Annotated in this window: 56 protein-coding genes (2 of these 56 running past the window's edge); 33 read left to right on the top strand and 23 right to left on the bottom strand. The window is 54.7% G+C overall.

All coding sequences use genetic code 11. The features are described from left to right. Positions 1–1,095 carry the 5' portion of a cupin domain-containing protein gene (locus NQT62_RS12195; RefSeq protein WP_256764997.1) on the bottom strand. It extends 57 nt beyond the left edge of the window, so 1,095 of the gene's 1,152 nt are visible here — the first part of the coding sequence; the start codon lies at positions 1,093–1,095; the stop codon falls past the left edge of the window. Positions 1,096–1,216: 121 nt separating this feature from the next. Here NQT62_RS12195 and NQT62_RS12190 point away from each other — a divergent pair, with 121 nt between their 5' ends. After that, positions 1,217–1,765 carry an FKBP-type peptidyl-prolyl cis-trans isomerase gene (locus tag NQT62_RS12190; protein WP_256764996.1) on the top strand — a complete coding sequence of 183 codons (549 nt, stop codon included), beginning with the start codon at positions 1,217–1,219 and terminating at the stop codon, positions 1,763–1,765. Between the two features lie 20 nt (positions 1,766–1,785). Here NQT62_RS12190 and NQT62_RS12185 read toward each other — a convergent pair whose 3' ends face one another. From NQT62_RS12185 to NQT62_RS12175, 3 genes are all read right to left on the bottom strand, one after another. Next, complete coding sequence (locus tag NQT62_RS12185) at positions 1,786–2,862, bottom strand: metallophosphoesterase (RefSeq protein ID WP_256764995.1); 1,077 nt, start codon at positions 2,860–2,862, stop codon at positions 1,786–1,788. Between the two features lie 44 nt (positions 2,863–2,906). Beyond that, positions 2,907–5,516 carry a DNA mismatch repair protein MutS gene (gene mutS / locus NQT62_RS12180; protein WP_256765188.1) on the bottom strand — a complete coding sequence of 870 codons (2,610 nt, stop codon included), beginning with the start codon at positions 5,514–5,516 and terminating at the stop codon, positions 2,907–2,909. A 99-nt stretch (positions 5,517–5,615) separates the two neighbouring features. After that, positions 5,616–6,383, bottom strand: coding sequence for an inositol monophosphatase family protein (locus NQT62_RS12175; RefSeq protein WP_256764994.1), 768 nt, complete (start codon positions 6,381–6,383; stop codon positions 5,616–5,618). Between the two features lie 45 nt (positions 6,384–6,428). Between NQT62_RS12175 and NQT62_RS12170 the strand changes: the two genes are divergently transcribed. Further along, positions 6,429–7,250 (top strand): RNA methyltransferase, encoded by an 822-nt coding sequence (locus NQT62_RS12170; RefSeq protein ID WP_256764993.1) that lies wholly within the window; start codon positions 6,429–6,431, stop codon positions 7,248–7,250. A 48-nt stretch (positions 7,251–7,298) separates the two neighbouring features. Continuing rightward, a complete protein-coding gene (gene cysE, locus NQT62_RS12165; protein ID WP_256764992.1) occupies positions 7,299–8,099 on the top strand; it encodes a serine O-acetyltransferase in 801 nt (266 codons plus the stop codon). A gap of 12 nt (positions 8,100–8,111) precedes the next feature. Here cysE and NQT62_RS12160 read toward each other — a convergent pair whose 3' ends face one another. The 4 genes from NQT62_RS12160 to NQT62_RS12145 form a co-directional block, all read right to left on the bottom strand. After that, a complete protein-coding gene (locus NQT62_RS12160; protein ID WP_256764991.1) occupies positions 8,112–8,930 on the bottom strand; it encodes a UDP-2,3-diacylglucosamine diphosphatase in 819 nt (272 codons plus the stop codon). Positions 8,931–9,023: 93 nt separating this feature from the next. Beyond that, entirely contained in the window at positions 9,024–9,515 is a 492-nt protein-coding gene (locus NQT62_RS12155; RefSeq protein WP_256764990.1) for a peptidylprolyl isomerase, read from the bottom strand. Positions 9,516–9,642: 127 nt separating this feature from the next. After that, positions 9,643–10,941 (bottom strand): L,D-transpeptidase family protein, encoded by a 1,299-nt coding sequence (locus tag NQT62_RS12150; RefSeq protein WP_256764989.1) that lies wholly within the window; start codon positions 10,939–10,941, stop codon positions 9,643–9,645. Next, complete coding sequence (locus tag NQT62_RS12145; protein WP_256764988.1) at positions 10,942–12,084, bottom strand: L,D-transpeptidase Cds6 family protein; 1,143 nt, start codon at positions 12,082–12,084, stop codon at positions 10,942–10,944. It abuts the gene before it with no gap. A 185-nt stretch (positions 12,085–12,269) separates the two neighbouring features. Here NQT62_RS12145 and cysS point away from each other — a divergent pair, with 185 nt between their 5' ends. The 6 genes from cysS (at position 12,270) to NQT62_RS12115 (ending at position 19,023) form a co-directional block, all read left to right on the top strand. Continuing rightward, positions 12,270–13,673 (top strand): cysteine--tRNA ligase, encoded by a 1,404-nt coding sequence (gene cysS, locus NQT62_RS12140; protein WP_256764987.1) that lies wholly within the window; start codon positions 12,270–12,272, stop codon positions 13,671–13,673. Beyond that, positions 13,670–14,305 carry a DNA-3-methyladenine glycosylase family protein gene (locus tag NQT62_RS12135; protein WP_256764986.1) on the top strand — a complete coding sequence of 212 codons (636 nt, stop codon included), beginning with the start codon at positions 13,670–13,672 and terminating at the stop codon, positions 14,303–14,305. The genes cysS and NQT62_RS12135 overlap by 4 nt, the downstream gene beginning before the upstream one ends. Before the next feature lie 9 nt (positions 14,306–14,314). After that, positions 14,315–15,283 carry an acetyl-CoA carboxylase carboxyltransferase subunit alpha gene (locus NQT62_RS12130; RefSeq protein ID WP_256764985.1) on the top strand — a complete coding sequence of 323 codons (969 nt, stop codon included), beginning with the start codon at positions 14,315–14,317 and terminating at the stop codon, positions 15,281–15,283. Between the two features lie 80 nt (positions 15,284–15,363). After that, positions 15,364–16,281, top strand: coding sequence for a tRNA lysidine(34) synthetase TilS (gene tilS, locus NQT62_RS12125; protein ID WP_256764984.1), 918 nt, complete (start codon positions 15,364–15,366; stop codon positions 16,279–16,281). A 102-nt stretch (positions 16,282–16,383) separates the two neighbouring features. After that, positions 16,384–17,313: a 3'-5' exonuclease gene (locus NQT62_RS12120; protein ID WP_256764983.1), complete on the top strand. Its 930-nt coding sequence runs from the start codon at positions 16,384–16,386 to the stop codon at positions 17,311–17,313. 3 nt (positions 17,314–17,316) lie between these two features. After that, positions 17,317–19,023 carry an ATP-binding domain-containing protein gene (locus tag NQT62_RS12115; RefSeq protein ID WP_256764982.1) on the top strand — a complete coding sequence of 569 codons (1,707 nt, stop codon included), beginning with the start codon at positions 17,317–17,319 and terminating at the stop codon, positions 19,021–19,023. 12 nt (positions 19,024–19,035) lie between these two features. On the opposite strand, the gene NQT62_RS12110 is transcribed toward NQT62_RS12115, so the two are convergent. Next, positions 19,036–19,620: a DUF3501 family protein gene (locus NQT62_RS12110; protein ID WP_256764981.1), complete on the bottom strand. Its 585-nt coding sequence runs from the start codon at positions 19,618–19,620 to the stop codon at positions 19,036–19,038. A 66-nt stretch (positions 19,621–19,686) separates the two neighbouring features. Further along, on the bottom strand, positions 19,687–20,178 hold the full coding sequence (locus NQT62_RS12105; RefSeq protein WP_256764980.1) for a hypothetical protein: 492 nt from the start codon (positions 20,176–20,178) through the stop codon (positions 19,687–19,689). 129 nt (positions 20,179–20,307) lie between these two features. On the opposite strand from NQT62_RS12105, the gene NQT62_RS12100 reads away from it, so the two are divergent. After that, positions 20,308–22,074 carry a long-chain-acyl-CoA synthetase gene (locus NQT62_RS12100; protein WP_256764979.1) on the top strand — a complete coding sequence of 589 codons (1,767 nt, stop codon included), beginning with the start codon at positions 20,308–20,310 and terminating at the stop codon, positions 22,072–22,074. A 27-nt stretch (positions 22,075–22,101) separates the two neighbouring features. Here the strand turns inward: NQT62_RS12100 and NQT62_RS12095 are convergent, their stop codons facing one another. After that, on the bottom strand, positions 22,102–22,950 hold the full coding sequence (locus tag NQT62_RS12095; RefSeq protein WP_256764978.1) for an esterase/lipase family protein: 849 nt from the start codon (positions 22,948–22,950) through the stop codon (positions 22,102–22,104). A gap of 125 nt (positions 22,951–23,075) precedes the next feature. Between NQT62_RS12095 and NQT62_RS12090 the strand changes: the two genes are divergently transcribed. Further along, positions 23,076–23,201, top strand: a complete 126-nt coding sequence (locus tag NQT62_RS12090) for a hypothetical protein (protein ID WP_256764977.1) — start codon at positions 23,076–23,078, stop codon at positions 23,199–23,201. Positions 23,202–23,275: 74 nt separating this feature from the next. Here the strand turns inward: NQT62_RS12090 and NQT62_RS12085 are convergent, their stop codons facing one another. After that, a complete protein-coding gene (locus NQT62_RS12085; RefSeq protein WP_256764976.1) occupies positions 23,276–23,845 on the bottom strand; it encodes a hypothetical protein in 570 nt (189 codons plus the stop codon). Positions 23,846–24,097: 252 nt separating this feature from the next. Here NQT62_RS12085 and NQT62_RS12080 point away from each other — a divergent pair, with 252 nt between their 5' ends. Continuing rightward, positions 24,098–25,699 (top strand): peptide chain release factor 3, encoded by a 1,602-nt coding sequence (locus NQT62_RS12080; protein ID WP_256764975.1) that lies wholly within the window; start codon positions 24,098–24,100, stop codon positions 25,697–25,699. Positions 25,700–25,773: 74 nt separating this feature from the next. Further along, positions 25,774–26,124 (top strand): ArsR/SmtB family transcription factor, encoded by a 351-nt coding sequence (locus tag NQT62_RS12075; protein ID WP_256764974.1) that lies wholly within the window; start codon positions 25,774–25,776, stop codon positions 26,122–26,124. Positions 26,125–26,160: 36 nt separating this feature from the next. Here NQT62_RS12075 and NQT62_RS12070 read toward each other — a convergent pair whose 3' ends face one another. The 4 genes from NQT62_RS12070 to NQT62_RS12055 all read right to left on the bottom strand — a co-directional run bounded on the left by NQT62_RS12070 (position 26,161) and on the right by NQT62_RS12055 (position 29,062). Next, positions 26,161–26,418, bottom strand: coding sequence for an acyl-CoA-binding protein (locus NQT62_RS12070; RefSeq protein ID WP_256764973.1), 258 nt, complete (start codon positions 26,416–26,418; stop codon positions 26,161–26,163). Between the two features lie 20 nt (positions 26,419–26,438). After that, on the bottom strand, positions 26,439–27,107 hold the full coding sequence (locus NQT62_RS12065; protein ID WP_256764972.1) for a TetR/AcrR family transcriptional regulator: 669 nt from the start codon (positions 27,105–27,107) through the stop codon (positions 26,439–26,441). 142 nt (positions 27,108–27,249) lie between these two features. Continuing rightward, a complete protein-coding gene (locus tag NQT62_RS12060; RefSeq protein WP_256764971.1) occupies positions 27,250–28,503 on the bottom strand; it encodes a patatin-like phospholipase family protein in 1,254 nt (417 codons plus the stop codon). Between the two features lie 103 nt (positions 28,504–28,606). Then, on the bottom strand, positions 28,607–29,062 hold the full coding sequence (locus NQT62_RS12055) for a phasin family protein (protein ID WP_256764970.1): 456 nt from the start codon (positions 29,060–29,062) through the stop codon (positions 28,607–28,609). A gap of 155 nt (positions 29,063–29,217) precedes the next feature. Here NQT62_RS12055 and NQT62_RS12050 point away from each other — a divergent pair, with 155 nt between their 5' ends. Continuing rightward, complete coding sequence (locus NQT62_RS12050) at positions 29,218–31,203, top strand: SDR family oxidoreductase (RefSeq protein WP_256764969.1); 1,986 nt, start codon at positions 29,218–29,220, stop codon at positions 31,201–31,203. On the opposite strand, the gene NQT62_RS12045 is transcribed toward NQT62_RS12050, so the two are convergent. After that, positions 31,194–32,192 (bottom strand): esterase/lipase family protein, encoded by a 999-nt coding sequence (locus tag NQT62_RS12045; RefSeq protein ID WP_256764968.1) that lies wholly within the window; start codon positions 32,190–32,192, stop codon positions 31,194–31,196. The two genes, NQT62_RS12050 and NQT62_RS12045, sit on opposite strands and share 10 nt — an antisense overlap. 67 nt (positions 32,193–32,259) lie before the next feature. Then, on the bottom strand, positions 32,260–33,711 hold the full coding sequence (locus tag NQT62_RS12040; RefSeq protein WP_256764967.1) for a coniferyl aldehyde dehydrogenase: 1,452 nt from the start codon (positions 33,709–33,711) through the stop codon (positions 32,260–32,262). Between the two features lie 132 nt (positions 33,712–33,843). Between NQT62_RS12040 and NQT62_RS12035 the strand changes: the two genes are divergently transcribed. The 7 genes from NQT62_RS12035 (at position 33,844) to NQT62_RS12005 (ending at position 39,583) form a co-directional block, all read left to right on the top strand. Further along, positions 33,844–34,569 carry an FFLEELY motif protein gene (locus NQT62_RS12035; protein WP_256764966.1) on the top strand — a complete coding sequence of 242 codons (726 nt, stop codon included), beginning with the start codon at positions 33,844–33,846 and terminating at the stop codon, positions 34,567–34,569. Between the two features lie 88 nt (positions 34,570–34,657). After that, complete coding sequence (locus NQT62_RS12030; protein WP_256764965.1) at positions 34,658–36,340, top strand: AMP-binding protein; 1,683 nt, start codon at positions 34,658–34,660, stop codon at positions 36,338–36,340. A 156-nt stretch (positions 36,341–36,496) separates the two neighbouring features. Beyond that, complete coding sequence (rpsF, locus tag NQT62_RS12025) at positions 36,497–36,907, top strand: 30S ribosomal protein S6 (protein ID WP_256764964.1); 411 nt, start codon at positions 36,497–36,499, stop codon at positions 36,905–36,907. A gap of 23 nt (positions 36,908–36,930) precedes the next feature. Further along, positions 36,931–37,260 (top strand): primosomal replication protein N, encoded by a 330-nt coding sequence (priB, locus tag NQT62_RS12020; protein WP_256764963.1) that lies wholly within the window; start codon positions 36,931–36,933, stop codon positions 37,258–37,260. 27 nt (positions 37,261–37,287) lie between these two features. Beyond that, positions 37,288–37,557 (top strand): 30S ribosomal protein S18, encoded by a 270-nt coding sequence (gene rpsR, locus NQT62_RS12015; RefSeq protein ID WP_256764962.1) that lies wholly within the window; start codon positions 37,288–37,290, stop codon positions 37,555–37,557. Between the two features lie 18 nt (positions 37,558–37,575). Further along, a complete protein-coding gene (gene rplI / locus NQT62_RS12010; RefSeq protein WP_256764961.1) occupies positions 37,576–38,028 on the top strand; it encodes a 50S ribosomal protein L9 in 453 nt (150 codons plus the stop codon). Positions 38,029–38,173: 145 nt separating this feature from the next. After that, entirely contained in the window at positions 38,174–39,583 is a 1,410-nt protein-coding gene (locus tag NQT62_RS12005) for a replicative DNA helicase (protein WP_256764960.1), read from the top strand. 79 nt (positions 39,584–39,662) lie between these two features. Here NQT62_RS12005 and NQT62_RS12000 read toward each other — a convergent pair whose 3' ends face one another. The 4 genes from NQT62_RS12000 to NQT62_RS11985 form a co-directional block, all read right to left on the bottom strand. Continuing rightward, on the bottom strand, positions 39,663–41,345 hold the full coding sequence (locus NQT62_RS12000; RefSeq protein ID WP_256764959.1) for a PhoH family protein: 1,683 nt from the start codon (positions 41,343–41,345) through the stop codon (positions 39,663–39,665). Between the two features lie 66 nt (positions 41,346–41,411). Then, on the bottom strand, positions 41,412–41,879 hold the full coding sequence (locus NQT62_RS11995; protein WP_256764958.1) for a peroxiredoxin: 468 nt from the start codon (positions 41,877–41,879) through the stop codon (positions 41,412–41,414). A 122-nt stretch (positions 41,880–42,001) separates the two neighbouring features. Continuing rightward, on the bottom strand, positions 42,002–42,373 hold the full coding sequence (locus tag NQT62_RS11990; RefSeq protein WP_256764957.1) for an SMR family transporter: 372 nt from the start codon (positions 42,371–42,373) through the stop codon (positions 42,002–42,004). Positions 42,374–42,381: 8 nt separating this feature from the next. Continuing rightward, positions 42,382–42,759 carry an Mth938-like domain-containing protein gene (locus tag NQT62_RS11985; RefSeq protein ID WP_256764956.1) on the bottom strand — a complete coding sequence of 126 codons (378 nt, stop codon included), beginning with the start codon at positions 42,757–42,759 and terminating at the stop codon, positions 42,382–42,384. Positions 42,760–42,893: 134 nt separating this feature from the next. Here NQT62_RS11985 and NQT62_RS11980 point away from each other — a divergent pair, with 134 nt between their 5' ends. The 9 genes from NQT62_RS11980 (at position 42,894) to NQT62_RS11940 (ending at position 52,987) form a co-directional block, all read left to right on the top strand. After that, entirely contained in the window at positions 42,894–44,120 is a 1,227-nt protein-coding gene (locus NQT62_RS11980) for a pyridoxal phosphate-dependent aminotransferase (RefSeq protein ID WP_256764955.1), read from the top strand. Between the two features lie 5 nt (positions 44,121–44,125). After that, complete coding sequence (locus NQT62_RS11975; RefSeq protein ID WP_256764954.1) at positions 44,126–45,439, top strand: homoserine dehydrogenase; 1,314 nt, start codon at positions 44,126–44,128, stop codon at positions 45,437–45,439. A 1-nt stretch (position 45,440) separates the two neighbouring features. Continuing rightward, a complete protein-coding gene (thrC, locus tag NQT62_RS11970) occupies positions 45,441–46,856 on the top strand; it encodes a threonine synthase (RefSeq protein WP_256764953.1) in 1,416 nt (471 codons plus the stop codon). Positions 46,857–46,967: 111 nt separating this feature from the next. Next, entirely contained in the window at positions 46,968–48,383 is a 1,416-nt protein-coding gene (locus NQT62_RS11965) for a sigma-54-dependent transcriptional regulator (protein WP_256764952.1), read from the top strand. A gap of 68 nt (positions 48,384–48,451) precedes the next feature. After that, positions 48,452–50,518 carry a sensor histidine kinase gene (locus NQT62_RS11960; protein ID WP_256764951.1) on the top strand — a complete coding sequence of 689 codons (2,067 nt, stop codon included), beginning with the start codon at positions 48,452–48,454 and terminating at the stop codon, positions 50,516–50,518. A gap of 11 nt (positions 50,519–50,529) precedes the next feature. Further along, the gene (gene mobB / locus NQT62_RS11955; protein WP_256764950.1) at positions 50,530–51,039 is read left to right on the top strand and encodes a molybdopterin-guanine dinucleotide biosynthesis protein B; all 510 of its coding nucleotides are present in this window, start codon (positions 50,530–50,532) and stop codon (positions 51,037–51,039) included. Next, positions 51,032–52,252 carry a molybdopterin molybdotransferase MoeA gene (locus NQT62_RS11950; protein WP_256764949.1) on the top strand — a complete coding sequence of 407 codons (1,221 nt, stop codon included), beginning with the start codon at positions 51,032–51,034 and terminating at the stop codon, positions 52,250–52,252. The genes mobB and NQT62_RS11950 overlap by 8 nt, the downstream gene beginning before the upstream one ends. Further along, the gene (gene moaD, locus NQT62_RS11945; protein ID WP_256764948.1) at positions 52,249–52,506 is read left to right on the top strand and encodes a molybdopterin converting factor subunit 1; all 258 of its coding nucleotides are present in this window, start codon (positions 52,249–52,251) and stop codon (positions 52,504–52,506) included. The genes NQT62_RS11950 and moaD overlap by 4 nt, the downstream gene beginning before the upstream one ends. A gap of 1 nt (position 52,507) precedes the next feature. Continuing rightward, positions 52,508–52,987: a molybdenum cofactor biosynthesis protein MoaE gene (locus NQT62_RS11940; RefSeq protein ID WP_256764947.1), complete on the top strand. Its 480-nt coding sequence runs from the start codon at positions 52,508–52,510 to the stop codon at positions 52,985–52,987. On the opposite strand, the gene NQT62_RS11935 is transcribed toward NQT62_RS11940, so the two are convergent. After that, positions 52,984–53,451, bottom strand: a complete 468-nt coding sequence (locus NQT62_RS11935) for a rhodanese-like domain-containing protein (RefSeq protein WP_256764946.1) — start codon at positions 53,449–53,451, stop codon at positions 52,984–52,986. The two genes, NQT62_RS11940 and NQT62_RS11935, sit on opposite strands and share 4 nt — an antisense overlap. A 328-nt stretch (positions 53,452–53,779) precedes the next feature. Between NQT62_RS11935 and glnA the strand changes: the two genes are divergently transcribed. The 3 genes from glnA to glnL form a co-directional block, all read left to right on the top strand. After that, on the top strand, positions 53,780–55,192 hold the full coding sequence (gene glnA / locus NQT62_RS11930; RefSeq protein ID WP_256764945.1) for a type I glutamate--ammonia ligase: 1,413 nt from the start codon (positions 53,780–53,782) through the stop codon (positions 55,190–55,192). 189 nt (positions 55,193–55,381) lie between these two features. Beyond that, on the top strand, positions 55,382–55,897 hold the full coding sequence (locus tag NQT62_RS11925) for a DUF4124 domain-containing protein (protein ID WP_256764944.1): 516 nt from the start codon (positions 55,382–55,384) through the stop codon (positions 55,895–55,897). A 15-nt stretch (positions 55,898–55,912) separates the two neighbouring features. Continuing rightward, positions 55,913–56,397: the start of a nitrogen regulation protein NR(II) gene (gene glnL / locus NQT62_RS11920; RefSeq protein ID WP_256764943.1), read on the top strand. Its footprint extends 592 nt past the window's final position; the window shows 485 of its 1,077 coding nt (coding positions 1–485); its start codon is at positions 55,913–55,915; its stop codon lies beyond the right edge, outside the window.

Here is a 56,397-nt window from a genome sequence, read left to right as displayed (position 1 = left end):
TTCTTTGTCTTGAAGGGCTGATTCGGCAGTATCGACATCCATTTCGTGTTCATTTGCCAGTATTTGCAGCAACTTTAGACAGGATGCGGTTTTCGGCGCGATTGCCTCACCATTGATAAAACACTGGTCACCTCGGAACAACATTTTGGTTTTCATCGACAATGCGATTCCCCGGGCCTTCAGAACCTTCAAAATTTCTGACGGTGACATGTCCTCAGTGTTGTGTACAAAATACACATGGGGCTTGGGTTCTGTCAGTAAGCAGCCCAGGCTTTTTTCAAGCTGGTGGATTTCGGGTTTAAATTCGTCCAGCAATTGTCTGGCAAATTTCACCAAGTCCGTTGGTAGTTCGGCCGGGGTGGTGGTTTGACCGCGCTGTGGATCGGAAAATAAGCTATTTTTCAGGGATGCCGTGTGCTCCACTGTATCGGCCAAGTCTCTCAGCAAGCCACCCAGCACCTCCGCATGGGTCGGTGCCCGAAATCCGATGCTCAAGGTACTGCAAATGCCTTCGGCGATGCCTTCGTGCCCATAATTGGGGGGAAGGTACAGCATGTCGCCGGGCTCCAGCACATATTCCTCGGTTGGTTCAAAACCCTCGAGGATTTTCAATGGGGTATCTGTGCGCAGTCGGGCGTTTCGCAGTGGGCCAATTTTCCATCGACGCGTGCCATGCATCTGCAGCAGAAATACATCATAAGAATCATAATGGGGGCCAACGCCACCTTGATCGCTGGCCAGGCTGAGCATGACATCGTCCAAGCGGGCATCCGGGATAAAACGGAACCGATGCAACAGTTCATAGGCTTCCGGCAGAACCTGGTCAACACCCTGAATCAACACCGTCCAACCTTTGGTTTGCAAGAGAGGCAGTTTCTCAAACGGTCCTTGTTCAAGGTGCCATTGTTCGCCTTTCCGCTGAATCAACCGGCTTTCGATGTCCTCGTCAGAAGCCATTTCCGCGATGGTGTCCAGGTCGCACAACGGTTCAAAATCAGGAAAAGCGGCCCGAAATAAACGAGGGCGAACATGCCAATCCTCGTTCATGAAGGTTTCTACTGGTAGTCCGGACAGGTGACTAAGGGCAGGGATCATGGTCTGGTTCAATCGCGATTGGCCCGTGGGCTCGGTCGGTTTGGGTATGGAATTAAGGCGTATCATAGGCCACCTTGACAGGTGCACCGCGTTGCGCCCTTTAATTTTCGGAGTTTTGGCAATGAATGTAGAACAAGGCATGGTGGTGACCGTGGATTTTGAGTTGCGTGATGCGCAAGGCGATGTAATCCAGCCCCATGGCGGCGAGCCCATTGTTTACCTGCAGGGCGGTGAACATGAGGTATTTCCCAAGCTTCAGGAGGCACTGGAGGGTAAAGCGGTTGGTGAGGAGGTTTTTATCCAGTTGGAGCCCGAGGATGCGTTCGGTGATTTTGATCCTGAATTGATGCGGATCGAATCCATCGAGAATTTTCCTGAAGAATTGAGCATTGGCATGCAGTTGGAAGAAATGCCGGTGGAGGATGAAACATCGCCCGATGAACCGGCCAATGCCGAAAACACGGGCTTTGGTCGTGTGTGGACTGTGACGGACATTGCGGATGGCAAGGTGGTGCTGGATGGCAACCACCCACTGGCAGGGATGGCTTTGCGCTATCACTTGAAGGTCACGGACATACGCCTTGCCAACGCCGAAGAAATCGCCAATGGTGCGGCTGCCCAGTCGTTGTTTTCAGTGGCATCCAATCCGGATGCCCATAAACTCAATTAATTAACCAGCCTGCCGGGCGTTCAGTTTGGGTTTTCAGTGCTTACTAGAATGCTCTCGGCCTGGAATGGTTTCGGTTTGCCGGGTGTGATGGTGACCTTCACCCATTGGTTGGTGAATGGATGGCCCCAGCCTTCCACCCGGTACATCAGCGCATTCACCTCTGGTGTTGCGCCATATTTGCTCAAGTCGGGTTGGTCCCATCGATATCGGTGCGTGTCACCGTGGGCGATCAGCATGGGGCGATGGGTGTTCGCGGTGAATTGCACCAATCGTTTCATGAGCGGTTCGTAGCCATCGGGCCTTACCAGCATTCGGTCCATGCTGAATGGCGTACCCGACCCATCCAGTGGGTCGCCCTGGAAGGCAATCACTGTTTCGGTGGGTGCATCGTCTTTTTTGAACAGTTGTTCAGCCTCCGCAAGCCAGGCATCCACCGCCTGTTGGCGCGTATTGAACAAGCGCTGAACCTCTTCGTCGCGCAGGCCGCGTGAGCTGGGGTTGACCAGATCGTTGTTGCTGCCAGGTATGTTCAGGGTGATGAACAGTGTGCTGCCCTGTTGCCACATCAAATGCTCAGGAAAACCCAAGGCAGTTTGCTGGCGTACCTTGAACGCCGCTTTGCCCAAGGTCAATGGCTTGGTGTAGACCTGTTTGCGCAGGTAGGCGAGCCGCTCTTGGGGGTCGAAACTGCCGTTGCTATCCCGATGGCAATCGGTCCATTCATTGTCACCTGGCAACAGAACCAGTGCTTTTTGGATTCTCTTCAGTTGGTTCAGCCGATGCCTGATCAAGCTGTCGGTGCACAGTTCGCTGCCGCCTTTGATGTCACCCACGTGCAGAATCCACTCCACATCATGGTTGCGATCCAATTCTTTCAGAAGAGTGTCCAAGGCCTTTTCCTGGGACGGGTGGTAGGGTTGGTCACCGATCAGGGCAAATGAAAAGGGCGGGTTCAATAACCGCTGAATCTGTTCGCTGGCTTTGTCCAACAGCATTTTGGTTGGGCTCATGATTTGAGCCTCGGGGGTGCCACTGGCTTTCCCGTCCGCAAAAACGGGTGAGGCCGCCATCAGAAAGCCGCCTAGCACGACGGCCATGGATCGAAAGTTGTGCAGCATGCGCAGCGTGGTGAAAGGAGGGGTCAATGAAATTGTTGCTGTAGACCTTTCAGGTGAAACAAAAGTTGCAGTGCATCTCGTGGGGACAGATCGTCTGGATCCACTTCGGCCAGTTTTTCCAGAATGAGTCCCAACTCCTCAGGCAGTGCAGGTGCTTGGTTTGGTGCAGTGGCTAGGCTGTCAAACAGCCCAGCCTGCGCATTGTTGGTGTGTTGCGCAGCTTCGAGCTTTTCAAGTCGTTTTTGTGCATTTTTCACCAGCAGGGCCGGTAACCCAGCCAATTTGGCCACTTGCAGACCATAACTCTGACTGGCTGGCCCCGCTTCCACCCGGTGGAGAAACACCAACCTGCCCTGATGTTCTGTGGCCGACAGGTGCAGATTAAACACCCCATCCTGTTCCATGGCCAGTTGAGTGATTTCGAAATAGTGTGTGGCAAACAGGGTAAGGCAGCGGTTGTGTTGGGCCAGGCGACGCGCGATTTCCCAAGCCAGGGACAGACCATCGAATGTGGATGTACCCCGACCAATTTCATCCATGATCACCAAGCTTTGCGATGTTGCCTGACGAACGATGGTGGCTGCCTCCGTCATTTCAACCATGAAGGTTGAACGGCCGCCAGCCAGATCGTCCGACGCTCCAATGCGGGTAAATATGCGGTCCAGAATGCCGATTTGCGCATGGTCTGCTGGCACGAAGGAACCCATGTGAGCCAAGAGGGCAATCAAGGCAGTTTGACGCATGTACGTGCTTTTACCGCCCATGTTGGGGCCCGTGATGAGTGCCATCGATCTGCCAGGGTGCAACTGGCAATCGTTGGGTGTAAACACCTCGACCTGCTGCTCGATGACCGGGTGACGGCCACGCTGAATGTCCAACACCGGGTGGTTGACCATGTGCGGGCGTGTCCAGCCGGCATCAAAGGCCACCGTGGCCAAAGCACACAAGGCATCCAGCTCGGACAAGGCTCGGGCACAGCGCTGCAGGGCGGGCGTGAATGGGTCTAACCACACCAGCAGTTGTTCGTAGATCACTTTCTCAAGGTTTAGCGCACGGTCTTTGGCTGACAGCGCTTTTTCCTCAAAAGCTTTCAGTTCAGCCGTGATGTACCGCTCGGCATTCTTCATGGTCTGCCGGCGCGTGTAATGCGCAGGCACTTTGTCAGCTTGTGCCGTAGACACCTCGATGTAAAAGCCATGAACGCGATTGAATTCCACTTTGAGGTTCGCAATGCCTGTCGCTTCGCGTTCTTTCCGCTCTAGTTCGATCAGGAATTGGCCGCTGCCGGTTTGAATGTCCCGAAGTTCGTCCAGCTCGGCATGATAGCCAGCGGCAATCACGCCGCCATCGCGGATGAGGGCAGGTGGATTATCGTCCAGCGCTGTTTGGAGCTCAGTCAGTAACACCGACGGAAATTGCAGTGCCTGGCATGTTGCTTTAAACGCGGCTGGGCTGTTGTTCAAGTGGCTGCCGTGCTCGAGTTCACCGTCCAGCCTGCCCAGCAACTCGGCGAGTATGGGCAGAAGGGCCAGACTGTCTCGAAGCGCCAGCAAGTCACGCGGTTTGGCACTTTGCAGGGCAATTCGGCTGCTGATGCGTTCCATGTCGCACAGCCGGCGCATGTGCCGGGTCAGTTCTGTGCACACGGGTTCGGCACTGTCGCTGCGCAAGGTTTGCAAACGTTCAATACCGGTTTGACGCTGCTCAATTGTATTCAGGCTACGCAGGGGTTCCAGCACCCACTGCCGAAGCCGCCTTGCACCCATGGCGCTGCCGGTTTTGTTCAGGCGGGAAAACAGCGTGGGCGCTGGGTCACCCCGCAAGGTTTCAGTCAGCTCCAGGTTACGCCTGGCCGCTTCGTCCAGCACCAGATAATCGCTACCATGTTCCACCTGAATGTCGGACAGGTGTTTGAAGGTGTCGACATTGAGGTGGGTTTCTTTGGCATATTGCAATGCCGCACCCATGGCGGGAATGGCCAAACTGGCCTTGTCCAGCTCCAAACTGTCCAGGTTGGCGGCTTGCAGCACACTTTTGAGGTGGTTTTGAGCAAAACCCGCATCGAAGTGCCAGGCTGGTCGTTCAATGGGGTGTCCAATGCCAGCTTGCGCCGCCAGGCTGCGATTATTCACGAGGATTTCAGCCGCATTGAAGCGGCTGATGTGGGCATTCAAACCGGCATGATCGCATTCCAGCAGGCGTACGCTGCCCGCAGACAGGGCCATGCACACCACGCCCCATTGGTGCCCATTTTCAGAGTACAGGGCCAGCAGGGTTTTGTTTTCCTGATCGGGCAGCAGGGTACTTTCGGTGAGTGTGCCCGGCGTAACCACACGGGCCACTCGCCGTTCCATAGGCCCTTTGGTTTGGCCAGGCGTTCCCACTTGTTCGCAAATGGCAACCGAGTGCCCCAGCGCAACAAGTTTGGCAAGGTACTGGTCGGCGGCATGGAACGGCACGCCCGCCATGGGAATGGGTTGCCCGGCGGACTGTCCCCGGTGGGTCAGGGTGATTTGAAGCAACTGGGCAGCCGTTTGGGCGTCTTCGAAAAACAACTCGTAAAAGTCGCCCATGCGGTAAAACAACAGCTTGTCCGGGTAACTGGCTTTCAGCGTCAGGTACTGCTGCATCATCGGCGTGTGGTTGTCAAAAGCCGATGGGGTGTTCAGGGCGTTTGCGCCGTCGTTCACAGTGCGTTCGGTCACGTTGCTGGTGCCTCGCTGGCTGTCCGCTTACTTGAAACTCAACAGGTATTGAAGTGCCTTTGGGTTGCCGGCCACGGCATTGCCGCTGTCCATGTAGTCGCCATTGCCTTGCGGGTCAGTGATCAGGCCTCCTGCTTCAGACACGAGCAGCACGCCGGTGGCCAGGTCCCAAGGCTTCAGTCCAAAGCACAGGTAACCATCGAGGCGACCGCAGGCCACATAGGCCAGGTCCAGCACTGCAGATCCCGACTTGCGAATGCCAGCGGTGCTCTCAGTCAGCGCGAGCATTTTCTTTTTCACGTCCTGGGAGCCTTCGCTGACGCCACTGGGAAATGCGAAGCCGACCAAAAACTCATTGGGTTTGCTGCGTTTAGACACACGAATACGGCGATTGTTGAGAAATGCGCCTTCGCCCTTGGATGCAGTAAACAGGTCATTGGTGGCGGGGTTGTAGACCACCGCTTGCTGCACAACGCCTTGCACGCGCAATGCGATGGCAATGGCATAGTGAGGGTAACCGTGAATGAAGTTGGCGGTGCCATCGATGGGATCGATGATCCACTCGTAATCGGAGGTGCCAGATGCACCGCTTTCCTCGGCTAGAATGGCGTGGTCAGGAAAGGCTTGTTTCAGGGCGTCAATGACGGCCGCCTCAGCGGCCTGGTCAGTTTCAGTCACAAAGTCATTGGGGCCCTTGACGCCGACCTTGATCTGGTCCAGATCGAGTTCCGCCCGGTTAATGATTTTTCCAGCGGCGCGAGCGGCTTTAACCGCCACGTTCAGCATCGGGTGCATGGCCTGTCCTTCGAAGTCTAAATGTCATTTAACCCACCATTATAGATGAGCCTAGCCAATTCCCTTGCCAGCATTTCGATTGTTCTCGTAAAAACCAGCCATCCAGGCAATGTTGGGTCGGTGGCTCGGGCCATGAAAACCATGGGTTTGGGCGATTTGAGGCTGGTCAGCCCCCGGTTTGATGACATTGCGTCGCACGAGGAAGCGGTTGCCTTGGCCAGCGGAGCCGTGGATGTGTTGCAACAGGCCCGGGTCTACAACAGCCTGCCTGAAGCACTGCACGACTGTCACCGCTCGTATGCCCTGTCTGCGCGCCTGCGGGAATTGGGGCCGGTGTTGCAAAGCCCGGCGGTGGCCGCAGCGGAGGTGTTTGAAGCGCGGGCATCGGGACTGAACAGTGCGTTTGTGTTTGGCGCGGAGCGAACAGGCCTGACCAATGAGGAACTGCAGCAATGCAATCGGCAGGTCTACATTCCGTCCAACCCGGTTTACAACTCCCTGAACTTGTCCCAAGCGGTCCAAATTGTTTGCTATGCCTTGCGGGTTGAGGGGGAGTTGCGAACTGGGGCCGATGTTCCGCAAGTGCCCAATCCAGAAAAGCGAGGGGCTGCTGCAGTTAACCTGGCCACTGCAGAGGCGGTGGCCCAGTTGCAGACCCATTGGTTGACTGCCATGGAGCGGGTGGATTTTCTCAATCCCGACAAACCGAAAAAGCTGATTCAGCGTTTGTCTCGCTTGTTGGGTAAAGCCCAACTGGAGCAGGAGGAGGTGGACATGTTACGGGGTTTTTTGAGCGATGTGGTCCGCGTGGCCGACGGGCGGCTTTACCCCCACGAAGCGGGCGGCCAACGGTCGCGCAGCGAGTGATGCTGGTACACTGCCCAATCCGATCCAATCATTCATCACCGGCACGCCATGTGGGTTCGTATTCAGGAAGACATCGACAACATTCTCAAAAAAGACCCCGCTGCACGCGGACGTCTGGAAGTGTTGCTGTGCTACCCCGGTTTACATGCGCTCATCTGGCATCGCATGGCCCATGCTTGCTGGGGGCGGGGAATGACCACGCTGGCCCGCTTCTTGTCACATTTGGGGCGCTTTTTCACGGGCATTGAAATTCACCCGGGCGCCACCATTGGTCAGCGCGTGTTCATCGACCACGGCATGGGTGTGGTGATTGGCGAAACAGCGGTGATTCAGGACGATTGCACGATTTACCAAGGTGTTACGTTGGGCGGCACCTCGCTGGAGCAGGGCAAGCGCCACCCAACCTTGGAACGGGGGGTGGTGGTGGGTGCCGGGGCCAAGGTGCTGGGGCCTTTCACGGTGGGTGAGGGCGCAAAAATCGGTTCCAATGCAGTGGTGACCAAGCCTGTACCCGCCGGTGCAACGGCGGTGGGAAACCCTGCCCGCATGATTGTGAAGGACGAGTCCGATGTGCAGTCCCATGAAGCAATCGGTGCCGTTAAAACCAAGGCTGAATTCTCGGCCTACGGTGTTTCCAAAAATGGGGATGACCCCTTGATCAAGGCCATCCATGGTCTGATTGACCAGGCGATTGTTCAGCAGCAGCGCATCGAGCAATTGGAGCGCGCATTGGCTGAACAACCGACTGCAGACCAGTCCGCGAACAACACCAGATCAGGCTCATCGGTTGAGCCTGTTTCAAAAGACTGTGAGGAATTGAAAGCCCTCAACAAGTTGGTGGACGACTAGGGTGGGGGCTGGCTAGTTGAACACCGTGAGCGCGTAGGCGCCGTTGGCCTGAATGCTCAAGAAACCACCCTTGGATTGCCCGGGTTCTGGGGTGTCAAAATTCCAGTCCGGCAACACAATCCGGATACCGTCGACCAGTTGGCCGGTGTGTGAGCCTTGGATGGCTTTGCCCCCTGCGATGTGCACAGCGCAGCGGTGTGTGTGCCCATGCACCATGGCGTGGCAAGGTCCAATGTAGTCACCGTCTGGCCATCGTCCGAGGAATGCCTCTTGAACAGCCACTGCATTGACGTCTTGAATGGACAGGGCGCTGTTGGCTTTGTGCGCTGTACTTTCCTGCCGGATACTCTTCGCCAGGGCAATTCGATGGTTCAGTGGTTGGCTCAGTAGATTTTTTTGCCACGCCACCTCCCGGCTTTGTCGGCGAAATGCTTGGTAGGCTGTGTCATCGGTACACAATGCATCACCATGGGTTAACATCAACACGCGGCCTGCAATATTAAAAAATTCCGGATCGGGTTGCAGGGTCATGCCGCAGCGTTCTGCAAAGTCCTCCCCCAACAAAAAATCACGGTTACCATGCATGACCGACAGTGTCGCACCTGCGGCAACAGCGCTGTGGACTGCCCTTTCAAACCGCATGGTGCATTCATCGGAATAATCATCGCCGTACCACACCTCGAAAATGTCTCCCAACAGCCAGACGATGGCATCTTCTGTGGCCACACCAGCCAGCCAGTTTTCAAAGGCTTGAAGGGTGTGCGGGGTATCTCGAGACAGGTGTAGGTCCGATGCGCAATACAGGGTGGAATGGTCAGACAGTTCAATCACAATCGTTCAATTCGAGAGTTTGGTTGGATTTGTCAGGTTGATACAAAAAAGCCCCCGACCAGCGGAGGCTTTCTAGGTATCAGTGCGGTTGGATTACAGCACTTCCACGCTCTGGATCACCACGTCTTCGGCCGGCACGTCTTGGTGAAAGCCTTTGGATGCGGTGCGAACCGTGACAATTTTGTCCACAACGTCCATGCCTTCAGTGACCTTGCCAAACACGCAATATCCCCATCCTTGGGGTGTTGGGCTCTTGAAGTTCAGGAATTCGTTGTTTTCAGTGTTGATGAAGAACTGGGCTGTGGCGGAGTGCGGGTCATTGGTCCGCGCCATGGCGACCGTGTACTTTTCGTTTTTCAGGCCGTTGTTGGCTTCATTTTTCACCGGGTCTTTGGTGGGTTTTTGTTTCATACCCGGTTCAAAGCCGCCGCCCTGGATCATGAAGCCGTTGATGACGCGGTGGAAAATGGTGTTGCTGTAAAAGCCGCTTTTGGCATAGTCCAGAAAGTTGGCCACAGTGGCCGGGGCTTTTTCAGCATCCAGAGTGATGGTGATGTCACCGAAATTCGTTTTGAGTTTGACCATGGGTTTTTTGCCTGCCTTAGCAAACGCAGTTGAAATTGTTGAGGTTCCGATGCTAACAGCAAATGCCGTCATCAGCGACCACTTCAGGAGAGTTCTTTTGCTGTCTTGCACGGTGTGTCCCTCTGCTTCAAAGTTTTTCGGTGTCTTCCTGGACAATTTGCCAGCGGGTACCCACTTTCATCCAGTATTGCTGTTTGCGAACCTCGCCAGACACGCGGTCTTCCTGCCGGAATGACACCCACATCATGTCATTTTTCTCGCTTGGATAACGCATCATGGTGATGTCATTGATTTTGATGGTGCCAAAACCTTTTTGGTCCAGATGCTTGGCTCGCTGCCAGGCACCCAGGTCCTTTCCATCGATTCTCACTTCACTGGAATAGTGCGCCAGTCCTTTGCTCAGGCCCTTTTCAAGATCATCTTTCCACGCCTTCAACACCCGAATGGATGCCTTGCGCTGGGTCTGCCAAACGTCTTGTGGTACAAAGTCGAGCCGCTCAGCGATCAGCACCTGGGTATTGCCCACTCGCACAAACTGCTTCAAGGCCAGCAGGTCCTGGTTGGCCAGAACCACGCACCCGTCACTGGCTTTTGGCGGCCGGCTCACATAGCTTTTGGGCATGCCATGTAGCCAAATGCCATTGCCGGTTTTGCCCAGTCGTTTGTCCCAGGTGTTTGGGTAATTGATGGGCAGCGCAATCGGCCCATAAAAGTCGCTTAGCTTTTCTTTGGGCAACAGCTCGGTGATGGTATACACGCCAATCGGTGTTCGCTTGTCACCTTCCTTGCTTTTGACCGCACCCATGCGCCCTTGGGAAATGTAAAAGTCGGTCACCAAGCGCGGGTAGGGGAATGCGTTTTCGTACAGAAACAGACGGGAGCGGGAGGTGTCCACCAAAATGACATACCGCTGGTCGCTGTCCAGTTCAACCAGCTCGGCAGGCAACAGGTCACGTTTGGGCCGATCGCGAACAGCACGAAAACGAGCAACAGCTTCGGCCTTGAGGTCGGCCAGGTCATCTTGCTTGGACTTGGGCACATTTGGAATGTCCCCAATGCTTCGGACCATCCGACCTGCTTTCATGGACAGGATGTCACCCCGAATCATGTAACCCAGGTGGAAGTTTGGAAACTCCGCCAGCAAGCGATCGGTCAGTTTGAGTGCTTTGTCCAGTTGGTTGGCACTCAGGGCGAGATAGATGTCTTCCACAGCCGTGTCGATGACTGGGCGGTAACCCTGGCGGTCAAACAGCTGTCCTGCCAAGGCCTTGGATCCAGTCTGCACATCGGCATAACCAGCCAGTTCAAATGCCCCTTCTTTGGACTCAACGAAGCTGGGCGCTGCGGTTAGCCCCCAGAACAGCAAGGGCGCCATTAGCTTGATGCCCTTGCTCCATCGTCGCCATGTCCTGCCAACCCACTGCATTTAGCCTCCCACGCGCTCGCTGGTGATTCGCCAGGCGCCATTTTCAAGCTTCATGGTCAGGGTTTTGTTGGAAATGTTATTCAGACGGTTTGAGAAATAGCTTTGCTTGAATTTGACGGTGGCCTCATCGCCGGTGATCGTGATCAGCGGATTTTCAACCACCACGCGGATGGATTCTTTCCCGACAATACGCTGTTCACGCATTTTTTCCCAGTTCTCGCGGCTCATTTTGCCCGGAGTATCAAATTCCTCGCTGTAAGAATTCAAGTAGGTTTTGATGTCTTGATCTGTCCAGGCTTTTGCCCAACGTTCCACTGCATTGAGGACGTCGGTGTCTGTGCCCAGGGTGGGCTTGTTGGCTGGTTTGTCCTTGCTTGGCGTGCTTGCAGAAATGCTGGGAAGGCTGGTTGCGGCCGCCACCGTTGCTGCTGCGGCTGGCGCTTTGGCGGTTGCCGTCACAATGGGTGCTGCGGGCGAAGACGGCTGGTCGGTGGCCGCCGGGGTGGCACTGGCAACCACCGGTGGTGTGGTCTGGGGGGCCGCTGCGGGTGCGCTTGTCTTTGCTTTGGGGCTAGCCGCTGGCGTGGCCGCAGCCAGAGTTTCTGGCGTTTTGCCGGCAATCAGATTGCGCACCAAGGCCAGTTTTGTTTGCGCAGTTTGGTTGCGACCATCCAGTTGAAGCGCTTTGTCATACGATTGTGACGCCAGTTTGGCGTACACATCGCCCAGGTTTTCATGGGCGGTGGCATAGCTGGGGTGGGTGCGGATCGCCATCTCCAGAGCCTCACGCGCCTTTTCGTAATCCCCCTTGCCTGCGTACAACACCGCTAGGTTATTGTAAGGCTCGGGCAATTCTGGGTAATCCTCGGTCAGTTTGGTAAATATGGTGATGGCTTCGTTGGTTTTGCCCCGCTCAGTCAGGATCAAGCCCTTCAGAAATCGCATTTGAGCATCATTGGGTCGGTTGGCCAGGTAAGCATCGGCCCGGGCCAGCGCACGGTCATACTGGTTTTGCTGAATCAGTTTGGAGACTTCGTCTGCTTCGTCAGCGCGGCTGGGGCCGCCGGCCAGTGCCAATCCCATCAACGCACACACCAGCAGGGATCTTGCAGTGTTGCGCGGCTTTTTGTGTGTGTTTGTCATTGTTGTTGTGTCCTGCATGCGATTCGCAAAAGGGTTGCCTCGAGAACTGAATGGGGTACGGAAAACTCGGTAATCGGGTAATGATATACTCGGCCGCTATTGTAGCAAGCCCCGGAGCGGGTAGAGTGGTTGCTCACCCGACCTGTCGGGGTTCCATGCATCCGCGGTACTTTCAACACATTCCCATGAAATCAACTTTCCAAATTTACAATTCGCTGGCCCGGGAAAAACAGGTGTTTGTGTCCATGGCGCCCGGGCAGGTGCGCATGTATGTCTGCGGCATGACCGTTTACGATTTTTGCCACCTGGGGCATGCCCGCGTGATGGTGGTTTTCGATTTGTTGAAACGCTGGTTGCGCGCACTGGGCTATACCGTTACTTACGTTCGTAATATTACCGACATTGATGACAAAATTATCCGTCGCGCCCTGGAAAACGGGGAATCCATCCGTGAATTGACCGATCGGTTCATCGCCGCCATGCATGAGGATGCCGATGCGCTGGGTGTTGAACGTCCGGACCACGAGCCCCGAGCTACAGAATATGTGGCTGAAATGCAATCAATGATTCAATCGCTGATGGACAAGCGCTTGGCCTATCGGGATGAATCGGGGGATGTCAATTTCTCGGTGCGCGCGTTTCCGCAATACGGACGCCTGTCGGGCAAAAGCGTGGATGAACTTCGTGCCGGCGAGCGCGTTGGGGTGTCCGGCACCAAAAATGATCCGCTCGATTTCGTTCTCTGGAAAAGTGCCAAAGCCGATGAGCCTGCCGACGCAAAATGGGCATCGGCGTTTGGTGAAGGTCGCCCTGGTTGGCACATTGAATGCTCAGCCATGAGTTGCAAATTGTTGGGCAATGATTTCGATATTCATGGCGGAGGCGCGGACCTGCAGTTTCCACACCATGAAAACGAGATCGCCCAAAGTGTGGGAGCCAACGGAGGTGAGTTTGCGCGCCACTGGATGCACAATGGATTTGTGCGCGTGGTCACTGACGGCAAAGACGAAAAAATGTCCAAATCCCTGGGTAATTTTTTCACCATTCGAGACATACTTCGAGTGTACGATCCCGAGGTGATTCGCTTTTTCATTTTGCGGGCCCAATACAGAAGCCCGCTGACCTACTCTGAGGCGCATCTGCAAGATGCAAAGGCCGCATTGGGTCGACTGTACAAAGCAGTGGGTGATGTCCAGCCCGTGGCAGACATTGACTGGAATCTGGACTTCGAAACCCGCTTTGCGCTGGCGATGAATGATGACCTCAACACGCCTGTGGCTGCAGCTGTGCTGTTTGACATGGCCAATGAGGTGAACCGTGAGGCTGACCTTGCGTTGGCCGCCCGGTTAAAAGCGTTGGCCCAATTGCTGGGTTTGCTGGGACGCACCGGAGAGGCTTTCCTGAAAGCCTCAGTCGGTGAGCAGGCCGTGCTGGGTGAGGCGGACATTGAGGCACTGATTGCACAGCGTGCGCAGGCCAAGGCCGAGAAAAACTTTGCCAAGGCCGATGACATTCGAAAAAGCCTGCTGGACCAAGGGGTTGCATTGGAAGATGTGCGCGGTGGCCCCACCCAATGGCGACGCGTGTGAACCTCGACCCTCAGGCGCCCGATTATTGGCGCCAGGCCTGCCAAGAACTGGCCCGGCGTGACGCAGTCTGGGCTGGCCTGATCGAGCGCCACGCCGATCGCGCATTGCGCTCACGCGGAGCGCCATATGAAACCTTGCTCCGTTCATTGATCGGTCAACAGATATCGGTGAAAGCTGCTGACGCAGTGTGGGGGAGGGTTGTCGCCGCTTTGGGTGATGTTGTAGACAGCCGCCGTCTACTGAATTTGCCCGAGGAGCGTCTCCGGGCCGCTGGTTTGTCCAGATCCAAGGTGAGTTATGCGCGAGCGCTGAGTGAGTTTCACCAAGCCGGGCAACTGGACCTTGCCCTACTCGATGGCTTGACGGACGATGAATGCATTCGCCACCTGTGTGCCATCAAGGGCATCGGTCCCTGGACCGCACACATGTTTTTAATGTTCGGGTTGCGTCGGCCTGATGTATGGCCGGCAGACGACCTCGGTATCCAGAAGGGCTTGTCCCGCCAATTTTTCAACGGCCAACCCATAACCGCCAAAGAAGCACTACAATTCGGGGAAAAATTAAGACCTTGGCGGACAGTGGCAGCATGGTATTTGTGGCGCAGTCTCGATCCAGCCGTGGTCGACTACTAAGAGAACCTCATGAAGCAAACATTCCTGGATTTTGAGTCACCCATTGCAGAGCTCAAGGGCAAAATTGAAGAGCTGCGGCTGGTTCAAGACGGCTCAGCGGTCGATCTTTCCGAAGAAATTCGGCGTTTGGAGACCAAAAGTGATCAACTCACCAAAGAGTTGTACGCCAAGCTGAGCCCTTGGCAAGTGTCGCAGGTGGCGCGTCATCCCCAGCGCCCATACACCCTGGACTACATCGAACATGCATTCACCGATTTTCATGAATTGCATGGTGATCGGCATTTTGCAGACGACCCCTCCATTGTTGGGGGCCTTGCGCGTCTGGATGGACAGCCCGTGATGGTGATTGGCCACCAGAAAGGCCGTGATGTCAAGGAGCGTACGCATCGCAACTTCGGCATGTCTCGACCAGAAGGATATCGAAAAGCCCTTCGGTTGATGAAAACGGCTGAAAAATTCGGGATTCCGATTGTGACCTTGGTCGATACCCCGGGCGCTTACCCCGGGATTGATGCGGAGGAGCGTGGTCAGTCCGAGGCGATTGGCCGCAACCTCATTGAAATGGCTCAAATTGAAGTACCGATTGTCAGCGCGATCATTGGTGAAGGTGGCTCGGGCGGTGCCTTGGCATTGGCTGTGGCTGACCATGTCATCATGCTGGAATACGCCACCTACTCGGTGATATCACCCGAAGGTTGTGCGTCCATTCTGTGGCGCAGTGCTGAACGAGCGCCCGACGCTGCCGAGGCCTTGGGCATTACAGCAAAACGCTTGCGTGATCTCAGCCTCATTCAGGAAATCGTTAAGGAAAGTTTTGGTGGTGCGCATCGAGATCATCAAGAGACCGCACAAAACCTGAAAGCGTCGATCAAGGCAGCCCTCAACCTGCTGACGACCTATCAGGTGAAGACCTTGCTGGATGCCCGTCACGACCGGTTGATGAGCTATGGCCACTTCAAGGTTGTTCAGTCATCTTGATTGAATCGGGGCTCGGCCGTGAGCATCCGGTCAACAGGGCAATACATCGTTTTTTCTTATTGCACGGAGAGCATCTGCCGGTGACACAGCCTATGGCTGTGGCGCTTTCCGGTGGTCTTGATTCGACGGTCCTCCTGCATGCGTTGCACGCCACGGGCCGGCCTTTGATTGCCGTGCACGTGAATCATGGCCTGCAGCCTGCGGCCCAGGATTGGCCTGGCCATTGTGCTGCGCTGTGCGCTGCGTTGAATATCCCGTTTGAGTGCCTTGCGGTGGAGGTACAGGACACTGGCCTTGGACTGGAGGCGGACGCCCGGCAAGCACGTTATGCCGTGCTGCAACGCTGGATGAGCGCGCAGGATTGCTCGGTGCTGGCCACAGCACATCACCGAGATGATCAGGTGGAGACCGTGTTGCTTCAATTGTTCCGTGGATCTGGCATCAAAGGCTTGGCGGGTATGCGTGCCTACGGTCCAATGGGCGTTAACCGTGTTCAGGCTGTGGGTATGAGCCTGGTTCGACCTTTGCTGGACTGCACCCGACGAGATCTGGAATCGTATGCAGGGCACCACACCCTGAGCTGGGTGGAAGACCCCAGCAATGTGGATGTATCCATTCGGCGCAATTGGTTACGGCGCGAATTGTTGCCCGCACTGCGAGAACACTTTCCGCAAGTGGACCAGGGGGTGCTGCAACTGGCCCGTCACATTGCAACGGGTGTACAGGCCGACGCGCTTGCGCACCAGTCTCTGGTGATGACGCTGTGCGACTCGGACTTGCAACTGAAGTTGGCCGCTTGGCGGCCCTTGGCCCCAAGCACCCGAACAGCTTTTCTCAAGCATTGGCTGGAGCAGGGCGGTATTCGCTGCGGTCGGGAAGCCCTGCTGGAACTGGATCGCCAGTTGATGGCTAGCACACAGGGCGGGCGCAGGCAGGTCACCTCCGGTTGGTGCTTGAAGATTCACCGTGGTTTGGCCCGAATTCAACGCGAATTCTGACTTGACCCAGCAACGCGTCACACTCGGTTATGATTGAACAGTCGCCAGTCTATTCCGACTGGTTTTCCCCGTACTTTTTTTTCTCGTGTTCAGGCTTGTACCATGACCCAACCCGCCGACTGGTCCCACATTGACCCGGAAACCATCGCGCAATGGCTGGAGTCTACGGGGCAATTCAAAATCCTTCGGCGTATCGCCCTGCGAGACAATTTTGGCGGTGAGGTCAACAACCCGGTGCCAGTGCTGATCGTAGACACCGAGACGACCGGTCTTGAGCTGGCCAATTCAGAACTGATTGAGGTGGGGGCGCTGTTGGTTGAGGTGGATCGAGACACCGGTGCGCTGGGGCGTCTGCTGGGTCAGTATGGCGGCCTTGAACAGCCCCGCCAGCCGATTGCTGAAGAAAGCACTGCCATCCATGGAATTACCAACGAGATGGTGAAAGGCCAGCGGTTTGACGATGCGGTATTTGCTGATCTGGTTCGACAGGCCAGCCTCTGTGTTGCTCACAACGCTGCATTTGACAAACCATTCCTGATGCGTCGGTTCGATTGCTTGAGCGACACGGTTTGGGCCTGTACGTTTAAAGAGTTGCCTTGGACCCAGGAGGGATATACCGGTCGAAAGCTGGAATACCTGTTATCAGACTGCGGGTTTTTTCATGGCGCTCACAGGGCGGTGGAAGACTGTAATGCGCTGGCGCATGTGTTGGCTCAACCGTTGAAAACTTCCCATCGAATGCCATTTCAGGTCCTGTTCGAAAGCGCCAATGAATCCATCTACCAGATTGCAGCATTGAAAGCGCCTTTCGAAAAAAAGGATGTGCTGAAAACCCGGGGGTTTCGCTGGAATGCCGAGGATCGTGTGTGGGAATATCAGGCGATTGGATTTTCAGAAGGCAAGGAGGTCATCGAATGGCTCCGTACCCAGGTCTACGCCACCGACCAGAAGATCATGCTTGGCTTTCGCATTGAAGCTGGCACGGATCGCTATTCTGGACAAACCCTCAAACAGCAGTTCAAGGAAGTGTAACCCTTGGGTGCGCATGTTTACCCCAGCCTGACACCCACAGCGCTGACTGCAGGCTGGATGGCGCGAGAGCAGGATTTGTTGATGCAACTAAAAGCCCGTTTGCCCGACGGCTTTGTGGTGTATCACGGTTTGCACTGGACCCGGATGGAACATGGGATGACGGTGCTGGGTCACATCCAGTTTTTGGTGCTGTGTCCCAGTGGGTTATTAATTGGTTTACTCATGCGCACCGGTTTGATGACATTTCAAGACGGGCGATTGTACAAACAGCACGGCAATGTTCAGGAAGACCCTGTAAATGCACTGCACCGTCAAATGTCCCAGCTGCAGGACAAATTTTTGCGTGCACAACCCACCAAAATCCTGAAGACCGACTGGGTTTTGTATTGCCCCGATTTTTCTGTGCCCAACCCGCAGGGCTTGGCGGTGGAGTCAAGTCGTGTGGTGGATGCTGCGCAAAAAGATACTCTCGCGACCAAATTGAAGTTACTCAATGACGCTTGGGCGAATGCGGGCGCATTGCTTGAGCCCGACCATGCCAGCAGTGACCAGGTGCACCAGTTTTTGTGCAATGCCCTGGATTTGGTGCCAGAGGTGGGGGCTTTGTCCGAGGCTGCCGACACTGTGGTCACTCGCCTTGCGCAAGGCCTGGAGCAATGGGTCTCTCGTCTTGATGTTGAACCCTTTCGATTGCGAGTGGCAGGCACTGCGGGCTGTGGCAAATCACTGTTGGCGCTGAGGGAGCTGAGGCAGGCTGCCCAGGCCAAGTCGCGTGCCCTGTATGTGTGTTACAACCGACCTCTGGCGGCACACGTGAGTGGTCTGGTGCGCCAGGCTGAGCACATGGGTGTTCAGGTGTTCAATTTCCATGCCTTGTGTGACCGCATGCTTCGGGATGCAGGTCAAGAGCCCGATTACAGCCAGCAGGGGGCATTTGCGAGGTTGCCGCTGGCTGTACTGGATTTGCCGGTGGACCTGCGTTGGCAATTTGACACAGTGGTGGTCGACGAAGGGCAGGATTTCGATCCAGCCTGGTTACCCGTGCTGCTGCGGCTGGGGCACACCAGGACCCGCTGGCTTTGGCTGGAGGACCCTGAACAGAATTTGTATGACCAACCTGCCGTGCCGCTGCCAGGCTGGGTAAAGCTGACGGTGCCGGTGAATTATCGAAACCCCCGGCGCATTGTGGATGCCTTGTTGACCCTGCAGGCAAAATTTCAGGGTATGCAAGGCCAACCCTTGGAGATTGAATCTGCATGTCCACTGGATGGCTTGCCCTTGGAATGCCTGGCCTACACCACCGAAACCGAGCTGCTGGCCCAAACTGCCAAGGCCGTTACGCGTTGTCTGAAGCAGGGTTTTTCAAGGGACCGGATTGTTGTCCTGACCATGCGTGGGCATGAAAAGTCGCTGGTATTGAAGCAGCAACAGTTGGGGCCTTACAGTCTGCGGCATTTTACGGGTCAATATGATGAGCAGGGCAGCCAGGTGTTTACCCAGGGTGGTGTACTGGCTGAATCTGTTTACCGATTCAAAGGGCAGTCAGCCCAGGCTGTGGTGATTACCGAGCTTGCTTTGCAGGAGTTTTCACGCCAGGACTTCCGTAAGCTGTTCGTGGCCATGACCCGGGCCACAGTGAGTTTGAGCCTGGTCGTGGAGCAAGGAACGCTACAGAGCTTGGGTTTACGCCCGGGGGATTGGGCCGCATGAATCGAGCGGTGTTTATTTCAGGTCTTCCATCAATACCACCTGTGTTTCAGGTGAAATTTCATCCACGGTGTGTCTGTAAGCCGGGTGATCGATTCCCATGGCCACGGCTTCCCCGCCAATGAAGTCCTGCGCAGCCTGTGGGCTGAGCTGAAAACTTAAAAAATACACAGAGGCCGCCCGATCGGTGTGACGATCATCCAAGCCTGCAACCGGCTGCCCGTGAACGGGCGGGTGTCCGTCCACCTTGATCCATACCGCGTGTTCAATACCTTGCAACTGAGCCAGTTTGGCGTCTCGAATATCGGCATCGACAAATTCCAGGAGCAATGTGGCCTTCAGGGCGCGTTGTTCGGGTAGTAATGCGTTGTATACCGCCAGCTCGTGATGCAACGCGTCTTGCTCCATGGATTTGTCCACCCGGATCATTTCCTGGAGCTGATACCGAATGGTCAGTTCGTTTTCGAACAGCACAGTGGCGTGTTTGCCAATGTGCACAGTGCGCAGTTTTTTGAACGGAATCACACGATCGCGCCATTGCTGGCGTTGTGCTGCGTAAATGCCCGGTTTGAGCAAGCTGTTTCGGGAAATTTTGGCCATCGCGGTGCTGCAGGTGTCCGACAACATCTTTAGCTTAACGCAAAATGGCAAACCGGGGTCAGTGGCTCAGGGCTGGATTTTCCAGACTCCAGGCGCTGTCGAGCAGGCCTCGCCTCGAAATTTACTCTTCTGACCGCTGCTGGCCAGTACGCCCAGGTAGGTGCGGCAGGTGTCAGATTTGGCACCTGGTGAGAGATACACACCGTTGCCACTCAAGGGATTTACCCAGCGTACCGCTTGGCCAGTGGGTACCAGCTCGAGGGTATGTCCAAAACATTGCGCATCCAGTTGTCGGGCGGTGTCGTTCTTTCCATTGGGCAATACCGCGTCAAATGCCGCGTCGACGTCGACCATGGCCATTTGTGCCGGCAATGGCTTTTTGTTAGGCCCGATGAGTGCCGGAACATTGCACTCACCTTTTAGAACGCCGTAATCGGAGACCCATCCCTTACCAGTGTAGCCAATGAAATTGCGAGCCGCGGCGATGCCAGCGCCACAAGCCAAGGCGAACCCCAACAACAGGGACAGGCTACGGTGTTGACCAAACAGGGATGACATGGATAAATTCGCGCGTGTGCTGCCTGAGGACATTGATAAAAACGGCATGGTGTCGTTAATCGTTGACCCAATGAGTGTATCTTTTTCTCTGAAGAAAATGAGCCAACAAGGCCGGAGACAAGACACAAAATGGGATTGCACGCCAAAACTGTATCACCGTTGGACATTGCCCGTGGTGCATTGTCCTATCTGCCCGATGTGCCCAGGTTATTGCCGGGTTTGCTGGGGTTGGCGACGTTGCGCCCAGGGTCACGGCGCTCACTGGCTTTGGTCTTTCAAAACCAGGCGGCCCGCCACGCACAACGAAAATTTGTTGATGATGGGCGTTTATGCCTCACCTATGGCCAGGCCAACGTCATGGCTAACCAGATGGCCAGGGGATTGCAAAGCTTGGGGGTACGGTCTGGCGATGCAGTGGGTTTACTGTCCCGCAACCGAACCGAGTTGCTGGTGGCGGTGATTGCAGTGGCCAAGCTGGGCGCCGTGTCTGCCTTGTTGAACACCAACCAAACTGGTTCGGCACAAGCGCATAGCATCGGTTTGGTTAAACCACGCGTGATTGTGGCCTGTGACCATGGCCTGCAGATTCTGAAAACCTTGGCCGAGGCCGATCCAGGTCTGTTGAAGGGTTGCGAACTCCTGGGGTTTGATATCGAGTCCAGCCACCTGGCGTTCAGCAGTTTTCGGCCAGTCTGGGAAAACCAGGCTGATCACAACTTGATGCAGACTGGTGAAATTGTTGCCAAAGCGCCCTGTTTTTACATTTTCACATCGGGGACCACTGGTTTGCCCAAGGCCTCCGTGATGAGTCATTACCGCTGGTTGCAAGCCATGTGCGGCATGAACTCTGCCACACGCCTGCGTGAGACGGATGTGTTTTACTGTTGTCTGCCCCTGTATCACAACAATGCGTTGACCGTATCCCTGGGCATGGTGGTCGCCGCTGGCGCCTGTTTTGCCATGGACGAAAAATTCAGTGCAACTCGGTTTTGGAGCCGTATTCGGCATTTTCAGGCCACTGCCTTTTGTTACATTGGTGAGCTGCTTCGTTACCTCATGAACCAGCCAGTCAGTTGTGAGGATCAGAACCATGAAGTCCGGTTTATCGTTGGCAATGGACTTCGACCCGAAATTTGGCGCTCCTTTGAGGATCGATTTGGTATTCACCAGATCTTTGAGTTTTACGGGGCCAGTGAATCCAATCTTGGCTTCATGAATGCTTTCGGATTGCGGGAGACCGTGGGTTTTTCGCCGATGCCTTATCAGATCGTGGCTTGCGATACGGACACCGAGCAGGCCCTGCGTGACAGCAAGGGACGGTGCATCAAAGTGGCCTTGGGCGAGGTGGGTTTGCTGATCAGCGAAGTGACCACCTTGCGACCTTTCGATGGATACACTGACCCCAAGGCCAATGAAGCCAAATTGTTGCGCAACGTCTTTCGTCAGGGTGATTGCTGGTTCAATTCGGGAGACTTGGTGCGTCGGCAAGGGTTTCATCACATTCAATTTGTGGACCGTTTGGGTGATACATTCCGCTGGAAAGGCGAGAATGTGGCCACTTCGGAGGTTGAAGGTGTGCTGGCCCGTTACCCGGCACTGGACCACGCGGTGGTCTATGGTGTTCAGGTGTCTGGCACCGATGGTCGCGCGGGCATGGCAGCCATCTCGTTGAAAATGGGTGTTGAGCCAGATTGGCAAGACCTTGCCCGGTTTTTGATGGCAGAACTGCCCGCGTATGCATTGCCGCAATACTTGCGTGTGATTCAACAGCCCGAAACCACCGGCACATTCAAATACCAAAAAGCCACATTGAAAAAAGAGGGGCTGGACACAAGCCGGATATCCGATCCCCTGTTGCGGCTAGACACCGCTGCAGGAAGCTATGTGCCGTTCTGACCTTTGTAAACCGCCCAAGCTGAATGATCAGCGGCGACCCAGAACCAGGTCCACAATCAATGTCAGGCTGTCGTCGTCATAGAGCATGCCGCTGTGGCTCACGGTTTTTTCTGGATAAACATCTTGAATGTATAAATTTTGCACACCAGGTTCCCGAACGAATTGTGACTCCACCGGAAGCACCACCTGATCATTTTTGGACGCTAACACGGCGTAACTCACCCCTGGCACGGTGATTCCACCCTGTCTCAACGATTGCACAATGTCAGACTTTGGGTGCTGATCGGCGCAAGCCAGGCAATATTCCACTTCCGATCGTTTTGGGGTTTTGGCAATGCGCGTGCCCTGAACACTGGGGGCTAGCGCGATGAAACGGTTGACGTCCTGCCTTGCCCCCAGAAATTTCAAGCTGTAAAAACCAACCAGACCGCCTTGTGAGTGGCCCACCAGCGTGACATGGCGTGCGCCAGTGGCTGCTTTGACCAGTCCGATGAATCGCGTCACTTCCTGAGCTGAGTCATCCACCGCCTCTACGCCCTGAAACCAGTCTGAATCGGATTTCCCACCGTAATTCAAGGTAAACACGCAAACCCCCGCGTTGGACAGGCGTGGCGCCAGGGCACCGAAGGACAGCGCACTGCTGGAAAACGTGCCATGGATTAGAACAACCGGATTTTCACCGTGACTGGGTCTGCAGGACCAGTTGTTGGCGCCAGCCGGTACTGCATGGCCCAGAAAGACCCGAGACAGCAGGGACTCAGTCCATGAGCTGGATTCTGGAATGGTTGGCTTGTCAGGCCTTGGCAAGGGTTCAGCGGACAAGTGGGTGGCCAGACAGCTCAAGGTCAGGCCGATCCAGGCAATCAATGCTTGCATGCGGTTCCTTCAATTGGGTGGGGCACCCATTTCCAGTGGCCCCATTCGCGGGAAAGACAAGCGGCTTAGCGCTTCGTACACTTCAACCCAATGCCACCCCTCAATAGATGCAACGGAGCGTTCACATGGACCATTCAAACAACGCCTTGTTTTCCCTGCCACAGTTGACTGAGCTTCAAACCAAGCGTGAATGGCTGGTTGGCCTGGTCGGTGGTGGTGTTTGTTATGGTTTGATTCTGTGGCTGTGCTGAATAAAAAAGCCCTCAACCACGCTGTGGAGAGGGCTTTCCTGACCGCCGAAGCGGTTGAGCAGATCCGCTGTTGATTAAACAGATGCCTTGGGGGCTGCGGCTGCTTTTTTGGCGCGGGGCGCTGCCTTCTTCGCAGCAGGCTTCTTGGTTGCTTTCGCAGCCACTTCACCTTTCACACCAATTTTCTTGAACAGTTGCTCAGCGATTTGTTCGGCTTGCTGAATGGCTGGTTTCAGGGTTTCGTTTTTTTTGGCCTGTTCCAGAGCAGACACGCTCAGGGTCACCACGTTTTCAGTCACAGATTCCACTTGTGACAGCGCCAGTGCAGCGTAGGAGAAGCCTTTGTCGATCACAACGGGCAGTTGTGTTTCGAACAACTCAACGCCTTTCTGTGTGTATGCCTGGCTTACACCCACCACTTTTTCCAGACCTTGCTTCAGTTCTGTGCGAGTGGTTGCAACCAGGGGTTTGTCGGCCAGGGGCAGCTTCTCAGCAGCAGTGAATGCGGTGCCCAGGCCTTGGGACAACAGGCTGAACTGGGACTCAACCAGGCTATTCAGCGCCTTGGCAGCAACTTGGTGCTGGGCTTTCAGTTCGGAATTGGTTTTGCTCAGCAGTTCAGCTGTTTTTTCAAATGCGTACATGGTGATCTCCTTGGGGTAGCGGTGGTCTTAAGTCGTGACAGGTGCCACTATAGGCAAATCGATTTGTCATTGAAAGGGTTTGAACCTGAGGCTCTATACTAAAAACGGCCGTGGAAGGCCGGTGGATGGGGCTTTTGAAACAGCTCTGTCACAGACAAGGGTGCATACAACCCAACCGATTACTTGAATTGCCTGAATCGATTTGCCTGGCCTGAAGGGTGTAAAATCGCAGGTTTTGTTGTGGGGCAAGCTGTGTCCATTCCATCCGAAGTCAAACGCCGCAGAACGTTTGCAATCATTTCCCACCCCGATGCCGGTAAAACCACCCTGACAGAGAAGCTGTTGCTGTTCGCCGGTGCAATCCAGATTGCCGGTAGTGTCAAGGCGCGCAAAGCCTCGCGCCACGCCACGTCTGACTGGATGGAGATTGAAAAGCAGCGGGGTATTTCGGTGGCATCGTCGGTGATGCAGATGGAATATCGCGATTGTGTCATCAACCTGCTCGACACCCCAGGTCACCAAGACTTCTCTGAAGACACCTACCGAGTGCTCACCGCCGTGGATGCTGCCTTGATGGTGATTGATGCGGCCAATGGTGTGGAGCCCCAAACGCTGCGCCTGATTGAAGTGTGTCGTGCTCGCAACACACCCATCATCACTTTTGTTAACAAGCTGGACCGGGAGGTGCGTGAGCCGTTGGTGTTGATGGATGAAATTGAAAGCACTTTGGGTATTCCGTGTGTGCCGTTTGCCTGGCCGGTGGGGCAGGGCAAACTGTTTCACGGCATTTTCGATATTCGAAAAAACCACATGCGTGTGTTTACACCCGGCGAAGACCGCAGACGGGAAGACGACGAGGTGATTGCGGGTGACAATCGCCCACTGTTGCGCGAGCGGTTTGGCGCCGAGTTTGCAGTGGCAGAGCAGGAAATCGACCTGGTGACCACTGCAGCCCCGGCATTCGACCATGAAGCCTTTTTGGCTGGCCAGCAAACCCCCATGTTTTTTGGCTCGGCCGTGAACAACTTCGGCGTGCAAGAGGTACTAGACGCGCTCGTGGATGTGGCCCCAAGCCCTGGTCCGCGCAAGGCCCTGGAGCGGGAAGTGCAACCCGATGAAAGCAAGTTCACGGGTGTGGTGTTCAAAATTCAGGCCAATATGGACCCATCCCACCGCGACCGAATCGCCTTTGTGCGGGTGCTGTCTGGCAAATTCGAACAGGGCATGCGCTTTAAGGTTTTGCGCACCGGAAAGGATTTTCGCCCTACCAGCGTGGTGACATTTTTGTCTCAACGCCGCGACCGGGTCGATGAAGCGTTTGCTGGCGACATTATTGGATTGACCACCCATGGTGGCTTGCAGTTGGGCGACTCACTGAGTGAAGGGGAGTCTCTGCAGTTCACGGGTTTGCCGTTTTTTGCGCCTGAACTGTTTGCCGCTGTCGAGCTGAAAGACCCGATGCGCAGCAAGCAGCTCCAGAAAGGTTTGACCGAACTGGGTGAGGAGGGTGCGATTCAGGTGTTCAAACCCATGATGGGTTCCGACATGTTGCTAGGTGCTGTGGGCCAACTTCAATTTGAAGTGGTGCAAGCCCGACTCAAAGCTGAATACGGTGTTGACGTGCGTTTGGCACCCAGCCGCTACAGTTGTGCGCGTTGGGTAACCAGCAAAAACCCCACCGATTTGCGCCGCTTCATGGATGCAAACGTGGGCCGCATGGTGACGGATGCGGCCGACACTGTGGCGTTTTTGGCCACCTCTCGGTTTGACTTGGATGTCATGCAAAAGCGTTGGGAAAGTATTGAATTTCACCCGATGCGGGAGCATGCAGGGCTCTTGCTTGCCAAGCACTGAAGCTTCCGATTTAATGACTGACATACTGACCCTGTCCATGGCGAGCCTGGGCGCGCCTGTTTTGGAATAGATCTATGAGTGAATTGGATTCCCTGCTGGAGCAAGTGTCCGGTTTTTTTTCGGTGCTGTCTGAGCCGACCCGGTTAAAAATCATCCGCGTTTTGTGCGACGGTGAAAAATCGGTCAATGACATTGTTGAAGGTGTGGAGTCTACACAGTCCAACGTATCCAGACATCTGAACCTGATGTACCGGGCAGGGGTGCTGTCACGGCGCAAAGAGGGCACGCTGGTCATGTACCAAGTGAAAGAGCCCACTGTTGTGGAGTTGTGTCGTACAGTGTGTGTGCACGTGGCTGCGAAAATGGACAGCGTCGCTGTGGAGAGCAGACAAGCCGCCGAAGTATTTCGCCAAGGGAACATGTAAAGAAAAACAGGCTCATGGGTTGAGCCTGTTTGGAAATTAGCCCTTCAGCGATTCGATCAAATCAATGTAATTTTGCATCGCTTGATCTTTGCTGGTACCTTCAAGGCCCTTCCAGGCATCGTATTTAGCGCGGCCCACAATGTCGGTAAAGCCTGGGCGCTTACCCGTGTTGTCGCCTTCAGATGCTTGTTTAAACAGGGCGTAAATTTTCAGCAGGGTTTGGTTATCCGGCCGTGATGGCAGTGATTTCGACTCTGCAACAGCCTTTTCAAAACGGGCTTTCAAGTCACTCATTGGGGTCTCTCTCCATGTTGTTATGTGTTGTCTTCAGTCAAAAATGACTGTGCAAGGCTTTCAAACAATTCCTTGGCGTTGCCTTGCAAGTAGGGTGCAAGCAGGCACATCACCTGGTAAACGCCATTGGCCAAGGCTGCACTCATGGTGGCTTCGTCATTGAAATGGCGTGGGTCTCGCACGTATTCATAGCTTAACCAGTAAGTGGCCACCACCACCATGTTCGTGGCCAGCGCATTGATTTGCGTTTGGCTGGCCATCATGTCGCCACTTTCAACCAACCCTTCGCAAAGCCTGCGGGCCACATCGACCTTGTGTTTCAGAATGCGTTTGAAATGGATTTCAAGGGTTCGGTTGCGCGACAGCAAGTCGTTCAGGTCCCGGTACAAAAACCGGTAACGCCAAATCAGTTCGAACGACACCTGCAGGTACAGCCAAGCGTCTTCGATGTTGGCTTGCCGGTTGCCAGGTACATCCAGCAATCCATCAATCTCTTTCTCGAAGCCGGCAAAAATGCTGTTGACGATGTCGTCTTTGTTGCGGAAATGGTAGTAGAGATTGCCCGGGCTGATGTTCATTTCATCGGCAATCACCGTGGTGGTGATGTTTGGTTCACCGAATTCATTGAACAGCCGCAGTGACAAATCGAGAATTCGTTCTCTTGTTCTTCTTGGAGGCTTGCGTTCCATTCTCAGGTCGTCTCCTGTCGAGCCCGGAGGGCACTCGTAACCCAGCCAGGTGGGCAGTTTTTATTGGTTTTATTCAAGCTGTAAGCATACGTGGTTTTCGTATCATCGACAAAAGGGAATCCGCAAAAACCCTGCGATTGTGTCATGCAATTTGACGTGTTTTTGCAATTCGGAGGTAACGGTCCAGCTCGTTGAGCGAGTCTTCGAGCTGGTCAAACTTGGCCACCACGGAGCCAGCTCGGGCTGGGCGTTTGGCTGGTTTGTTGGCCAGTCGCATGGTGGGGTCTTTCAACACCTCCAAATTCAGTTCAAGTCCGTGGCGTGCCAGCTTCTCGGACAGATCGTGACGACGGTTCCAGAGCTCTTCCCGTGTTCGCTGGTATGCATGTTCGCATAGCCGCCGGCGGCTGGCATAGCTAAAGGGGTTGGTAAAGAAAAATTCTCCATCGCCATGCTGTGGCTCAAACAGAACAATATCCGCATTCGGATACAGGTGTGCATACCGTTCCATGCCGATGTCCATCCGGGAATGGATGATGGAGCGAAAGGTCTGCGACAGCACCAGCGGCAATCCGCCTTCGTATAGTCGTGAACCGGGCTGAAAAGCCTTGCCCTTGGCCCGGCGTCGGTGGTTGCGCGGGTTCATGCGGTCGTCATAGGGCACTAGCGGATTCAGGCAAATCAACAGCTCAACACCTTCTTTCAGGGCCGTGGATGCATGCAGCGTTTTTTTCAGTGCACCGTCCACATAGTGACGGTTACCGATTCGAACGGGCGGGAACAGGCCAGGCAGAGAGGCCGAGGCTTGAACCGCTTTTGAAATCGGCACATCATCATGCCCTGGCATGCCAAATGGAATGGATTCGCCGGAATCCAAGTCAGTGGCCACCAGAATAAGCCGGTTTTTCAGGCTTCGGAAATCGTTGGTACCACCACCTTTGGCGATTAAATCGGCCATCCATTCATGCAGCTCGTCCCCATTGAACAGGCCTGTTGGAATGGCAGCCCCAAGTCGTTCAATGCAGCTGACCCAGGTGGCATCGTCGCGCAAGAAGTAATCGGACACGGCGGTGGCCAGTAAACTGGGGATTTTTCTCAGTCGGGTCCAGTATTCCTTGAAGGCCGGTTTCAGCAGGATGGAGGGGTCGAATGCAAAGTCAGCGGGTTCGCCCTCAATGAACAGCTTGTAGATTTGAATGGGCGTGAGGTTGTGAGCCAAACCGGTGGCCACAATTCCACCGGCCGACACACCGACATACACCCGCATGTCGTTGAGGTCCAAGCCTTCGATGGCTTCCGACAAAGCCACCAGGGCACCCACTTCATAAATGGCACCCAATGGTCCGCCACCAGCCAATGCCAGTCCGATTTTGGGTTGTTTGGGTTCGATTGTCATGGGGTGGGCACAGGATGAAGGGGTGATGCAGGGTCAAAAAAACCGGCCCAAGTGGAGCCGGTTTTGTTCGAAACCGAAGGTGTTCGACACACGTGCCGGGCGCTTATTCGCCCTTTTTGCCTTTGACGGTTTTTTTGGCAGCAGCCTCCGGTTTTTGGCCTGTCAGCTGGGCTATGGCCGCTGACAGCTGTTCAATCCGGTCTGACAGTTGCTGAACATCCTTGTTGGTGGGTACACCCAAGCGGCCCAAGGCGCGTGCAACGCGTTCTTCAAAGACTTGTTCCAGCTTGTCCCAGTGTTGGGTGGCCTTGCTGGAGACAGAGCCAGCCAATTTGCTCACCTTGCCTGTCACTTCGCCAGTGACTTCAACGACTTTCTGATTGGCAAATTTCACTGTTCGCTCCTGAATTTCCTGCCCTTCCTTGACCAGGTTTTCCAACACCCGATTACTTTCTTCCTGTGCCTTGGTGATGGCACCCAGGCCAGCATTCAACAGTTGCTGCGCGCTGTCCACAGCACCTTTGATCGGATTCTCAATGGATTTTTTCTTGCCGGTCATTGTTTGTCTCTCCTGGTGGTGTGTTCGCGGCTGGCGCAGCGAACCCTTTCATTTTTGTCTATTCTAATAGTTTATTCATGCGGGACTAGAGAAGGCATACTAAACCCCATGAGAGTTTTTACCCACAAACCATCAGAACAGAGAGGGATACCACCATGAACTATTTTGTTACCGGCGCAACCGGTTTCATCGGAAAGCGCTTGGTTAAACGCCTTGTTCACAACAAGCGGAAAGGCATCATTTATTTCCTGATTCGAGAGGGCAGCCTTGACAAGGTGCCAGAGCTTCAAAAGTACTGGGGTGCCAAGAAAGGCCAGTGCGTGCCGGTGGTGGGTGATCTCAATCAACCGAAGTTGGGTTTAAAGGCAGCGGATGTGAAAATGCTGACCAAACAAGTGGACCATTTCTTTCATTTGGCAGCCATTTACGATTTGGCTGCCGATGCGGAAAGCCAAATCCAAACCAATATTCAAGGCACCAAAAACGCAGTTGACTTGGCCAATGCACTGGGTGTTGGTTGCTTTCAGCATGTTTCGTCCATTGCCGCAGCGGGTTTGTACGAGGGTATTTTCCGTGAGGACATGTTTGAGGAAGCTGAAAACCTGGACCATCCATACTTCCGGACCAAACACGACGCTGAAGCCCTTGTTCGAAAACACTGCAAAGGCGCTTGGCGGGTGTATCGCCCCTCCTTTGTTGTGGGCGATTCCAAAACCGGCGAAATGGACAAGATTGACGGCCCATATTATTTCTTCAAGCTGATCCAGAAAATGCGCAAACTGCTGCCAGCTTGGGTACCAACAATTGGCCTGGAAGGTGGCCGAATCAACCTGGTCCCAGTGGACTTTGTGGTCAATGCCATGGACCATATTGCGCACAAACCAGGTCTGGATGGCAAAGCATTTCACTTGGTGGACCCGAATGCCAAGCGCATCGGCGATGTGATGAACATATTCGCCAAAGCCGCCCATGCGCCGAAAATGGAACTGCGTGTGAATGCGGCCATGTTTGGTTTTATTCCAGGGGCGGTGAAGAAGGGCTTGATGAGCTTGACACCGGTGCGGCGCATTCGCAATGCAGTGCTCAAAGACCTGGCCTTGCCTGAAGAAGTGTTTGGCTACATCAACTGGCCAACCCGTTACGATTGCCGCGACACATTGGCTGCGCTGGAAGGCAGTGGCATCGAGTGCCCCAAGCTCGACGATTACGCTTGGGTGATTTGGGATTATTGGGAACGTAACCTAGACCCCGACCTCTTTGTGGACCGAAGCCTCAGTGGCACGGTCAAAGACAAGGTGGTGCTGATTACTGGCGGCTCATCCGGCATCGGTTTGGCCACCGCGCAAAAATTTGCAGCGGCAGGGGCCATCACGGTGATTTGCGGCCGAGATGCCGACAAACTGGCCGAAGCGAAGGCGCTCATTCAAGCCGAGGGCGGCACAGTACACACCTATGCAGTGGACATTGCCGACATGGACGATTGCGATCGATTCGTCGCATTGCTGCTGAAAGATTTTGGTCACGTGGATGTGTTGGTGAACAATGCGGGGCGATCCATTCGCCGAGGCATTGAAAACAGCTTCGATCGATTCCACGACCTGGAACGAACCATGCAACTCAACTATTTTGGTGCGCTGCGGGTGACCTATGGTTTGCTGCCCAAAATGATGGAGCGCCGCAAAGGCCATGTGGTGAATATCTCATCGATTGGTGTACTGACCAACGCACCGCGCTTTTCAGCCTATGTGGCTTCAAAAGGGGCGCTGGACGCCTGGACGCGCTGTGCAGCGTCCGAGTTTGCTGACCTGAATATCCACTTCACCACCATCAACATGCCGCTGGTGCGTACACCCATGATTGCGCCCACGAAGTTGTACAACAATGTGCCCACGCTAACGCCAGAACAGGCGGCAGATATGGTGGCCAAGGCTGTTATTCATAGGCCGGTTCGCATTGCAACGCGCTTGGGCGTGTTGGGGCAGGTCATGCATGCTTTGGTGCCGCGCCCAGCGCAAATCCTCATGAACACATCGTTCCGGATGTTCCCCGATTCAGAGTCGGCGGCCAAGGGCAAGAAGAGTGGTGGGCCTACGGCCGACCAGGTGGCCTTCACCACCTTGCTGCAGGGTATTCACTTCTGACCGTACGCTTGGGCATCCTCAGCCAGCCAGTTGAGGATGAGGTCTTCGGTGGTGGAATCTGTGACCAAGCTCACGTGGCCACAACCGGGGACCGCAATGTTCCGTCCGAATTCCAGTTTGCAGGAGGAAGGTGGACACACGATATTGTCCTGGGGTGTCCACAGTGAAATGATTTTTTCCTGAAATTCACGGTCGCTGGGGTGCTCTCGCAAGTGTCGCAGGAAATAACTACCCCATGCCATTTGGCGAACATTCTTGCCCACACCCAGTGAGGACAAAGCCGTGCCAAAGTGTGGGCTGCCCAAGGTCATCAGGCCGGCGATTCGATGATGGCCATATTCTGTGACATGGTAGCGCGTCGCCACGCCCCCCATGCTGTGGGCCAGTATTTTCACCCTCGGAGCCCCTGTGGCTTTCAACAAATCTTCTATGGCGTCGTGAATTTGGGTTGAATACCGTCGAATGGATCCGATGGCTGGTTCCAGCGTGATGGCATGCGTGGTCACGTTGGCTTTTTCCAGCATGTTGCGGGTGTGAGACCAAACGCCTGCATTACACAGGTAACCGTGGATCAACAGCACCGGTAGCGGCTTTTTCTTTTTCCAGGCTTTGGGTGCCAGGCGGATCCCCTCATCAATGTTGAACCAGGGTTGCTGAAGCATGATGAGTTTGAAACTGGCCAGGCTTTCTGCCAAGACAGCCTTGATCCACCGCCATGTGTTCAGGCTGTGGAACCCCTCGCCCTCGGCGCTGTGAAATGGCAAGCCTTTGTCTCGCACTTGTGGCAGTTGCCGCACGCTGAATGACAAGGCGAAGCCGGAAATGTTGAAACCCACGTGGGCCAGAAACAGCAGGCCAAACGTTAGGCTGATCGAGAGCGTCAAGGCGTTGTTGATGGACAGGTGCACCCATACCCGCATGACGAAGTACAGGGTGTACGCGAACAAAAAATAACCGACCCAATAGAGTCGGTTGAGGGTTCTGATCACAGCAGGCTTTCCTTCTGTTCAATCTCAACCCGACCAGGGCCGGGCCAGCAGGTTCACGCTTGGATGTTCACACCTTGCGGGTCAAAATATCGAGCAACATTTTGATGGTCTTGCCGTAGGGGGGTGCCAGCATTTCAGCACTGTTGAACCGGGCTTGCTTGAAGATGGGTTTGAGTTTGGTCATGGTGTCAAAGCCATACTTGCCGTGGTAGTGGCCCATGCCCGAATCACCCACGCCACCGAAAGGCAGGTTTTCTTGGGCTATGTGGAACAAGGTTTCGTTGATGCACACACCACCGGCGATGGTTTGTTGCATCACCAGTTCTTGAGTCTTGCTGTTGTCATCAAATAGGTACAAGGCCAGTGGACGTGGACGTGCGTTCACGTAGGCCAATGCATCGTCTAGCCTCTTGTACGTGACGATGGGCAATATCGGACCGAAAATTTCTTCCTGCATCAAGCCAGTGTCGTTCTTGGCATTCAGAACAAAAGTCAATGGCACCTTGCGGCCCGGGTTATCGCCGGTTTTCATCAGGTTCACAATACGGGCACCGGTCTCAGCCGCTTCGTCCGTCAGCCGTTGCAAGCGCGTGGCATGTCGGTCCGACACAATGCCTGTGAAGTCCTTGGACAAAACACCGTCCGGAAACCGTCTGCTGACGATGTCTTTGGCATGTGCAAGTACGCGGTCCTCACAGCCTTCGGGGACCAACAGGTAGTCTGGGGCAATACAGGTTTGACCGGCGTTGATTGACTTACCCGAAATGACGCGGCCCACCGCATTTTTCAGGCGGGCGTCGTTTGCGGCGGTTTCAGCAGTGATGATGGCCGGGCTTTTGCCACCCAGTTCCAAGGTCACCGGCACCAGGTTCTCGGCGGCGGCTTTCATGACCATCTTGCCCACTGGGGTAGACCCGGTAAACAGAATGTGGTCAAAGGGCAGGCGAGAGAATTCCGCAGCCACCTCAGGGCCGCCGTTGACCACTTGCACCACATCCCGACCCAAATACTGAGCCAGCTTCTGGTCCAGCAATGCGGAAAAGCGGGGGGTGTATTCGCTCATCTTGATAAATGCGCGATTGCCGGCGGCCAGCGCGGCCACCAGCGGGCCTGCGGACAGAAACAGTGGGTAGTTCCAAGGCACAATCACGCCGATCACGCCCAGTGGTTGTGGCATCAGTGCAGTGGAGCCCGGCTTGAACCAGATGCTGGCGCCCTGCTTGCGGACCTTCATCCAGGATTTGCCATGTTTGATGGCGTGACGTATGCCTTCCAGGCTCGGGAATACCTCGGCCAGCAGCGTGTCGTTGGGTGAGCGGTAACCAAAATCCTCTGAAATCGCCGCTGCAAAGGCCATCTTGTTGTCGTATATCATGTCGCTGAGTTTTTGAAGCCACTCTCGACGCTGATTCCAACTGGGATAGGGGTTGATGCGGTAGGCTTGGCGCAGTGATTCAAGGGTCGCCTTCAGTTCTGCTGCTGAGAGTTCTTGACCGATGTGTGTGGAAGGGGCATTCATGATTGTGTCTCTGTCTCCGGATTTGCCATTAACGAATGTAAACATACTTTGGGGCGTTTGACCACGGGCTTTGAATGTTGCGCTGCAGCACCGGCGGTTGCCCCCAATGTCACTTTTCAACGGTCGAAATTCATGAATTTAACCTCTGCCAGCCCTTCGGAATTACAACGGTCCGTTCGTCAAATGCGCCGTATGACCACGGCCAATCCTGAATTGTTGCGGTGTTTGATTGAGATAAAATCATTTCAAAACAATCGATTAAAAATGACTTATCAGGATTTACTTGATAATAAGGACACCCAGGCAGCCTGTCGCTTCTTTCTGGACTATCTGTACACCCCACGAGATCTTCAAGACCGCGATCAACAAGTGGAGCGGGTATTGCCCAAGGCCGAGAAATACTTGCCGCAGGCGGCGGTTCAAGTGCTTGCCAAGGTGATCTACATGGACCATTTGGCCGAAGAAATGGATTTAAAATTGGCTCAAAAAATGATGGAGTTAACTATTAATCCTAAAGTATTGCTTGATGAAAAAACTTACATCACATTGTTTCGAAATACCGGTGAGCAAACTGTTCGCCAACAACAGGTTTTGCTGGTTCCCGAGGTTGGCCGATCGTTGGTCAAGCTCACACGGGTGCCTTTGTTGTCATCTGTACTGCGCATGACGCGTGGTGCGGCGCGCAAGGCTGAATTAGAAGATTTCCACGATTTTCTGCGGGCGGGATTGTCCGCTTTCGCCAGTTTGAAGCGCCCTGAAGACTTTTTTCAGACCATCGTGGACCGCGAGTTGGCGTTGATGGAAGCAATATTCAACGGCGAACTTCAGGGTTTTCAGCCTCATCCCACCGCAGGCTAGGCCGGTGGATTAGAATTCATCATCATTTGCTTATTCACAAAACCGGCGGCTGTTTCAACGAAAAGCCGGTTCCCGTCAGGAGACACCCGTGACAGACAAGGCATGGATCCAGAGTTATCCACCCGGCGTGCCCGAGGAAGTTGATTTGGGCCAATACGGCTCCATTCGAGATATTTTTGAAGAGTCTTGCCGAAAGTTCGGCGGAAATACCGCATTCAGTAACCTGGGCACGGCGCTTACTTATGCCCGCATGGACGAATTGACCCGCGATTTCGGCGCCTACTTGCAGTCATTGCCCGGTATGCGTAAGGGGGATCGTGTTGCGCTGATGATGCCCAATATGTTGCAGTACCCGGTGGCCATGCTGGGCGCATTGCGAGCTGGGTTTGTGGTGGTGAACGTGAACCCCCTTTACACCCCCACCGAACTGGAGCACCAACTGCGGGATTCTGGCGCCAAGGTCATTGTGATCTTCGAAAACGTGGCTCACACGCTGGAGAAGGTCATCAAGAACACCCCGGTTGAACACCTGGTGGTGACCTCCATTGGGGAAATGCACGGGTTCTTCAAACGGAACCTGCTGAATATCGTTGTGCGGTACATCAAAAAATTGGTGCCAAAATTTACATTGTCCGGTTCGATCAATTTTCGGAAGGCGCTCGCGCTGGGGCGTGGCAAAGAACTGCGCGCGGTCGGTTTGACCCATGATGATCTGGCCTTTTTACAATACACCGGTGGTACAACCGGGGTGTCCAAAGGTGCCATGTTGACCCATGGCAACATTGTGTCCAATCTCCAGCAGGCTTCCAGCTGGTTGAATCAGGACATTGAAGAGGGCAAGGAAATTGCCATCACGGCTTTGCCGATGTATCACATCTTCTGCTTGACAGCCAACATCCTGGTGTTCATGAAAGTGGGTGGGCATTGCCTGCTAATCACCGACCCCCGCAATATACAGGCTTTTGTCAAAACGCTGGCCTCAGTGCCATTCACGGCGCTAACGGGTGTTAATACGTTGTTCAACGGCCTGCTGAACGCACCAGCTTTTGCGCAAGTTGATTTTTCCCATGTCAAGCTGGTGTTGGGTGGTGGGGCAGCCATCGAGCCCTCGGTGGCTGAGCGTTGGAAGAAAACCACCGGCACGCGTCTGTCGGAAGCCTATGGTTTGACCGAAGCCTCGCCCGCAGTCTGCATCAATCCACTGCATGAGGAATACAACGGCTCCATCGGTTTGCCTGTGCCTTCCACCCAAGTGTCCATTCGCGATGACGACTTCAATGAATTGCCCGTGGGCAAAGAAGGGGAGTTGTGCGTGAAAGGCCCCCAGGTGATGCGCGGTTACTGGAACAAACCGCGCGAGACTGCCGAAATCCTGACGCAAGACGGCTGGTTGAAAACGGGCGATATTGCTTACATGGATGAGAACGGTTATTTCTACATCACCGACCGCAAGAAAGACATGATTCTGGTCTCCGGGTTTAATGTGTATCCCAAGGAAATTGAGGCCGTGGCCACCTTGCACCCGGCTGTGTTTGAGGCTGCCGCAGTCGGCGTGCCTGACTCCAAAACCGGCGAGGCCGTGAAGCTGTTTGTGGTTAAAAAGGACGATGAGTTGACCTCGGAGGCCATGATTGAACATTGCCGCAAACACATGACCGCTTACAAGATTCCCCGGCATGTGGAGTTTATGAAAGAGTTGCCCAAGAGCCCGGTGGGCAAGGTGCTGCGCCGGGAGTTGCGTGACATGGAAAAGAAGCGACTTGCCCAATAATCTTCGCGATTAAGCAATTCCTGCAAGCCCAGCGGCTTAAATTGGCTTCTGGGCTTGTTGCATTCTGAGAACTGATTTATAATCTTGGGTTACCTGCTTTCATGCCACGGGGGTGTGAAAGCTTTTCCAATTTTGGAAAATCCACAGGAGCTATCCATGCGTCACTATGAAATTGCTTTCATCGTGCATCCCGACCAGAGCGAACAAGTTCCCGCCATGGTTGAGAAGTACAGAGGAATCATCGAATCCAACGGCGGAAAAGTACACCGTCACGAAGACTGGGGCCGCCGTCAACTGGCTTACCCAATTCAGAAGCTGGCCAAGGCGCACTACGTTCTGCTGAACATTGAGTGCAGCCAAGCTGTTCTGGAAGAGCTCGAAACCGCATTCAAATTCAACGACGCCGTTCTGCGCCACCTGACCATCCAGATGAAGAAGGCTGAAACAGCGCCTTCTCCCATGATGAAGGAAGTTCAGCGCGAGCAAGAGCGTAAAGCCGCCGCCGCCACAGCAGCCGCCAGTGACGACAGCGCCGATTCAGACGATGATGCGGACGACAACGAGTAATCGTTGACGTGCATCCACACTGAATGAATTTGGAGGAAGAGCAGGAAAATCGAGAACCCCAGGGTGTGAATGAATTCACGCTGAGTGCAAAGCTGATTGCGAAGTCGGTGCTGCGCTACACCCCTGCAGGGCTCCCGGTGTGTGATTTCGAGATTGAACACGACAGTGTTCAGCTGGAGGCCACCAAACCCAGACAGGTTCGTTGCACCGTTCGCGCAGTTGCGTTGGGTGCAGCGGCCCATCAAGTTGAAGGTTTGCCACTGGGAGTTGAGCGCGTTTGGGTTGGTTTTATGGCTCTTCGTTCGCATACATCAAAAAGTCTTCGCTTCCATGTTTGCGCAGTGCGCACGTGAAGAAGGCTTAAACCGTTGGAGAACATTATGGCTTTTGGTCGTAAAAATGATCGCAAAGGACGTCGTCCACAGCAGAACCCCTTGTTCAAGCGCAAGAAGTTCTGCCGTTTTACAGTAGGCAAGGTTGAGCAGATCGATTACAAAGACATCGAGACTCTCAAAGATTTCATCAGCGAAAACGGCAAAATCATGCCTGCTCGCATCACAGGCACCAAGGCGCACTATCAGCGCCAGCTGGACACAGCCATCAAGCGCGCTCGCTTCCTGGCTCTGCTGCCTTACACCGACAACCACTAAGCAGCACGGGAGAACACCATGCAAGTTATTCTTCTTGAAAAGATGCCCAACCTGGGTCAACTGGGTGACGTGGTACGCGTGAAAGACGGCTACGCCCGCAACTTCCTGATTCCTTATGGCAAAGCCAAGCGCGCCACTGAATCGGCCATTGCTGAGTTTGCTGCACGCCGCGCGGAACTGGAAAAAGCTGCCGCTGAAAAGCTGGCTGAAGCCCAAGCATTGGGTGTTAAGTTGGCCAGCCATGTGGTTCAACTGAGCGAAAAGGCCGCGGTGGATGGTCGATTGTTCGGCTCGGTGACCAACCACAACATTTCTGCTGCGTTGCTGGCTTCTGGTTTGCAAGTGAGCAAGGCTCAGGTTCGCATGCCCAACGGCGCCTTGAAAATTGCAGGCGAGCACACAGTGACCGTTGCGCTGCACCCTGATGTGGTTGTAGACGTGAAGGTGGTTGTGGCTGGCGAAGCTGCCTAAGAAACCGACCTTAGACCTCACGGTCAAGGGTAAAAAACAAAGGCTGGTCTCGGTTATACTGAAACCAGCCCAAGTTCTGAAAAGGTCACCCCAGGGTGGCCTTTTCTTATTCTGATGTCTCAGTTCCCATTCCCAACGGTTGTCCATGAACGCTTATCTGTCTGACACGTCGCCCAATCCACCCAACATGACCAGTGAGCTGGGTAATCTGCGGGTGCCACCGCATTCGCTCGAGGCTGAGCAATCCGTGGTGGGTGGTTTGTTGTTGGATAACCAGGCCTGGGATCGAATTGGCGACGTCATTCGCGCTGACGATTTTTATCGGTATGATCACCGCCTGATTTTTGAACACATTGCCAAGCTGATTGACAACTCCAGACCGGCAGACGTAATTACGGTGTACGAGGCCTTGCAGTCGTCGGGCAAGGCCGACGATGTGGGTGGCTTGGCCTACCTCAACACCTTGGCGACCAACACGCCGTCGGCCGCGAACATTCGTCGATATGCCGAAATTGTGCGGGATCGTGCTGTGCTTCGCCGATTGATCACGATTGCAGACGAGATTTGCACTTCCGCGCTCAATCCCCAAGGCAAAGACACCAAAGCCATTCTGGACGAAGCCGAAAGCAAGATTTTCAAGATTGCAGAAGATGGTGCGCGGGGCGCGGGTGGGTTTCAGGAGCTTCAACCGGTGCTGGGAAAAGTCGTGGAGCGGATTGACGAGCTGTACCATCGCGACAATCAGGATGACATCACCGGTATTTCAACCGGCTTTGCCGATCTGGATGCCAAAACTTCTGGTCTTCAGCCAGGCGACCTCATTATCGTGGCAGGGCGCCCCTCCATGGGTAAAACCGCGTTCAGCCTGAACATTGGTGAGCATGTGGCGGTGGAAGAGGGCCATGCGGTGGCCGTATTCTCCATGGAAATGGCGGCAACGCAGTTGGCCATGCGTCTGCTGGGTTCGGTGGGGCGTTTGGACCAACACCGGCTGCGTACCGGGCGTTTGAACGACGAGGATTGGCCACGCCTGACCTATGCCGTGGAGAAGATGCAGAATGCGCAGTTGTTTATCGACGAAACGCCCGCATTGTCACCCATGGAAGTGCGGGCCCGCTGTCGCCGTTTGGCGCGACAATGCGGTCAACTGGGTTTGATCATCATTGATTACTTGCAGTTGATGGGTTCCTCATCGCCTGGAGAAAACCGCGCCACCGAAATTTCGGAAATTTCCCGGTCTTTGAAAGGCTTGGCCAAAGAGTTGGGGTGTCCGGTGATTGCACTGTCGCAGTTGAACCGCGGGCTGGAGCAACGCCCGAACAAACGGCCTGTGATGAGTGACTTGCGGGAATCGGGTGCCATTGAGCAGGACGCGGACGTGATTCTGTTCATTTACCGGGATGAGGTGTACAACCCCGATTCGCCCGATAAAGGCACGGCTGAAATCATCATCGGCAAGCAGCGTAACGGCCCCATTGGTGCTGTGCGCGTGACCTTCCTGGGGCAGTACACCAAGTTTGAAAATTACGCTGGCCCACAACCCGAAAGTGAATAACCTGGCGCTGTACCACCGAGGCATTGCACCATGAAAAAAGGCAGCCCAAGCTGCCTTTTTTGTGTGAAGTCCGGAGGTGTTACAGATTATCGGACGCAAAGTCTGCCAATCGTGAACGTTCCCCGCGTTGCAGCGTGATATGCCCAGCATGCGGCCAACCTTTGAAACGGTCCACCACATAGGTCAAGCCCGATGAGCCCTCGGTGAGGTAAGGCGTGTCAATCTGTGCCAGGTTACCCAGGCACACCACCTTGGTACCGGGGCCAGCACGGGTGATGAGGGTTTTCATTTGTTTGGGCGACAGGTTTTGCGCTTCATCAATGATCAAAAACTTGTTGATGAAGGTGCGTCCACGCATGAAGTTCATCGATTTGATCCGGATTTTTGTGCGAATGAGGTCGGCAGTTGCAGACCGTCCCCAATCACCCGCGCTGGGGTCGGGCTTGTTCAGCACTTCCAGATTGTCCTCAAATGCGCCCATCCAGGGGGCCATTTTTTCTTCTTCCGTGCCTGGCAAAAAGCCAATGTCTTCGCCCACCGGCACGGTGGCCCGTGTCACGATGATTTCGGAATACTGTTTGCTCTCCAGCACTTGTGAAAGCCCAGCGGCCAGCGCCAGCAGCGTTTTGCCCGTGCCTGCCTGACCCAGCAAGGTGACGAAGTCGCATTCCGGATTCATCAGCAGGTTGAGTGCAAAATTCTGTTCACGGTTGCGGGCGGTAATGCCCCAAACGCTGTTTTTGTTATGGCTGAAATCACGCAGGGTTTTGAGCACTGCCGTGCGGCCAGCCAACTCAATCACCTGGGCAATCAGGGGCATGCCAGTGTCGCAGTACACAAACTGGTTCACCATCATGTCTTTTACGGCTGGACCGCTGATGCGGTAGTACGTCGACCCTGCTTGTTGCCAGCTTTCAATGCCCTTGCTGTTTTTCTCCCAGAAGTCTGCAGGCAATTCAAGGTGGCCTGAGTACAGCAGGTCGCGGTCTTCTAGCACCTGATCGTTGAAATAGTCCTCTGCCAACAGGCCCAGGGCCCGCGCCTTGATGCGCATGTTGATGTCCTTGGACACCAACGCCACTTCTTTGTCTGGGTGCTGACGAGCCAGTGCAAACACCACACCCAGAATTTGATTGTCGGCTTTGCCCACTGGCAGGGTTTTCGGCAATTCAGCAGTCAGTTCGGTGGTTTGCACCAGCAGACGGCCCAGCGCATCGGTGTTGCCGAGCTTGTTCAGCGGTACACCCTGTTCAATGCTCTCGACATTTTCCATCAAGGCGTCGAGGGATCGGCTAACCTGACGTGCGTGGCGAGCCACTTCAGACATGCCCTTTTTGTGGTTGTCCAGTTCCTCCAGGGTGATCAGTGGAAGAAACACATCGTGTTCTTCAAAACGGAACATGGAGGTGGGGTCGTGCATCAACACATTGGTGTCGAGCACATAAATTTTTTGCCCTGCGCCAGATACTTGTCGCTTCGACCGGTTCACTTCTGTACCTTTGCGCGATTTGGTGTGGCTACCCAGTGATGTATGAGGGGGTTTTGCCGTGGGTGCAGGTTTTTCGCCGCGAGCAACCACAGGGTTGCTGCTGGCCAGCGTCAACGCAGGCGAGTGAGCCTTGCCCACCGGCGTTACCACAGGTGCTGGGCTTTGTAATAGGGCGGATTTTTTGGTGTCGCGCTTGTTCGCCTTGGTGGCGGGTATCGGTGGAATGTCGGTCAGTGTGGTGGCGAGTTTGCTGGGTTCTTTGGGCAGAGGCATGTCAACGATCAAAAGAGAGGGAAGCCTAGTTTTGCGCAGGGTCGTCACGCCTGCGCCCATGTGGTATTAGTCCTTCATTGTGCCCACAAAGTCAAGCACAGCTTGTGCATGGCCCGGTACCTTTACACCGCGCCACTCCTGGGTCAAAACACCTTTCTTGTTGATAACAAAGGTACTTCTTTCCACACCGCGCACCTGTTTGCCGTACATGTTTTTCATTTTCATGACGTCAAACAAGTTGCACAGTGTTTCGTCCGGGTCCGAGATCAGCTCAAACGGAAATTCCATCTTGGCCTTGAAATTTTCGTGGCTTTTCAGGGAGTCGCGAGACACGCCCACGATGTCGCAACCCACCGCTGCAAACTGTGCGTACAAGTCGCGGAAGTTTTCACCTTCCGTGGTGCAGCCTGGGGTGTTGTCTTTTGGGTAAAAGTAAAGAACCAGCGATTTGCCTTTGAGGGCAGACAGCTTGAATTCACCGCCCGTGCTGGCGGCTGTGAAGTCGGGTACTTTGCTGTTGAGTTCAATCGACACGTCAAAACTCCTGGTTGTCGTGAACGCTTGTTTGATCAAGCGGGTTGGTTTAAAAGACCGACCCAGTATAACCACAGGTGTTGCGGTGTCGACCGTGACCGGCGCGGCCAGGGCATGAAAAATCAGCTTCTGGCCAGCAATGCCACGCCCACTAGAATAATACCGATGGCCAGCCATCGTTGAAGGCTGACAACCTCACCCAGGTAATACTGTGCTGCCAGCGCATTGACCACATAACCAATGGCCAGCATGGGGTAGGCCAATGTGACGTCCACACGCGACAAGGCCATGAGCCACACCAGCAGTGAAACACCGTAGCACAGCAGTCCGAGCATCATGGGCCATTGAAAAAACAGCGCTGACAGGGCCGATAAACTGACGGCGCTGCTCACCTCGATCACCCCCACTTTATTGGTAGCCATTTTCAATAGAAACTGGGCAATTGCATTGAGCAAAACGCCTGTGAGTACCAAGCCAAAGGCATAGACGGTCATGAATGGCCTTACAAGAGAAGGGCAGCGACGACCTGGCGGCCTTCGCCGACCAGAATATTGTAGGTGCGGGCAGCGGCTTGGCTGTCCATGAATTCGACCGGGCACCGTTTGTTCAAGAAGTGGCGACGAACCTCAATGGGTGGAAACACCTGCTTTGGGCCTGTACCCAGCAGCAACACTTCCATGCTGGCTGGACATTGGCTCAATAACCATTGCGCATCGTCGAGGTTAATGGGCTCCGCACCAGGTTTGGGCCAAGCCAGCGGTGCCCGGTCCACACCAAACACCACGCTGTGCTGGTATTGCACCCCACTGATGACGACACCCTGTTCGTCGTACGCCTGAACCACCAGTGCGGCACCCAAGGCTTCTGGTTGAAATTTCATTCGAAAGATGCTCCGGGAATAGGCCCAGCCTTGTCGCAGCGGGCCTTAAACGGTTAAATTATAAGACTTTGCTTCTCGCAATAGTGCGGGCTGCAAAGCCTTTCACCACCCAATCACTGAAATAACAGGTCAACATGAAACCCATCCTCAAATCGGCCAAGCTGGCGAACGTGTGCTACGACATCCGCGGTCCGGTGATGCAGCGAGCGCGCCAGCTGGAAGAGGAGGGGCATCGCATTCTGAAGCTGAACATCGGAAACCTCGCCCCATTTGGTTTTGAAGCCCCAGATGAAGTGCGTCAGGATGTGATTCTGAACCTGGGAGCAGCCAGTGGTTACAGTGACAGCAAAGGGCTGTTTGCCGCTCGCAAAGCCATCATGCACTACTGCCAGCAGAAGAATATCAAAGGGGTGACGCTGGATGACATCATTGTGGGCAACGGCGTGTCTGAACTCATTGTGATGAGCATGCAAGGTTTGCTCAACAACGGAGACGAGGTCTTGTTGCCAGCCCCCGATTACCCTTTGTGGACGGCCGCGGTCAGCCTGGCCGGCGGAACGCCGCGCCATTACCTGTGCGATGAGCAGTCTGACTGGTATCCGGACTTGAACCACCTGCGCGCCCAAATTACAGAAAAGACCAAGGCATTGGTCATCATCAACCCCAACAATCCGACGGGTGCCCTGTATCCGGAAAGCTTGTTGAAGGAAATGATTGAGATTGCGCGCAAGCACCAGCTTATTGTTTTTGCTGATGAAATTTACGACAAGATGCTGTACGACGGTGCGGAACACACGTCGATCGCATCGTTGGCCGACGATGTGCTGTTCATCACCATGAACGGACTGTCCAAGAACTACCGTGCCTGTGGTTACCGGGCCGGCTGGATGGTGATCTCGGGTGACAAGCGTCACGCCATGGACTACATCGATGGTTTGAACATCATGGCTTCCATGCGCTTGTGTGCCAACGTGCCCGGTCAATATGCCATTCAAACCTCGCTGGGCGGCTACCAAAGTGTGAATGACCTTGTTGGCCCCGGCGGGCGACTGGCCCGTCAACGCGATTTGGCTTATGACCTCATCACCGCCATTCCAGGCGTGAGCTGTGTCAAGCCCAAAGCGGCCCTTTACCTGTTTCCAAAGCTGGACCCCAAGGTGTACCCCATCCAGAACGACCAGCGCTTCGTGCTGGAATTGCTGGAGGCGGAAAAAGTGCTGGTGGTGCAGGGCACTGGTTTTAATTGGCCCACGCCCGATCATTTCCGGGTGGTTTTCCTGCCCAACACCGACGACCTGACCGACGCAATGGGTAGAATTGCACGTTTCCTGGACAGTTACCGTAAAAAACACGCTGGTTGAACACTATGACAACACCTCTCCGAGTGGCCCTGGTTGGCCTGGGCACTGTGGGCTCAGGCACTTTCAATGTGCTGAACATGAACGCCGACGAAATTACGCGTCGCGTGGGTTTTCCCATTGAAATCAAGGCCATTGCCGACCTGAATGTGGACAAGGCCCGCGAACTGGCTGGGCCGGGTGTGGAGGTGTCCAATGATGCGTTCGCTCTGGTCAGCCGCCCCGACATTGATGTGGTGGTGGAGCTGATTGGTGGCTACACCATCGCCAAAAAAGTGGTGCTGGCGGCCATTGAAGCAGGCAAGCATGTGGTTACGGCCAACAAGGCATTGTTGGCCGTGCATGGTGATGAAATTTTTGCAGCTGCCGAGAAAGCCCGAGTCATGGTGGCTTTTGAAGCTGCGGTGGCCGGCGGCATCCCGGTGATCAAAGCCATTAAGGAAGGTTTGGCGGCCAACCAGATCGAATATGTGGCTGGCATCATCAATGGCACCTGCAACTTTATCCTGTCGGAAATGCGGGACAAAGGCTTGCCCTTTGCCGACGTGCTCGCTCAGGCTCAGGCGCTGGGTTACGCCGAGGCCGACCCCACCTTCGACATTGAAGGCATCGATGCGGCCCACAAAATCACCTTGCTCTCCAGCCTGGCCTTTGGTGTGCCGGTCAACTTTGGTAAGGCCTATGTGGAAGGCATTACCAAACTGACCAAGGAAGACATTGAATTTGCGGAGCAATTGGGCTACCGCGTGAAGCTTTTGGGGATCAGCAAACGCACCGCCGCGGGTGTGGAACTGCGCGTGCATCCCACGCTGATCCCCACCCGACGCTTGATTGCCAACGTGGAAGGCGTGATGAACGCCGTGTTGGTGAAAAGCAATGCGGTGGGTCCCACCCTGTTTTACGGGCCGGGTGCCGGTAGCCTGCCCACAGCCTCGGCCGTGGTGGCAGACTTGATCGAAATCGCCCGTTTAAAAGACGCACCGTTGGACAGCCGTACACCGGTGCTGGCCTTCCAGAAAGATCGGATTGCCCAGTCCGACGTGCTGTCCATGGACAAGGTGGAAACCGCGTTTTACATGCGCCTGAAGGTGGATGACAAGCCGGGCGTGTTGGCCGAACTCACCCAAATTTTGGCCAAGGGACACATCTCGATTGAAGCCATGATTCAGCGTCAGGCCAATGATGAAAGCAACACCGCCGAAATCGTGCTGCTGACCCACCGTTGTATTGAAGGCGATGTGAACAAGGCCATTGCCGCCATTGAGGCCTTGCCGACTGTTCACGGCTCGGTGGCCCGAATTCGTGTAGAGGATTTGAGCTGAAATGAAATACTTCAGCAGCCGTGGGGGCATGCAACCCCAGTCATTTTCTGAAATTTTGCTGGAAGGCCTGGCGCCCGATGGGGGTCTGGCTGTACCCGATCACTATCCGCAAGTCAGTCTCGCCACATTGGAAAGCTGGAAAAACCTCCGCTATGGCGAGTTGGCCTTTGAGGTATTGAAGCACTACGCCACCGATATTCCGCAAGCCGATCTGACAGCGCTGACGACCAAAACCTACACCGAGGCGGTGTATGGCACAGAGGCGATCACACCGGTGCGCGACTTGTTTGATGGCATGAAGGTGCTGGAATTGTCCAACGGCCCAACCTTGGCATTCAAGGACATGGCCATGCAGTTGCTGGGCAACCTGTTTGAATACCAGTTGGCGCGCGTGGGTCAAGAGTTGAATATTTTGGGCGCAACCAGTGGCGACACCGGCTCGGCGGCCGAATACGCCATGCGTGGCAAGAAGGGTGTGCGGGTATTCATGTTAAGCCCCGCTGGAAAAATGAGTGCCTTCCAGCGTGCGCAAATGTACAGCCTTCAGGACCCCAATATTTTCAACATTGCGGTCGAAGGCCTGTTCGATGACTGTCAGGACATTGTGAAGGCCGTGTCGGAAGACTTGCCTTTCAAGAGTCGTCAAAAAATCGGTACTGTGAATTCCATCAACTGGGGCCGCATTTCCGCCCAGGTGGTGTATTACTTCAACGCCTATTTGCGGGTGGCTGCCAAGGTCGGTGACCCGGTGTCGTTCGCTGTGCCTTCTGGCAATTTCGGCAACGTGCTGGCGGGGCACATTGCCCGCATGATGGGCTTGCCCATTCGCAAGCTGGTGGTGGCCACCAACGAAAACAATGTGTTGGATGAGTTCTTCAAGACGGGTGTTTACCGGCCCCGAACCTCGAAGGAAACGCACATTACCTCCAGTCCATCCATGGACATATCCAAGGCTTCCAATTTTGAGCGATTTGTATACGACTTGATGGGCCGTGACCCCAAGGCTTTAAAAGCGTTGTGGGATCAATTGGCCAAGGACGGCAAGTTTGATTTGTCCGCAGACCCACGGTTCAAAGAGGTGGAAGCCAAGTACGGTTTTGTGTCGGGTTGCTCCACCCATGCAGACCGTTTGAACACCATTCGTGAGGTTTACCAGCGCACCGGTACTTTGATTGATACGCACACTGCCGATGCAGTCAAAGTGGCCAAGCCCTATGTTGAAGTGGGTGTGCCCATGGTGGTGTTGGAGACTGCCCTGGCCGTGAAATTTGCGGAAACCATCGAGGAAGCGACTGGGCAGGTTCCGCCTGTACCCAAGGCTTTTGAGGGCATCGAGAAACTGCCCCAGCGCGTGGTCAACATGCCGATTTCAGTGGATGCTGTGAAGCAGTTCATTGCCACACACACCCATCTGTAAGCATTTTCTGCATATCGCTTTCAAACGATTGATAGGATTTCCCTAACTTGCGGGTGATGCCGCATTGGTGAACAATAAGGCCATTGTGAACCCATTGATTTCCCAATCGTTTTGAGCAGCATCCCCATTACCCTGGACGGCATCGATTCGACCAGCGCCCACAGTAGCACCCTGGCCCCCAGAAAGGGCCTGTCAGCGCTGGCGGTGGACGATGAGCCCGGCATGCGGCACTTCCTTGAAAAAGCACTGGAAACCCGGTTTGCCCGAGTGGACACAGCTGGCTCGGTGGAAATGGCCAAGGCCCTGTTTGATCAGAATGATTACAGCACCATCGTGTTGGACGTGAGCTTGCCGGGCCGAAGCGGCCTGGACTGGCTCAACGAGTTGCGTTTGGGGGGGTATGAGGGTGATGTCATTCTCATCACGGGCTATGCCGACATGGACACCGCCATCGGCGCGCTTCGGGCAGGCGCGCAAGACTTTCTTCAAAAACCCTTCCGTATCGATCAGTTGTGGTACGCACTGGACCGGGCGGCTGACCAAAACCGGTTGAAGCGTGAAAACTTTGTGCTAAAACGTGCGGTCTCCAGCCTTCAGCAAAATGACCAGGTCATGGTGGGCGAAAGCCCCATGATTCGGCAGTTAAGAAAGCTCGTGGCCAAAGTGGCCCCCACCGATTCTACGGTGTTGCTGACCGGTGAGTCCGGTTCTGGCAAAGAGGTATTGGCCCGAACCTTGCACAGCATGAGCCGACGCAGTGACCGACCTTTTGTGCCGGTGAATTGTGGTGCCATTTCGCCAGAGTTGATCGAGAGTGAGTTGTTCGGTCACGTGAAAGGGTCGTTCACCGGCGCCACAGATGCCCATCAAGGCCTGTTCTACTACGCCCAAGGTGGAACCTTGTTTCTGGATGAAATCGGCGAACTGCCGCTCAGCATGCAAACCAAGTTGTTGCGCGTGCTGGAGGATCGCCGTATTCGCCCTGTGGGCAGCAATCGAGAAGTGGATGTGGATGTGCGGATTGTGGCGGCCACCAACGTCAATCTGGACATTGAGGTGAAACGGGGAAGGTTCCGCCAAGACCTCTATTATCGACTGCAAGTGCTACCGATTGAGATGCCGCCCCTGCGGACCCGTCCTGAAGATGTCGGACTGCTCGCGAACTATTTCATTCAGATTTTTTCCAGAAAGTTGCGCATTGAGGCTTTGGCCATTAGCGCAGATTTAATGGCGCGCATGCAAGCCTATGAATGGCCAGGCAATGTCCGTGAACTTCGGAATTTCATTGAACGGTCGTTGATTTTGGGTTACTTCCCCAAAGAGGACTTGCCCCTGAACTTGAACATGGATGATGCCCCGGAGCCCAGCGACCTGTTGGCAGCCAATGAGTCGCTGGAGCAAGTTGAGAAAGCGCACATCCTTAAGGTATTGAGTGCCTGCCAGGGCAACAAGTCCGAGGCTGCGCGCCGACTGGGTGTGTCTCGCAAAACGCTTGAACGCAAGTGCATGGCCTGGAGTCAAGAATAGAAACCCGCCCAAGCCCAGCCCGGGGCCACTTTTGGCCAAGCCATTGGACGGTCAAAACCAAGCTTCTGGTGACCGCCGGCATACCGCTTCTGGTGTTGATCCCTGTGGTGGCCATGTTGGTTTGGTCAGCCGGACAGGCGGCTTACAACAAAATCCTCATTTCCAAAGTGCGCAGTGATCTGGTGTTGGCTGAAAAAGAGTTTGTGGACTTGCAGGACACCAAGCTGTTGGCGCTGAAAGCCTGGGCCGACAGCGCCTACGTGCGAAATGTGCTGCAAAAAAATGCAGGCAAACTTGATGATGCAGATCTGGACGGGCTTCGCAAACAGCAGGAATTCTCCTATGTTCGCTTTATTGCATTGAACGGCGAAGTGTCGGCTTCGTCACCATCACAAGCTGTCTACACCGTCGACCCCATCACCTTGAAAGAAATACGACGCCGGGATTCCAGTCGTCAGGTTGTTCTGATGAGTGAGGACGAGATGCACCGTATTTCGCCCGAATTGGCGAAACTGGCCGCGCAGCCGGTGGTGGACACGCCCAATGCCAGACCGTCCGACAAAACTGTGGAGCATCGGGGCTTGGTGCTGCAGTTTCACCATCCGCAGTATATGGACGGACGACTAACCGGCTACATTGAGGCTGGCATCCTGGTCAATAAAAACCTGTCCATGGTGGACAATCTGAACAACCTGATCTATTCGCCAGACACCTTGCTTGAGGGGTCGTTTGGAACAGCCACCATTTTTCTGGAGGATGTGCGGGTTGCCACCACCGTGCGCCGGTCTGACCAAACCCGCGCCTTGGGAACCCGGGTGTCTGAGGAGGTTCGTGAAACCGTACTGGGGCGCGGTCAGGTGTGGCTCGAGCGGGCTTTTGTGGTGAACGATTGGTACTTGGCCGCTTACGCACCGCTGGTCAGCCCCGACGGGTCAAGGATTGGCATGTTGTATGTGGGCTTTCTGGAAGCACCCTATGCGGCCATTCGAAAGCAGCTGGCCGTGTTGTTTTTTCTGGCGGTGTTGTCTGCCATGGGTGTTGGCAGCGTGATGGTTGCCCGTTTGGTGTCGGGTATTTTTTACCCGTTGCGCCGCATGAACTACATCATGAGCCGCCAAGAGCAGGGGGACACCCAAGCGCGTGTGGGTGACTTGAAGCGGGCTGACGAATTTGCTGACCTTGCTGAACACTTCGATGCTTTGCTGGACCAGCTGGAGCAACGACGGCGCGAATTGGAGATCCTCAATGCCGATCTGGATGCGCGGGTCAATGAGCGGACAGCCGATCTGCATGCCGCCAACCAGAAACTGCACCAAGCGGTGGAGCAGTTATTGGCCGCTGAAAAATTGGCGGTGATGGGACAATTGACCGCTGGGATTGCGCATGAATTCAACAATCCACTGGCCATCATGATGGGGCACCTGGACTTGCTGCGCATGTCGGCCACGCCGCAGGATACCCAGAAAACCCTGCGCATGCTCGATGAGCAAATTCAGCGCATGCGGCAGATTGTGCAGAAATTGCTTCAGTTCTGTCGGCCCGATGAGTTCGCGTCTTATACAGCAAGTCTGGATGTGCGTGAGGTTATACAGGACAGCCTTCTGTTTGCCAAATCGGAGCTGAGCAACGCCGGTGCGCAGGTCAATTTGGACTTTCAGGCCTCGCGTTGGGTACAAATCAGCAAAACTGAATTGCAGCAGATCATGGTGAATCTTCTCATCAATGCGGCCCATGCAGTGGAAACTGTGAATGTTGAATCGGCCGATGTGGGCGAGCGCATCATCGATATTCAGACGCGCGATCATGATTGGGGCGATGGGTCTGAAGGCATCGTGGTGTCTGTGAGCAACAATGGACAGGCCATTGAGCCTGAGCGCCTACCACTGATTTTTCAGATGTTTTACACCACAAAGCTGGCTGGCCGTGGCAGCGGTATTGGTTTGCCAGTGTCACGCATGCTGGTCCAACGGTATGGGGGCGATTTGCTGGCCACAAGCCCAGCCTGGCCTGCCGATGCACCGCACTGTGGCGCCCGATTTGACGTGTTGATTCGTTGTCACGCCCGTCCGACAGCAGATATTCTCAAGGAGTCTGGGCAGCAACGGGCACTGTTGATTGAAAGACAGTTTTATTGAAGGATGCAGACGTGCCCAAGGTATTTGGATTTGCCGGTTTTTCCGGTGTTGGCAAAACAACATTGATTGAACAACTGATTCCGCTGATCACCCGGGAGGGCGTGAGAACATCGGTGATCAAGCATGCTCATCATGATTTCGACATTGATCGACCGGGTAAAGATTCCTATCGCCATCGAGAGGCGGGTGCGTATGAAGTGCTCATCACGGCGGACCGCCGCTGGGTGCTGATGCATGAATTGCGTGATGAACCAGAGCCCACACTGGAGGAACAGCTGACTCGACTGTCGCCCTGTGATTTGGTGATTGTGGAAGGTTTCAAGCGTTCCTTGATTCCCAAAATTGAGGTGTACCGCGCTGCAAACGGCAAACCGCTGTTGTATCCTCAAGACCCCAATATCATTGCAGTGGCATCGGACGAAGCCATGGACTGCAAGGGGCTGCCCGTCTTGCCCCTGAATGATCCACCCGCCATTGCACAATTCATTCTCGCCCGCATTGTGGGTAAAACGCATGATTGAACTGGATGATCTCCTGATGCAGCTGTGGCCTCAGGCCCAGCAATACAAACCCGCCATTGAAACACTGCCTTTGCAGCAGGTGTACGGTCGCGTTTTGGCTGACTCACAGCACTCAGCCATTCAAGTGCCTCAACATGACAACTCCGGCATGGACGGATACGCCGTGCGATGCGCCGATTTCCTTCAGGGCATGGTGTTTCCGGTATCCCAACGCATTCCCGCAGGCAAAACACCCCAGCCTTTGGAGCCTGGCACTGTGGCGCGAATCTTTACAGGTGCGCCCATTCCGCCCGGTGCAGATGCCATTGTGATGCAAGAAGACACTGTATTGCTGGACGACGGCCGAGTGCACTTCAACCACCTGCCCAAGCTTAACGCGTGGATACGTCGGGCTGGTGAAGACATTGCCCGCGGTCAGGTGGTGGTCGAAATGGGCGCCACGTTGAATGCGGTCCGAGTGGCACTGCTGGCCTCCATCGGTATTGCTGAAGTCCCGGTGTACCGCCCGCTTCGAGCCGGGGTTATGGTCACCGGTAGTGAACTGAAGAACCCGGGCTCATCGCTTGAGCCTGGACAAATATACAATTCCAACGAATTTGTGTGGTTGGGTTTGTTGAAGCAGATGGGTTGTGAAGTGCGCTCCGTTGGCATTGTTCCAGACAACTTGCGAGCCACGGTGGAGGCTTTGAAGTCGCTGTCCGATTGTGATCTGGTGATCAGTTCCGGTGGCGTGTCGGTTGGTGAAGAGGACCATGTAAAACCAGCGGTGGAACAAGTGGGCGAGCTTCAGGCTTGGAAGATTGCTATGAAGCCTGGTAAGCCCATGGCGTTTGGAAAAATTGACCGGGCTGGGCAAAGCCCTTGCTGGTTTTTCGGTTTGCCGGGCAACCCCGTGTCCAGCGCCTTGGCCTTTCAGTTGGTGGTCAAACCGTTTGTGGATCTCTTGTCGGGTCAGTCATTGCCGACAGCCGACTGGAGAAGCCGGATGGTGCAGGTCACTGCCCAGTTTGAATGGTTGCGACCTGACACTCGGCGGGACGAGTTTCTCCGGGTGCGGGTAGAATCAGGCATGGCCACACTATTTGCCAATCAAAGTTCAGGTGTACTCACATCCTTGGACCAGTCCACTGGCGTTGTCCGTTTAAAAGCTGGACAAACCGTGACCCCCGGGGATGCATTGCCTTACGTGTCTTATCAGGAATTGATGAAATGACGATTCATGTGCGTTTGTTTGCCAGCTTGCGGGAACGAACCGGTATCGACCATTTGCAAGTGAGCGAGGCTTTTGAGCCGGCGACTGTGGCTGGCTTGAAAGCTCATTTGTGTGTCATCAATCCAATGTTTGCCGAGGCATTGAAGGATGTTGGGCGTTTGCGTGCCGCGGTGAACCACGACATGGCCGAGGACGACACCATCGTGCCCCCAGCGGCGGAAGTTGCTTTTTTCCCACCCGTCACGGGAGGTTGACATGGTTAAGACCGGACAACTTCGACGCAGCCTGGTGAAAGTCCAAGAAGACGATTTTGATGTGTCCCAGTGTTTGCAGGAATTGCGCGAGGGCATTCCGCAAATTGGTGCTGTCGCTGCATTTGTTGGCACCGTTCGCGACCTCAACGAGGGCAGTTCCATTCACACCATGACGCTGGAGCACTATCCAGGCATGACTGAGAAGTCACTGGAGAACATTGTGGCCGTGGCCAACGGCCGTTTTGAAATACTCTCGGCCATGATTATTCACCGGGTTGGCCCTTTAAAACCAGAAGATCAGATTGTGCTGGCGGCTTGCACCAGTCCTCACCGTCAGCAGGCTTTTTTGGCTTGTGAATTCATCATGGATTACCTGAAAACCGAGGCCCCGTTTTGGAAGAAAGAACAAACACCCGACGGTGGGCGTTGGGTGTCGGCGCGTGACAGCGACGACTCTGCCAAAGCGCGCTGGGAATCTTAATGTTGTTCCCAAGGCAAGCCACGGAAGCGCCACCCGTTTTGAGTTGAACGTCGATGGTGCTCATTTTTGTCGCCTTCAAATCCTTCCAGAATATTGATGGCGTGGATGTAACCCTGCTCAGCTGCGGCAGCGGCTGCATGGTGTGAGCGAACGCCGCTTCTGCACAAAAACAGCACAATTTGATGCGGTTGAACACGGGCCTTCAATTCCGCAACAAAGTCTGGGTTGCGGGTGCCGTCCGGGTAAGTACTCCATTCCACATGGCAACTGCGGTCATACGACAAACTCACCTGGCCTACCCAGTCTGCCTCGGCATGGGTCCTCACATCCACCAGCACGGCTGTGTCATCGGTTTGCAGCAACTGCCAGGATTCATCCGGTGTCAGAGCGCCCAAGTAGGGCAGATCACGTTCCTGGGCGCGTTGCTTGGCGCGGTTCAGCAATTCATGAAGGGTGGTGTTCATATTGGGGGGTAGCTCGATAAAACATTGCATGATTGTATTTCAATATAATCACTAAATGCCAGCGGCAAAATGCACAATAGTGGTGCATATTGCACCAAAATAATGCGCTTTATTTTGGTGCGTCATCAGGCTCGTCAAGCCAGATCTTGATCTCCTGAATGCACCTGCTTGGCATAGTGATTGCTTTAGCTGCCACGTCGTTGAGCGAATTCAACCGGCAACTGGCGATAGCCAAGGCGGCGCATGCTATTGTTTCGCCTGTTGCAACAGAGTTCCCTCTTCAGAGCAATTTTCAGATCACTATCCACCCTCGTACCAGGAGATTTCAATGGCGACCGCCCAAGACGTAATGAAGATGGTTGCGGAAAACGAAGTCAAGTTTGTTGATTTCCGCTTCACCGACACCCGCGGCAAAGAACACCACGTGTCTGTTCCCGTTAAACAATTTGACGAGGGCAAGTTTGAACACGGCCACGCATTTGACGGTTCATCCATTGCTGGCTGGAAAGGCATTGAAGCCTCCGACATGCTGCTGGTTCCCGATGCAGAGTCCGCTCGCATGGACCCATTCCGCGAAGAGCCCACACTGATCCTGACTTGCGACGTGATTGAACCCACCGACGGCAAGGGCTACGACCGCGATCCACGTTCCATCGCTCGTCGTGCTGAGTCATACCTGAAGTCCTCTGGCCTGGGCGATACCGCCTACTTTGGTCCAGAACCTGAATTCTTCATTTTCGACTCCATCACCTGGGGCGATTCCATGCAGGGTTCCTTCGTGAAAATCAATTCCGAAGAAGCCTCCTGGTCCACCGGCATTGACTACGAACACGGCAACCTGGGCCATCGCCCAACCGTCAAGGGTGGTTACTTCCCAGTGCCCCCAGTAGACTCCTTCCAGGACATCCGTTCGGAAATGTGTCTGTTGCTGGAACAGCAAGGCGTGCCCGTTGAAGTGCACCACCACGAAGTGGCTGGCGCTGGTCAAAACGAAATCGGTACCATGTTCTCCACACTGACCAAGCGTGCTGACTGGACTCAAATCCTGAAGTACACCGTGTGGAACGTGGCCGCCAGCTATGGCAAAACAGCCACCTTCATGCCCAAGCCCATGTGGGGTGACAACGGTTCCGGCATGCACGTTCACCAGTCCGTCTGGAAAGACGGCGTGAACCTGTTTGCTGGCAACGGTTACGCAGGTCTGTCTGATTTCGCCCTGTACTACATCGGCGGTATCATCAAGCACGCCCGTGCCCTGAACGCCATTACCAACCCGTCCACCAACTCTTACAAGCGTTTGGTGCCTGGTTACGAAGCGCCTGTGAAGCTGGCCTATTCTGCCAAGAACCGTTCTGCGTCTATCCGTATTCCCCACGTGGCTAACCCCAAAGGTCGCCGCATTGAGGCCCGTTTCCCGGACCCCATGGCCAACCCCTACCTGGCATTCTCTGCCATGTTGATGGCAGGTCTGGACGGTGTTCAGAACAAGATTCACCCCGGTGAAGCCGCGACCAAGAACCTGTACGATCTGCCTCCCGAGGAAGACGCATTGGTCCCAACCGTGTGCCACAGCCTGGAACAGGCGCTGGAGTGCCTGCAGAACGACCACGAGTTCCTGACTCGCGGTGGTGTGTTCAGCAAGGAAATGATCGACGCTTACATCGCTCTGAAGATGGAAGAAGTTCAGCGTTTCCGCATGACGCCACACCCCATCGAGTTCGACCTGTACTACGCCCTGTAATCGGCGAGGTTCATCGAACCATGGTGTTCAAAAAGCCCTGCCTGGTGCAGGGCTTTTTGTTGGGGCTGTCTGATCGTGTTGGCTTGAAAATACCCCAAATGGCATCATCCTTCGCCCCGGTGAGGGAGTGACGTTTTTGGTGCTTGAATTATCATGGCTGGATTGAAGCGAACAGAATGGGGTTAAATCATGATGGGTGTTGCGAAAGTCTCTCGAAAGCCAGCATTCATGGTGTCCACGATCTTGATGGTGGTTGGCACTGTGTACGCCAAGGGCACAGAGATGTATGTGTGCACGGCCGCTGACGGGGTTCGTACCTATCAAAATTCGGACAGTGGGCAGGGTTGTGTTCCGTTGAATTTGAACCCGATCACCGTAGTGCCTGCGCCCAAGCCCGTTTCAAAGACCCCACCGGCTGTTGGGGGCTCTGCATCGCGCAAAACCGCCAGCCTGGACAGCCGAACGTCTGCCGACTTTAATGCCAAAGATGACCGGATGAAAATTTTGCAGGAAGAGTTGCGCCTGGAGGAAGGTAAGCTCAAGTCCCTGCAGGATGAATACAAAGGGGGGCAGCCCGACCGCCTTGGCAATGAAAAGAATTACCAAAAATACCTTGATCGCACATCAAGGCTGGAAAAAGACATCAAAACAACCAACGAAAACATCGACATTCTGAAAGCGGAGCTGATTCGGCTTTCTGATTGACGACCATGAGGGCGCATGAGCAAAGAGCGATTTCAAGGGCTTGACCTGCTGGCCACGGCCGTGGTGGTGATTGATCCACTCGGTGTGGTGGTGTACGCAAATTCAGGTGCAGAGTCGCTGTTGGACATGTCACGCCGCAGCCTGGACGGTCAGGCCATGCTGGGTTTGTTCACCGACAGTGTCGGTTTTCGAGATTTTCTCTCCCGTTTCAAAGCGGATCCTTTCGACATCAAGCGGCAAATTTTCGAATTGATTCGCGCCAATGGCTCCACCGAGCATGTGCACGTGACCTTGTCCCGCCCCGACACGCTGGGCGATTTCACCTTGATGGAACTGCGCGAAATTGAGCAGCAAATGAAGGTGGACCGCGAAGCCCGGATGATGGACCAGTCCATCGCCAACAAGGAATTGATCCGCAATTTGGCCCATGAAATCAAGAACCCCTTGGGCGGTATTCGTGGGGCTGCCCAGTTGCTTGAAATTGAGCTGAATTCAGCAGA

The sequence above is a fragment of the Limnobacter humi genome (genome assembly GCF_024518835.1).
Classification (GTDB): domain Bacteria; phylum Pseudomonadota; class Gammaproteobacteria; order Burkholderiales; family Burkholderiaceae_B; genus Limnobacter; species Limnobacter humi.
Note: the sequence above shows the minus strand (reverse complement) of the source record. Positions and strands in the feature narration are given on the sequence as shown.

Coding starts and splice junctions, on each gene's coding strand:
- NQT62_RS11980 (WP_256764955.1), top strand. CDS start 42,894: ATGAAACCCATCCTCAAATCGGCCAAGCTGGCGAACGTGTGCTACGAC.
- NQT62_RS12085 (WP_256764976.1), bottom strand. CDS start 23,845: ATGTACGCATTTGAAAAAACAGCTGAACTGCTGAGCAAAACCAATTCC.
- NQT62_RS12005 (WP_256764960.1), top strand. CDS start 38,174: ATGAACGCTTATCTGTCTGACACGTCGCCCAATCCACCCAACATGACC.
- NQT62_RS12055 (WP_256764970.1), bottom strand. CDS start 29,062: ATGACCGGCAAGAAAAAATCCATTGAGAATCCGATCAAAGGTGCTGTG.
- NQT62_RS11990 (WP_256764957.1), bottom strand. CDS start 42,373: ATGACCGTCTATGCCTTTGGCTTGGTACTCACAGGCGTTTTGCTCAAT.
- NQT62_RS12120 (WP_256764983.1), top strand. CDS start 16,384: ATGACCCAACCCGCCGACTGGTCCCACATTGACCCGGAAACCATCGCG.
- NQT62_RS12060 (WP_256764971.1), bottom strand. CDS start 28,503: ATGACAATCGAACCCAAACAACCCAAAATCGGACTGGCATTGGCTGGT.
- NQT62_RS12185 (WP_256764995.1), bottom strand. CDS start 2,862: ATGGCCGTCGTGCTAGGCGGCTTTCTGATGGCGGCCTCACCCGTTTTT.
- NQT62_RS12190 (WP_256764996.1), top strand. CDS start 1,217: ATGAATGTAGAACAAGGCATGGTGGTGACCGTGGATTTTGAGTTGCGT.
- cysS (WP_256764987.1), top strand. CDS start 12,270: ATGAAATCAACTTTCCAAATTTACAATTCGCTGGCCCGGGAAAAACAG.
- NQT62_RS12000 (WP_256764959.1), bottom strand. CDS start 41,345: ATGCCTCTGCCCAAAGAACCCAGCAAACTCGCCACCACACTGACCGAC.
- mutS (WP_256765188.1), bottom strand. CDS start 5,516: ATGATGCAGCAGTACCTGACGCTGAAAGCCAGTTACCCGGACAAGCTG.
- rplI (WP_256764961.1), top strand. CDS start 37,576: ATGCAAGTTATTCTTCTTGAAAAGATGCCCAACCTGGGTCAACTGGGT.
- NQT62_RS12095 (WP_256764978.1), bottom strand. CDS start 22,950: ATGCAAGCATTGATTGCCTGGATCGGCCTGACCTTGAGCTGTCTGGCC.
- priB (WP_256764963.1), top strand. CDS start 36,931: ATGAATTTGGAGGAAGAGCAGGAAAATCGAGAACCCCAGGGTGTGAAT.
- NQT62_RS12050 (WP_256764969.1), top strand. CDS start 29,218: ATGAACTATTTTGTTACCGGCGCAACCGGTTTCATCGGAAAGCGCTTG.
- NQT62_RS12075 (WP_256764974.1), top strand. CDS start 25,774: ATGAGTGAATTGGATTCCCTGCTGGAGCAAGTGTCCGGTTTTTTTTCG.
- NQT62_RS12170 (WP_256764993.1), top strand. CDS start 6,429: ATGAGCCTAGCCAATTCCCTTGCCAGCATTTCGATTGTTCTCGTAAAA.
- NQT62_RS12070 (WP_256764973.1), bottom strand. CDS start 26,418: ATGAGTGACTTGAAAGCCCGTTTTGAAAAGGCTGTTGCAGAGTCGAAA.
- NQT62_RS12150 (WP_256764989.1), bottom strand. CDS start 10,941: ATGCAGTGGGTTGGCAGGACATGGCGACGATGGAGCAAGGGCATCAAG.
- thrC (WP_256764953.1), top strand. CDS start 45,441: ATGAAATACTTCAGCAGCCGTGGGGGCATGCAACCCCAGTCATTTTCT.
- cysE (WP_256764992.1), top strand. CDS start 7,299: ATGTGGGTTCGTATTCAGGAAGACATCGACAACATTCTCAAAAAAGAC.
- NQT62_RS11935 (WP_256764946.1), bottom strand. CDS start 53,451: ATGAACACCACCCTTCATGAATTGCTGAACCGCGCCAAGCAACGCGCC.
- glnA (WP_256764945.1), top strand. CDS start 53,780: ATGGCGACCGCCCAAGACGTAATGAAGATGGTTGCGGAAAACGAAGTC.
- NQT62_RS12130 (WP_256764985.1), top strand. CDS start 14,315: ATGAAGCAAACATTCCTGGATTTTGAGTCACCCATTGCAGAGCTCAAG.
- NQT62_RS11975 (WP_256764954.1), top strand. CDS start 44,126: ATGACAACACCTCTCCGAGTGGCCCTGGTTGGCCTGGGCACTGTGGGC.
- NQT62_RS11985 (WP_256764956.1), bottom strand. CDS start 42,759: ATGAAATTTCAACCAGAAGCCTTGGGTGCCGCACTGGTGGTTCAGGCG.
- rpsR (WP_256764962.1), top strand. CDS start 37,288: ATGGCTTTTGGTCGTAAAAATGATCGCAAAGGACGTCGTCCACAGCAG.
- NQT62_RS11940 (WP_256764947.1), top strand. CDS start 52,508: ATGGTTAAGACCGGACAACTTCGACGCAGCCTGGTGAAAGTCCAAGAA.
- NQT62_RS12040 (WP_256764967.1), bottom strand. CDS start 33,711: ATGAATGCCCCTTCCACACACATCGGTCAAGAACTCTCAGCAGCAGAA.
- NQT62_RS12100 (WP_256764979.1), top strand. CDS start 20,308: ATGGGATTGCACGCCAAAACTGTATCACCGTTGGACATTGCCCGTGGT.
- NQT62_RS12090 (WP_256764977.1), top strand. CDS start 23,076: ATGGACCATTCAAACAACGCCTTGTTTTCCCTGCCACAGTTGACTGAG.
- NQT62_RS12110 (WP_256764981.1), bottom strand. CDS start 19,620: ATGGCCAAAATTTCCCGAAACAGCTTGCTCAAACCGGGCATTTACGCA.
- NQT62_RS11950 (WP_256764949.1), top strand. CDS start 51,032: ATGATTGAACTGGATGATCTCCTGATGCAGCTGTGGCCTCAGGCCCAG.
- NQT62_RS12035 (WP_256764966.1), top strand. CDS start 33,844: ATGAATTTAACCTCTGCCAGCCCTTCGGAATTACAACGGTCCGTTCGT.
- NQT62_RS12145 (WP_256764988.1), bottom strand. CDS start 12,084: ATGACAAACACACACAAAAAGCCGCGCAACACTGCAAGATCCCTGCTG.
- NQT62_RS12065 (WP_256764972.1), bottom strand. CDS start 27,107: ATGGAACGCAAGCCTCCAAGAAGAACAAGAGAACGAATTCTCGATTTG.
- NQT62_RS11925 (WP_256764944.1), top strand. CDS start 55,382: ATGATGGGTGTTGCGAAAGTCTCTCGAAAGCCAGCATTCATGGTGTCC.
- rpsF (WP_256764964.1), top strand. CDS start 36,497: ATGCGTCACTATGAAATTGCTTTCATCGTGCATCCCGACCAGAGCGAA.
- NQT62_RS12105 (WP_256764980.1), bottom strand. CDS start 20,178: ATGTCATCCCTGTTTGGTCAACACCGTAGCCTGTCCCTGTTGTTGGGG.
- moaD (WP_256764948.1), top strand. CDS start 52,249: ATGACGATTCATGTGCGTTTGTTTGCCAGCTTGCGGGAACGAACCGGT.
- NQT62_RS12155 (WP_256764990.1), bottom strand. CDS start 9,515: ATGGTCAAACTCAAAACGAATTTCGGTGACATCACCATCACTCTGGAT.
- NQT62_RS12175 (WP_256764994.1), bottom strand. CDS start 6,383: ATGCACCCGATGCTGAACGTGGCGGTTAAAGCCGCTCGCGCCGCTGGA.